The organism is Alcanivorax sp., from assembly GCF_017794965.1.
Classification (GTDB): domain Bacteria; phylum Pseudomonadota; class Gammaproteobacteria; order Pseudomonadales; family Alcanivoracaceae; genus Alcanivorax.
Genome location: NZ_CP051240.1, coordinates 113,263 through 170,933 on the forward strand (window position 1 = coordinate 113,263; position 57,671 = coordinate 170,933).

51 protein-coding genes (2 of these 51 only partly in view) are annotated in these 57,671 nt (G+C 57.7%); 37 read left to right on the plus strand and 14 right to left on the minus strand.

Going from position 1 to position 57,671, the window contains the following annotated elements:
- On the plus strand, nt 1-258 hold the end of the coding sequence (locus HF945_RS00540; protein ID WP_290523887.1) for a zinc-binding dehydrogenase. It extends 891 nt beyond the left edge of the window; only the last 258 of its 1,149 coding nucleotides appear in the window; its start codon lies beyond the left edge, outside the window; its stop codon occupies nt 256-258.
- Nucleotides 259-328: 70 nt separating this feature from the next.
- Here the strand turns inward: HF945_RS00540 and HF945_RS00545 are convergent, their stop codons facing one another.
- The gene (locus HF945_RS00545; protein WP_290523888.1) at nt 329-2,146 is read right to left on the minus strand and encodes an ATP-binding protein; all 1,818 of its coding nucleotides are present in this window, start codon (nt 2,144-2,146) and stop codon (nt 329-331) included.
- A gap of 281 nt (nt 2,147-2,427) precedes the next feature.
- Between HF945_RS00545 and HF945_RS00550 the strand changes: the two genes are divergently transcribed.
- Both HF945_RS00550 and HF945_RS00555 read left to right on the plus strand, forming a co-directional pair.
- On the plus strand, nt 2,428-3,012 hold the full coding sequence (locus HF945_RS00550; RefSeq protein ID WP_290523889.1) for a hypothetical protein: 585 nt from the start codon (nt 2,428-2,430) through the stop codon (nt 3,010-3,012).
- A 106-nt stretch (nt 3,013-3,118) separates the two neighbouring features.
- Nucleotides 3,119-5,185 (plus strand): BCCT family transporter, encoded by a 2,067-nt coding sequence (locus HF945_RS00555; RefSeq protein WP_290525364.1) that lies wholly within the window; start codon nt 3,119-3,121, stop codon nt 5,183-5,185.
- Between the two features lie 110 nt (nt 5,186-5,295).
- Here the strand turns inward: HF945_RS00555 and HF945_RS00560 are convergent, their stop codons facing one another.
- Nucleotides 5,296-6,750 (minus strand): vanadium-dependent haloperoxidase, encoded by a 1,455-nt coding sequence (locus HF945_RS00560; RefSeq protein WP_290523890.1) that lies wholly within the window; start codon nt 6,748-6,750, stop codon nt 5,296-5,298.
- Nucleotides 6,751-7,217: 467 nt separating this feature from the next.
- On the opposite strand from HF945_RS00560, the gene HF945_RS00565 reads away from it, so the two are divergent.
- Entirely contained in the window at nt 7,218-7,478 is a 261-nt protein-coding gene (locus tag HF945_RS00565) for a c-type cytochrome (protein WP_290523891.1), read from the plus strand.
- A gap of 339 nt (nt 7,479-7,817) precedes the next feature.
- Here HF945_RS00565 and HF945_RS00570 read toward each other — a convergent pair whose 3' ends face one another.
- Nucleotides 7,818-8,180, minus strand: a complete 363-nt coding sequence (locus HF945_RS00570; RefSeq protein WP_290523892.1) for a DUF6164 family protein — start codon at nt 8,178-8,180, stop codon at nt 7,818-7,820.
- A gap of 269 nt (nt 8,181-8,449) precedes the next feature.
- Here HF945_RS00570 and HF945_RS00575 point away from each other — a divergent pair, with 269 nt between their 5' ends.
- Nucleotides 8,450-9,319: an oxygenase MpaB family protein gene (locus tag HF945_RS00575; RefSeq protein ID WP_290523893.1), complete on the plus strand. Its 870-nt coding sequence runs from the start codon at nt 8,450-8,452 to the stop codon at nt 9,317-9,319.
- Between the two features lie 126 nt (nt 9,320-9,445).
- Here the strand turns inward: HF945_RS00575 and HF945_RS00580 are convergent, their stop codons facing one another.
- Nucleotides 9,446-9,646, minus strand: coding sequence for a hypothetical protein (locus HF945_RS00580; protein WP_290523894.1), 201 nt, complete (start codon nt 9,644-9,646; stop codon nt 9,446-9,448).
- Nucleotides 9,647-9,818: 172 nt separating this feature from the next.
- On the opposite strand from HF945_RS00580, the gene HF945_RS00585 reads away from it, so the two are divergent.
- Nucleotides 9,819-10,751 carry an IS110 family transposase gene (locus tag HF945_RS00585; RefSeq protein ID WP_290525365.1) on the plus strand — a complete coding sequence of 311 codons (933 nt, stop codon included), beginning with the start codon at nt 9,819-9,821 and terminating at the stop codon, nt 10,749-10,751.
- Nucleotides 10,752-10,881: 130 nt separating this feature from the next.
- Here the strand turns inward: HF945_RS00585 and HF945_RS00590 are convergent, their stop codons facing one another.
- Complete coding sequence (locus tag HF945_RS00590; RefSeq protein ID WP_290523895.1) at nt 10,882-14,970, minus strand: tandem-95 repeat protein; 4,089 nt, start codon at nt 14,968-14,970, stop codon at nt 10,882-10,884.
- 171 nt (nt 14,971-15,141) lie between these two features.
- Between HF945_RS00590 and HF945_RS00595 the strand changes: the two genes are divergently transcribed.
- From HF945_RS00595 to HF945_RS00615, 5 genes are all read left to right on the plus strand, one after another.
- Entirely contained in the window at nt 15,142-16,107 is a 966-nt protein-coding gene (locus tag HF945_RS00595; protein WP_290523896.1) for a helix-turn-helix domain-containing protein, read from the plus strand.
- A 238-nt stretch (nt 16,108-16,345) separates the two neighbouring features.
- Entirely contained in the window at nt 16,346-18,481 is a 2,136-nt protein-coding gene (locus tag HF945_RS00600; protein ID WP_290523897.1) for a response regulator, read from the plus strand.
- 31 nt (nt 18,482-18,512) lie between these two features.
- Nucleotides 18,513-18,953 carry a DUF3817 domain-containing protein gene (locus HF945_RS00605; protein ID WP_290523898.1) on the plus strand — a complete coding sequence of 147 codons (441 nt, stop codon included), beginning with the start codon at nt 18,513-18,515 and terminating at the stop codon, nt 18,951-18,953.
- A gap of 80 nt (nt 18,954-19,033) precedes the next feature.
- The gene (locus HF945_RS00610; RefSeq protein WP_290523899.1) at nt 19,034-20,053 is read left to right on the plus strand and encodes a hypothetical protein; all 1,020 of its coding nucleotides are present in this window, start codon (nt 19,034-19,036) and stop codon (nt 20,051-20,053) included.
- Between the two features lie 35 nt (nt 20,054-20,088).
- Entirely contained in the window at nt 20,089-20,451 is a 363-nt protein-coding gene (locus HF945_RS00615; RefSeq protein WP_290523900.1) for an STAS/SEC14 domain-containing protein, read from the plus strand.
- 164 nt (nt 20,452-20,615) lie between these two features.
- Here the strand turns inward: HF945_RS00615 and katG are convergent, their stop codons facing one another.
- Together katG and HF945_RS00625 are read right to left on the minus strand one after the other, a co-directional pair.
- The gene (gene katG / locus HF945_RS00620) at nt 20,616-22,778 is read right to left on the minus strand and encodes a catalase/peroxidase HPI (protein WP_290523901.1); all 2,163 of its coding nucleotides are present in this window, start codon (nt 22,776-22,778) and stop codon (nt 20,616-20,618) included.
- A 222-nt stretch (nt 22,779-23,000) separates the two neighbouring features.
- Nucleotides 23,001-24,002: an SDR family NAD(P)-dependent oxidoreductase gene (locus tag HF945_RS00625; RefSeq protein ID WP_290523902.1), complete on the minus strand. Its 1,002-nt coding sequence runs from the start codon at nt 24,000-24,002 to the stop codon at nt 23,001-23,003.
- A 137-nt stretch (nt 24,003-24,139) separates the two neighbouring features.
- Here HF945_RS00625 and HF945_RS00630 point away from each other — a divergent pair, with 137 nt between their 5' ends.
- The 5 genes from HF945_RS00630 (at nt 24,140) to HF945_RS00650 (ending at nt 28,726) form a co-directional block, all read left to right on the plus strand.
- A complete protein-coding gene (locus tag HF945_RS00630; RefSeq protein ID WP_290523903.1) occupies nt 24,140-24,739 on the plus strand; it encodes a TetR/AcrR family transcriptional regulator in 600 nt (199 codons plus the stop codon).
- 179 nt (nt 24,740-24,918) lie between these two features.
- Nucleotides 24,919-27,162 (plus strand): PQQ-binding-like beta-propeller repeat protein, encoded by a 2,244-nt coding sequence (locus HF945_RS00635; protein WP_290523904.1) that lies wholly within the window; start codon nt 24,919-24,921, stop codon nt 27,160-27,162.
- Between the two features lie 104 nt (nt 27,163-27,266).
- Entirely contained in the window at nt 27,267-27,923 is a 657-nt protein-coding gene (locus HF945_RS00640) for a hypothetical protein (protein ID WP_290523905.1), read from the plus strand.
- 242 nt (nt 27,924-28,165) lie between these two features.
- On the plus strand, nt 28,166-28,438 hold the full coding sequence (locus HF945_RS00645; RefSeq protein ID WP_290523906.1) for a hypothetical protein: 273 nt from the start codon (nt 28,166-28,168) through the stop codon (nt 28,436-28,438).
- A gap of 27 nt (nt 28,439-28,465) precedes the next feature.
- Entirely contained in the window at nt 28,466-28,726 is a 261-nt protein-coding gene (locus tag HF945_RS00650; RefSeq protein ID WP_290523907.1) for a hypothetical protein, read from the plus strand.
- Nucleotides 28,727-28,737: 11 nt separating this feature from the next.
- On the opposite strand, the gene HF945_RS00655 is transcribed toward HF945_RS00650, so the two are convergent.
- Complete coding sequence (locus HF945_RS00655; RefSeq protein WP_290523908.1) at nt 28,738-29,502, minus strand: SDR family NAD(P)-dependent oxidoreductase; 765 nt, start codon at nt 29,500-29,502, stop codon at nt 28,738-28,740.
- A 50-nt stretch (nt 29,503-29,552) separates the two neighbouring features.
- On the minus strand, nt 29,553-30,383 hold the full coding sequence (locus tag HF945_RS00660; protein WP_290523909.1) for a GIY-YIG nuclease family protein: 831 nt from the start codon (nt 30,381-30,383) through the stop codon (nt 29,553-29,555).
- 280 nt (nt 30,384-30,663) lie between these two features.
- On the opposite strand from HF945_RS00660, the gene HF945_RS00665 reads away from it, so the two are divergent.
- A complete protein-coding gene (locus HF945_RS00665; RefSeq protein ID WP_290523910.1) occupies nt 30,664-32,658 on the plus strand; it encodes a TonB-dependent copper receptor in 1,995 nt (664 codons plus the stop codon).
- Between the two features lie 58 nt (nt 32,659-32,716).
- Here HF945_RS00665 and HF945_RS00670 read toward each other — a convergent pair whose 3' ends face one another.
- Both HF945_RS00670 and HF945_RS00675 read right to left on the minus strand, forming a co-directional pair.
- Nucleotides 32,717-33,295: a PDC sensor domain-containing protein gene (locus tag HF945_RS00670; RefSeq protein ID WP_290523911.1), complete on the minus strand. Its 579-nt coding sequence runs from the start codon at nt 33,293-33,295 to the stop codon at nt 32,717-32,719.
- 255 nt (nt 33,296-33,550) lie between these two features.
- Nucleotides 33,551-34,444 carry a metal-dependent hydrolase gene (locus HF945_RS00675; protein ID WP_290523912.1) on the minus strand — a complete coding sequence of 298 codons (894 nt, stop codon included), beginning with the start codon at nt 34,442-34,444 and terminating at the stop codon, nt 33,551-33,553.
- 119 nt (nt 34,445-34,563) lie between these two features.
- On the opposite strand from HF945_RS00675, the gene HF945_RS00680 reads away from it, so the two are divergent.
- On the plus strand, nt 34,564-35,670 hold the full coding sequence (locus tag HF945_RS00680; protein WP_290523913.1) for an AraC family transcriptional regulator: 1,107 nt from the start codon (nt 34,564-34,566) through the stop codon (nt 35,668-35,670).
- Between the two features lie 9 nt (nt 35,671-35,679).
- Nucleotides 35,680-35,898, plus strand: coding sequence for a VF530 family protein (locus HF945_RS00685; RefSeq protein ID WP_290525366.1), 219 nt, complete (start codon nt 35,680-35,682; stop codon nt 35,896-35,898).
- A gap of 256 nt (nt 35,899-36,154) precedes the next feature.
- On the opposite strand, the gene HF945_RS00690 is transcribed toward HF945_RS00685, so the two are convergent.
- Nucleotides 36,155-36,775 (minus strand): TetR/AcrR family transcriptional regulator, encoded by a 621-nt coding sequence (locus HF945_RS00690; protein WP_290523914.1) that lies wholly within the window; start codon nt 36,773-36,775, stop codon nt 36,155-36,157.
- A 70-nt stretch (nt 36,776-36,845) separates the two neighbouring features.
- Here HF945_RS00690 and HF945_RS00695 point away from each other — a divergent pair, with 70 nt between their 5' ends.
- From HF945_RS00695 to yghU, 7 genes are all read left to right on the plus strand, one after another.
- Nucleotides 36,846-37,964 carry an oxygenase MpaB family protein gene (locus tag HF945_RS00695; RefSeq protein ID WP_290523915.1) on the plus strand — a complete coding sequence of 373 codons (1,119 nt, stop codon included), beginning with the start codon at nt 36,846-36,848 and terminating at the stop codon, nt 37,962-37,964.
- A gap of 174 nt (nt 37,965-38,138) precedes the next feature.
- Nucleotides 38,139-39,056: an oxygenase MpaB family protein gene (locus tag HF945_RS00700; RefSeq protein WP_290523916.1), complete on the plus strand. Its 918-nt coding sequence runs from the start codon at nt 38,139-38,141 to the stop codon at nt 39,054-39,056.
- Nucleotides 39,057-39,233: 177 nt separating this feature from the next.
- On the plus strand, nt 39,234-39,740 hold the full coding sequence (locus HF945_RS00705) for a hypothetical protein (RefSeq protein WP_290523917.1): 507 nt from the start codon (nt 39,234-39,236) through the stop codon (nt 39,738-39,740).
- An 80-nt stretch (nt 39,741-39,820) separates the two neighbouring features.
- Nucleotides 39,821-40,777 (plus strand): MBL fold metallo-hydrolase, encoded by a 957-nt coding sequence (locus HF945_RS00710; RefSeq protein WP_290523918.1) that lies wholly within the window; start codon nt 39,821-39,823, stop codon nt 40,775-40,777.
- 263 nt (nt 40,778-41,040) lie between these two features.
- Nucleotides 41,041-41,871 carry a metal-dependent hydrolase gene (locus HF945_RS00715; protein WP_290523919.1) on the plus strand — a complete coding sequence of 277 codons (831 nt, stop codon included), beginning with the start codon at nt 41,041-41,043 and terminating at the stop codon, nt 41,869-41,871.
- Nucleotides 41,872-42,007: 136 nt separating this feature from the next.
- The gene (locus HF945_RS00720; protein ID WP_290523920.1) at nt 42,008-43,810 is read left to right on the plus strand and encodes an ABC transporter ATP-binding protein/permease; all 1,803 of its coding nucleotides are present in this window, start codon (nt 42,008-42,010) and stop codon (nt 43,808-43,810) included.
- Nucleotides 43,811-43,905: 95 nt separating this feature from the next.
- A complete protein-coding gene (gene yghU, locus HF945_RS00725; RefSeq protein ID WP_035232936.1) occupies nt 43,906-44,778 on the plus strand; it encodes a glutathione-dependent disulfide-bond oxidoreductase in 873 nt (290 codons plus the stop codon).
- 19 nt (nt 44,779-44,797) lie between these two features.
- Here yghU and HF945_RS00730 read toward each other — a convergent pair whose 3' ends face one another.
- Nucleotides 44,798-45,229 (minus strand): helix-turn-helix domain-containing protein, encoded by a 432-nt coding sequence (locus tag HF945_RS00730; protein ID WP_290523921.1) that lies wholly within the window; start codon nt 45,227-45,229, stop codon nt 44,798-44,800.
- 345 nt (nt 45,230-45,574) lie between these two features.
- Between HF945_RS00730 and HF945_RS00735 the strand changes: the two genes are divergently transcribed.
- From HF945_RS00735 to HF945_RS00780, 10 genes are all read left to right on the plus strand, one after another.
- Nucleotides 45,575-45,919 carry a DUF3703 domain-containing protein gene (locus HF945_RS00735; protein ID WP_290523922.1) on the plus strand — a complete coding sequence of 115 codons (345 nt, stop codon included), beginning with the start codon at nt 45,575-45,577 and terminating at the stop codon, nt 45,917-45,919.
- Nucleotides 45,919-46,818, plus strand: a complete 900-nt coding sequence (locus tag HF945_RS00740) for a cation diffusion facilitator family transporter (RefSeq protein ID WP_035234531.1) — start codon at nt 45,919-45,921, stop codon at nt 46,816-46,818. Before HF945_RS00735 ends, HF945_RS00740 begins: the two co-directional genes overlap by 1 nt.
- Before the next feature lie 209 nt (nt 46,819-47,027).
- On the plus strand, nt 47,028-47,246 hold the full coding sequence (locus HF945_RS00745) for a DUF3820 family protein (RefSeq protein WP_035234549.1): 219 nt from the start codon (nt 47,028-47,030) through the stop codon (nt 47,244-47,246).
- A gap of 15 nt (nt 47,247-47,261) precedes the next feature.
- On the plus strand, nt 47,262-47,942 hold the full coding sequence (locus tag HF945_RS00750; RefSeq protein WP_290523923.1) for a DUF4336 domain-containing protein: 681 nt from the start codon (nt 47,262-47,264) through the stop codon (nt 47,940-47,942).
- Between the two features lie 387 nt (nt 47,943-48,329).
- Nucleotides 48,330-49,493 carry an efflux RND transporter periplasmic adaptor subunit gene (locus HF945_RS00755; RefSeq protein ID WP_290523924.1) on the plus strand — a complete coding sequence of 388 codons (1,164 nt, stop codon included), beginning with the start codon at nt 48,330-48,332 and terminating at the stop codon, nt 49,491-49,493.
- Complete coding sequence (locus HF945_RS00760; protein ID WP_290523925.1) at nt 49,493-51,427, plus strand: MacB family efflux pump subunit; 1,935 nt, start codon at nt 49,493-49,495, stop codon at nt 51,425-51,427. The genes HF945_RS00755 and HF945_RS00760 overlap by 1 nt, the downstream gene beginning before the upstream one ends.
- Nucleotides 51,420-52,796: an efflux transporter outer membrane subunit gene (locus HF945_RS00765; protein ID WP_290523926.1), complete on the plus strand. Its 1,377-nt coding sequence runs from the start codon at nt 51,420-51,422 to the stop codon at nt 52,794-52,796. Before HF945_RS00760 ends, HF945_RS00765 begins: the two co-directional genes overlap by 8 nt.
- Nucleotides 52,797-53,151: 355 nt before the next feature.
- Complete coding sequence (locus HF945_RS00770) at nt 53,152-54,060, plus strand: histone deacetylase (RefSeq protein WP_290523927.1); 909 nt, start codon at nt 53,152-53,154, stop codon at nt 54,058-54,060.
- 257 nt (nt 54,061-54,317) lie between these two features.
- Nucleotides 54,318-54,701, plus strand: a complete 384-nt coding sequence (locus HF945_RS00775; RefSeq protein WP_290523928.1) for a CbiX/SirB N-terminal domain-containing protein — start codon at nt 54,318-54,320, stop codon at nt 54,699-54,701.
- A gap of 183 nt (nt 54,702-54,884) precedes the next feature.
- Entirely contained in the window at nt 54,885-55,709 is an 825-nt protein-coding gene (locus tag HF945_RS00780; protein ID WP_290523929.1) for a hypothetical protein, read from the plus strand.
- A 56-nt stretch (nt 55,710-55,765) separates the two neighbouring features.
- Here HF945_RS00780 and speE read toward each other — a convergent pair whose 3' ends face one another.
- Nucleotides 55,766-56,626, minus strand: coding sequence for a polyamine aminopropyltransferase (gene speE / locus HF945_RS00785; RefSeq protein ID WP_290523930.1), 861 nt, complete (start codon nt 56,624-56,626; stop codon nt 55,766-55,768).
- A 198-nt stretch (nt 56,627-56,824) separates the two neighbouring features.
- Between speE and speA the strand changes: the two genes are divergently transcribed.
- Nucleotides 56,825-57,671, plus strand: partial view of a biosynthetic arginine decarboxylase gene (gene speA / locus HF945_RS00790; RefSeq protein WP_290523931.1) — the beginning only. It continues 1,037 nt past the right edge of the window; the window shows 847 of its 1,884 coding nt (coding positions 1-847); it begins with the start codon at nt 56,825-56,827; the stop codon falls past the right edge of the window.

Below are 57,671 nucleotides of genomic sequence, written 5' to 3' on the forward strand. Positions count from 1 at the left end.
GTGGTGGCGGGTGTGTGCATGAAGCAGGATCAGTTCTTCCCGGTGAATGCCATCAACAAGGAAATCGATTTGCGCTTTGCACTGGGCTACATGCCCATCGAGTTCCGCGATGCGTTGCACATGATTGCCGAAGGCAAGGTGAACGTGGATCCGTTGATTACCGGCACGGTGGGATTGTCCGGGGTGGATGAGGCCTTTGCCGCGTTGGGTAATCCTGAGCAACACGCCAAGATTCTGATTGATCCGGGCAAAGCCTGAACCGTGCGCCGGGGAGGTGATTCCTCCCTGGCGCTTCCCCACACATTGTGAAGATTGATCGACCCGTCGCTCAGTACGCCAGCGCCATGGCGTTCAGTGGTATCTCCAGCCGGCAAAGACAGCCGCGCCCCTGGCAGTTTTGCCATTCCACAGTGGCGCCAATCTCGTCTGCCCGATGACGGATGTTGGCCAGGCCCATGCCGCGCTGTTCCACGTCTTCCGGGAGCCCGGGGCCTTCGTCACTGATGACCAGGCTGAGCGTGTTGTTCGCAATTTCGCAGCGCAGTCGTGCCTGCCCTGTACCGGCATGCTTGATGATGTTGGAGGTCAGCTCGCGAAGAATGCGGCTGAGGTGATAGGCCTTGGCGGGATCTGCGGGTGTATCGGGGATGTCGTCACAAGTGTCGTACTGGAAAGCGATTCCGGCATGGCTCAGCCGGTTCTCGGTTTCGGTGATGGCGTTGGCGATCAGCTCATTAAGTGGAAGGATGTCCCGTTTGCTCTGGCTAACGGTTTCCCGCAGCGAAGAGAGTGCCTCTCTGGCGAGTAGTGACTTCTCATCGTCCACTCTGGAATGAAGGATGGAGAGCAGCTTGGCTCCCACATCATCGTGCAGGTCTCGATAGACTTTCTGGCGCTCCTGTTGAGCATGGTTGTACAGGGCGAGGGCATGGTTCTCCGCATAGCTTTGTTCCAGCGATGCGGAAATTTCGGCGACACGCGTTTCCAGCTGGCTGTTGAGGGTTTCGCTGTGATTCAGGGCGCGTACAAAGGTGCGAACCAGATGGGCGAAGATCAGTATCAACAACACGGCGAACCCGTATTGCATATAGGTGCCTTCCGGTAATCGGCCGGGTTGCTGTGCTGCCGCCTGAAAGGCGTAGATGTCGTGCAGCACCAGCAGAGAGATCACCAGAAACCCGGGAATCAGCAGGAGTAATTCCTTGCTGCGTTTGTGAATGGCGAGGCGGGTTCCGATGGCCAGAAGGTAAATCACCAAAGCCAGGTGCATGCCATGAACAAAGGTGATCACCAGTGTGTGCAGGCGCATGGGCATGATGAACAGGAGAATGCCTGAAAGCATGACGGCGGCTATGGCGGTGGTCTTCAATCTTGGCCTGTCCAGTTGCATTAGCCGGTAAAGAAACATGAAGAGGAAGAAGCCGGACAAGTCCACACAGTAGAAAACGAACCGTAACCAGGTGCCGTGATCAATTGGGGCAAAAGGGATCGCCATGTAGAACATCACCACTGACCAGCTGAAGCAGAGCAGAGAGAAATACAGATAAAGGCGATCGCTACGGCGAAGCAGCCAGATGAACAGGGTCAGGCTACCCATCACAAGGCAGGTGATCATGCTCCATTCGGCGATGCGAATCTTCTGGAAGACCGTTTGTTGATAGTGGCCCTGAAGAACAGCTTGATCACCGATAATCAGCGGTGAGAGAACGGCATTGGGTTCGCCGCTTCGAATTCGGATAACGAGCTCATTGCCGGTGTCCTGCCAATAGGCGGTTGGCAGTCGGGTATGGAACGGGTGGTTCCAGCCGGTGGATTCCCTGCCGTCCAGGCGCAGGCTATCGTCGACAGCATGTCCATTGAGAAAAATGCTGATATCAAAGACATGGTTGCTCACATACAGGCTGTCGCGTTGTGCTTCAGGCAGGGCGTCGAGGTTGAAACGAAACCAGAATGTGCCGTGGATCTGGCTATAGGCCCCTGAAAAGGGCAGTGAGGTGTCTTTCCAGTTGCCGTCCGGGAGCTGAACCGTGGGCTGTTCCGTATAGAGATACTGACCCTGGGTGATGCGTGTGAAGGCATTATCAGCAGCAACCAGGCGGGAACACAGCAATGAAGAGAGGAAAATCCACAGCCAGATTGTACGCATTGGGGCATTCACTATCGTCCAGGAAATCTGAAATTTAGCATGCTTGTGTGTCATCAAGGGAAAATAATTGTGAGCCAGTATCGGGACCACCTTTGCAGGGGGGAAGTGGAGTGTGAAAGGTGGAGGGGAAGAGAGGAAGAGAGGAAGAGAGGAAGAGCGTGGCGAGGGTGACGCTATTAAGCTGGCAGCGTAAAGTGACCGGGAGCAAGGCGCAGCGTCTGATCGCTGCGCTATGCATGAGGGGTTTGATGACAATGCCATTACCAGGGACGGGTAGCTCAATGATGCGCTTTATCAAGACAACGATTGTGGGCGGGATTGTCTTTCTGGTGCCGCTGATTGTCATTCTGATGGTGTTAGGTAAAGCCTTTAGCCTGATGAGAAAGGTGTCCGAGCCGCTGAGCCGGTTTATCCCGGTGGAATCCATTGCCGGTGTTGCAGTGGTTGATGTCCTGGCGGTCGTGGTGTTGCTGGTGTTGTGTTTTGTTGCCGGAATGGTTGCCAAAAGTCCGCCCGCACGCCGGTTATATGGCCGGTTGGACAATGCCCTGATGGTGGTGCCGGGATATGCCTTTATTCGATCATTCTCCGATCATTTTCGACAGGAGTCGCCTGGCAATGCGCCTCTCAAACCGGTGATGGTGACGTTTGATGATTACTCGCAGCTTTGCTTTGAAATAGAAAGGCGCGAGAGTCGGGTTGTTATTTATATGCCGGGTGCACCTGACCCCTGGGCCGGGACGCTCGTGTATGTAAGCCAGGAGCGGGTCAGTGATATCGACTTGAGCTCCCTTGCTGCGGTGCGTCACATCCGCCAGCTGGGCCGTGATTCCCTGTGGCTCGATGAGCAATTCAGGGAGAGTTAAAAGCCTCTTGAATGAAATTAATGTGACTCCCGTTGTGTGACAGTCGCTAGCCAGCCCTGTAGGCTTTTCTGATCGAAGCAAGCATCAAGAACACAGGGACGGTTTGATTATGGAGAAAGCGGCGGTTCGTAAATCCACAATTCTGTTTCCGGTATTTGTCCCGGCGGTTGTGGTGTCTATTCTTCTTATTATCGGCACTATCAGTAATCCCGACATGGCCGGGCAGTTGTTCAGCGAAGTGCAGCACTGGATCACTGAGACCTTCGGCTGGTTTTACATGTTGGTGGTGGCGCTCTTCCTGATTTTTATCATCGGCATCAGCCTCACCCGGTGGGGCAATATCAAGCTGGGTCCGGATCACTGTGAGCCGGAATATTCCTTTGTGGAATGGTTTGCCATGCTGTTCTCGGCGGGTTACGGCATCGCCTTGCTATTCTTCGGGGTCGCAGAGCCGGTGCTGCATTATGCAGAGCCACCGGTGGGTGCGCCGGAGACGGTGGATGCGGCCAAGCAGGCGATGCAAATCGCCTTTTTTCACTGGGGCTTTCATATCTGGGCTATCTATGGACTGGTGGGGCTGGTGATGGCGTATTTCGCGTTTCGCCACGGTTTGCCGCTGTCCATGCGCTCGGCGTTTTATCCGCTGATCGGTGAAAAGATTTACGGTCCCATCGGCCATGCCATCGATGTGTTTGCCATTCTCGGCACCATGTTTGGTATTGCTACGACGCTGGGGCTGTCTGCAACACAGATTAATGCCGGGCTGAATTATCTGTGGGGGCTGCCCATGGGCACCACGGTGCAGATATCGGCCATTGCCATTGTCACGGTTGCGGCCACCTTTTCCGTGGTGGCGGGTATGGACAAGGGGGTAAAACGTCTGTCCATGCTGAATATGGCGCTGGCTGTTCTCTTGATGACCTTCGTGTTCATCGTCGGGCCCACTATCCATATTCTGGAAAGCTTTGTGCAAAACACAGGTAGCTACCTGAGTGGCATAGTGGAACGCACCTTCAACCTGCAGGCCTATACCCACAATGACTGGATTGGCAACTGGACGCTGTTTATCTTCAGCTGGACGATTGCCTGGGCACCGTTTGTTGGCTTGTTTATCGCCAAGATCAGTCGCGGCAGAACCATTCGCCAGTTCGTCGTCGGGGTCATGCTGGTGCCAAGCCTCTTTACCTTCCTGTGGTTCTCGGTATTCGGTGATACCGCCCTGAATATGATCATGAATGAAGGGGTGACCGTGCTGGTCGAGGAAGTGCAGGCAGACAAGGCGGTGGCGCTTTTCCAGTTGTTTGATCTGATGCCCTGGTCCTCGGTGATATCGTTCCTGGCGGTGCTGTTGATTGTTACGTTCTTCGTCACCTCGTCAGACTCCGGCTCGCTGGTGGTGGATTCCCTCGCCTCCGGCGGTGTACTGGAAACCCCGGCCTGGCAGCGGGTGTTCTGGGCGGTGCTGGAAGGGGCCATTGCCTCCGTGTTGTTGCTTGCCGGCGGCCTCAGTGCCTTGCAGACAATGACGATTGCCAGTGCGCTGCCGTTTGCCGTCGTTATCCTGTTTGCCGCGGTAGGGATGTGGCGGGCGCTGGGTATCGAGAGTCATCGCGAGACCAGCCTGCAAGCCCATATGGCCACCAGTCGTCACATGAGTGGCTCCCAGTGGCGCCATCGTTTGACCGCCATGATTCGCTTCCCTGAGCGTGAAGAAGTGGAGACCTTTATCCGCACCACGGCCATGACCAGCATGGAGAAAGTGGTCGAAGAGCTGCGTGCCGCGGGTTGGGATGCTGCGGTAGCGTTTGATGAGCAGCTGATTCGTGCCGAGCTGGTGGTCAACCGGAAAGGTCATGTCGGCTTTATCTATGACATTCGCCTTGTGACTGTGCCTGTGCCCCGTTATGCCACTGCCGGGCCTTCTGTGGCGGAAGATAATGATTATTGTCGCGCCGAGGTCTTCCTGCGTCGGGGCGGGCGTTCCTACGATGTGTTTGGCTATGACACAGACGACATTATCCGGGACGTGCTGGATCAGTTTGAAAACTATCTCCACTTCCTGGATAACGCGCCGGGGAAACTGCCCTGGGATATGGCCGAGCATGATGATTTGCTGAATGTGCCGGACGAGGAGGATTCAGAAAACGGCGAGCAAGAGAAGCCGGCGACTTGAAGGACCCTGAACAGCAACGCCGCGCCATGATAGCGCGGCGTTGTTGTTTCCGGGCAAGCTTGCTGGCCGCCACTGGGCCAGGGCCGACGCCCATCTGAACAGAAAAAGGATTACGGCGTTCCCTCAATATGGTCCATGACAAAATCATAGGCCAGGGCGCCAATCCGGTGCCCAATGGCCTGACCGGCCGGCACCGCATCGGGGAAATGCACGCCGCCCCACACCCTTGATTCCCCACAGTCTTGCTCAAATTCGGTCCAGGTGTTGAACACGATCTCGGTGTCGGCTGCCGGGGTGATGCCGGGTTCCACCACGGACTGCCCTGCCGGTACAGGTACGTGCCAGAACAGGTTGTCATTGCCAAGAAACTGTCGCGCGGCCAGCGCATGGGCAGCGCAGAAACTGGCAGAGGCAGAGGGGTATTCCGGGTGATCGGCCACCTTCATGTAGCTCTGCCACTGGTTGGCGGGCATGTCATTCACGGTGCCCAGGCCCGGGCCGCCCCAGCTGGTTACCGGGCTGTCGCCCCAGATAAAGCCAATGGCGCTGAACGGGCGCACCGCATCGTGCCGATATTTTTCTTGCCAGATAGCGATGGCGGTATCAAAGGCGGCCACATTCACCAGAAAGTCCAGCTGAACGAATTCCATCAATGTGAGTTGGTTAAGGCCGGCTGCCTGCAGTGCGGAGAAGCCCAGGCTACGGAATTTGTTGTCAAAGAACTCGGCTTTCAGTTTCTGCTGTTCGGTGAGGTTGGCTGAGGCCTCAAGGACCGCCTGTGCCTGGTTCACATAGCCGCTCCAGTTCAGCACGAAACTGTTCCAGGGTTTCGGTGCCCGGAATCGTTTGGGGCTGTTGTAGGAATAGGGCGTCACGTTCTTCAGTTGCGGGGTGACAAACTGTTGAACCTTGAACAGGCCATTCCCGGTAGAGACCTGGGCGGGTTGCCATTTACTCGGGAAGAGCAGTTTGTTGGCGGGGTTCTTGGGTACGTAACCGGTGTAATCCTGATAGGGGACCCGATGGTATTTGGCTGGCGTGCCATCAGCGGCAATGTTGCCCAGCTGGTTCATGCCATCGTTTTCCCGGTTCAGCACCACATTCATGCCAGCCAGGTTACCCAGCCCCACGGGCGTGTTCGGGTCGGTGCTGTCATCCGAGGGGTCCAGGCCGACGCTGTTCATCATGGCGTCCCAGGTGGCCATGCGGTTGGGGTGCAGGCTCTTCATCACCTGGTAGCTGGCATAGAAAATCGCGGTGTTCTTCTCGCTGTCGGTGGGTTCGCTCAGTCGATGGGCATGTCGGGTGTACACGCCGACAGCGGTGGGGTGATAGGGGGCGATGGCATCAAACCAGGCATTGGTCACCAGGGTGGTGTTGCGCAGCACCAGAGTGGCGTCGCTAGCGCCCGGTGAGACGTCTTCCAGAATGACCGGGATGATGGTGGGAATAATGACTTCTGCCGGGGCGTTGCCGGTGTCGAAATCAAAGCTGTGGGCCTGGCCCACGGCAAGGGCTGTCACCAGGGCGAAGGCCGCCTTCCTGGTCCGACGGAGCATGTGCATATTGGTCCCTCAATAGTCAGTGGTGGTGTGTGTTCATGTTTGCGAAGCCCGTCAGGGCAGGGGGAGTGTAGGTGAGGCCCGGGCTAAATTCGGGACGCGGTTTGCACAATGCAAAGCCTGTGCGGTGAGAGAAACGTTGTTCATGCAGAAAGAGAAAGGCGGTTAGGGTCTTGCGGGGAGTGGGTTGATACTTTCGGCTGGGTTTGGCCGATGAGGGTTTGCTTTTCGTCTGAATGTGATCGCGATGCCCGGAACAATGTCGACGTAGGGCGGCATGTCTGTTGTGAGACAATTAATAATATTTGTATCATTGGGGTTTTGGGTTGAGGCCGGAGGCCGTAATGCTGTTTATGTCGTGGTTGTCACAGGGACGCACATTCCGATCGCGGGGCTATTTGGGGGGATTCAGGCCTTGTCTGGCCGGACTCTTGCTGTTGGCCGGCGCCGAGGGGGTGGCGCAATCGGTAATGAGCGATGAGGTCAAGGCAGGAGAGAAGCTGTTCTGGGACCGCTGCCATCAATGCCATGAATCCGGGCTGCGCAATGCTCCCCTGATCGGCAACAAAAAGATGTGGAAGTCGCGTATTGCCAAAGGTGAAGAGGTGCTGTTGCAGCATGCCATTCATGGCATCAACAAGATGCCGCCGCGGGGGAACAACCCGGATCTCAGCGATGAGGATCTGCATAACATCATTCGCTACATGATCTTTGTGGTCGAAGACGCCTAAGCGTTCATACATAAAAACGCGTTCAGGTCACTGCTGTCCCACAGTTTGACTTGGCGAAGTCCGAAACCCGCCAGGCTGGCAAGCCGGCGGGTTTCTCTGTTTAGGGGAGCAGGGTTCCACCGCCGCATTTTGACTCTCGCAGATGCCTGTCTCGTGGGAGCCTGCTTGCAGGCGAATATTGGTGCGGAAAAGGCTACTCGCTTGCAAGCATACCCTGACGAGCACAGAGAGCTCCCACAAGAAAAAGCGCCTCCGCTTCCTCAGGACCTTCATGAAACTGTGGGACGGCAGTGCCGTTCAGGCGGTTTTCTGGTTTGATGCGGACGGCAGGATGCTGTCCTAGCCCAGCGTCAAAAAAGGCACCAGCGTGACCAGCAGCAGCCCCGTCACTGCAACCATAACGGCCAGGGCGCGCAGGGGCTGTTCGAGGATGCGCTGTATCAGGGTGGGGGCCGTGCCCTCTCGTTGCGCTTGTTCATAGCGTTGCCGCTGCTCCCGGCCCCGCGCCTCCTGATAATCTGCCAGCAGTGTTTTGGCTCTGTCCTTGTCATCCGGGTTGCTCAACCAGATGCCGCCAAACGAAATGCCCCACAGGCTGGGTTCGGTTTCGTAGAAGGGAATGTGGTGCTCATCGAGCAGGGCACGAACAGCCTGGGCTTCGTCTTCAGGGACCTGACGCAGATTGAGCAGGAGTGTGGTCATGATGTGTCTTTTCTTCGTCCATGATTCAGCGGTGGTGGCATTATGCCATGTAATGCCGCGGTATGTTTTCATGGGGAGATGTTGTTTTGGCCGATCAGTGCGACGCCATTCACGTTTCCTTTATTTTTTACCTTTTCCCGCATTTTATTTTGCTGTTTGCCGGAGTTACGAGCAGAAACATTAAACCCATTATTGTGGGCGGCTGCGGGCGTGGTGGCTGTGCTAGGCTGCTTGCTGCACCCGGATGAGGTACGGCAAGGGAGACAAGCATGACAAAGCGCATCAATGTAGAAAAAGAGATTGCCCGCCTGGATCCCGAGAAGGATTGCCAGAGAATTGCGTTCCTGACGTCGTATCTGGAATTTCCCTGGGATATGACCCGGGCACTGGAGCTGGCGCTGTTTCGCACTTTTGCGGTACCCAGCATCGCAGAGTTACTGGACAGGACCGGTGAATTTACCGGCGACACACAGCGACGCTATGACGACACTGCGGTCATTGTTAACGAGATACTGGAAAACGGCTACGAATCCGAGCGTGGGCAAACGTTTATCAAGCGTATGAACCGGATCCACGGTAGCTACGACATCAGTAACGACGATTTTCTCTATACGCTTTCTACCTTTATCTATGAGCCGGTGCGCTGGCTGGACAAGTTCGGCTGGCGAAAGCTGTATCCCAATGAGCGGCTGGCTCTGTTCCATTTCTGGCGTGCGGTGGGCGAGCGCATGCGCATCGAGAATATTCCGCAGACCTATGAGGCGTTTGAAGCCTGGAGCCTGGATTACGAAGCGAAGACCTTTGCCAATACCGATGCCACGGTACGGGTAGCCAATGCCACCCGGGATCTGTTGCTGAGTTTCTATCTGCCCAAACCACTGTGGAAAAGCGCCGAGCCACTGGTGTATGCGCTGATGGATGAGCCGCTGTTGAATGCCATGCAATATCCCCTGCCCAGTGAGCGTATGCGCAATACGGTGGAAGGAATCATGCGTTTGCGGGCGCGGCTGATGCGTATTCTGCCGCATCGCAAGACGCCCAAGCTGCTGACGCTGGAAGAGTTTCCGAGCCATCCTGGTGGCTACAGCGTGGAGGATATCGGCCCGCAGCATTTGCGTGACAAGTGGCGGACCCCTTAGGTCTGCATTGCTGGCAAGAATCAACAACATTGTGAACACTGAGACCACGGAGGCCGCCCATTGTTTTCACTCCGTGATCTCTGCGACCTCTGTGGTAAAACCGGCTTTGCTGATAGTGTGGGAAGTTCAGCTTGCTGAACGAATGCAGTCCTGGATCAGGATCAGTTGCTCAGAGCCTTCGTTCAGCAAGCTGAACTCCCACCAGGCATCGATTTCAGCCAGGGCGAAGTAAAGCGCTGGTATCGCGCCGCTAGCGACGCTTGTATGTTTGAATGCCTCTCCTGCAATGATGCAGGACTTGCCGGGGTGGAGGGACCAACGACGCATCTGACCTCAGGGTACAGACGGTAGGAGACTTGGCCCCACCCCGCACCTATTCATACGCCGATAAAGAATCCATCGGCTGAGTTGCACCTCAGACCGACGATACCAGCAAGCCAGCGTTTAGGTGCGCCCCGACAAGCATGTGTAACCTAGCTCAAGGGGCAGTTCAGTGGCAATGCAAGTAGCAAGATCTATCGTCGGCATCGACGTCGCCAAGGCCGAGTTGGTCATTCATTTCCAGGGCCAGACGTTCACCATCGAGAACACCCCCAAAGCCATTAAACACTGGCTCAAGAGCCTGCCATGCTCCTGTGAGATCGCCATTGAGGCCACAGGGACTTACCACATGGCAGTCATCGAGTTGGCCCATGCCAAAGGGCACCACATTTACGTCATTGATGCTTCACGTCTCAGCAGCTACCGCAAGGGAACAGGCGGCCGAGCTAAAACAGACGCCTCTGACGCCCAGCTGCTTGCCCGCCATCTGCAGAGAGAGAAGGAGGATCTGCGCCGTTGGAGCCCGCCGCCCAAGGCGTATCGAACACTGCAGACACTGCTACGCCGCCGCGCGGCGCTGATCAAGGCGCGAACCATGATCCAACAGAGCCTGGGTGGCGAAAAGATTCTCAAGGCGAGCCTGACAAGGCTGATCTCACAGATCAACAGTCTGGATACACTAATCCAGAAGCATCTTCGCAACACCGTAAGAGAGGCAGGGCTCTGCGATCAGGTACAACGCTGCAAATCTCTGGAAGGTGTGGGCGATCTGACGGCTTACGCCTTGGTCATGGCCTTCCTGCGAGGAGACTTCCGCAACAGCGACGCCTTCGTCGCCTTCCTGGGGATGGATGTCCATGTAAAGGACTCCGGCACCAGAACGGGAAAACGCAAGCTGACCAAAAAAGGCGACTCAGAGACCCGCAGACTGCTTTACTGTGCGGCCATGGCCGCTCGTAAAAGCGCCCGCTGGGCGGGTGTCTACCAAGGTTATCTCGACCGTGGCCTGGCGAAAACGCAGGCCCTGGTCATCCTCGCACGTAAGCTGGTCCGTATCGCCTTCGCGCTGATGAAGAGCCGTACTGACTACGTATCTATGCCTGCCTCATAAAAGGGGTGGACAACATAGAATCTCCTACGGGAAGGCCTTGGTAGCAGCCCCCTCCGCTAATCCGCGATGAACCATAAAAAAGCCCCCGAGGGCAGAACCTTCGGGGGCTTTTTGTTGTTGCCACTGAGGATCAGGCCGCCGGGCGTCTGCGCATCAGGCCAAGGGCGGTCAACAGCAGCAGGATATAGCTGCCGGGGCTGCCGCCGTTGCCGGAGCCTGAGGCGAAGGGGTCATAGTCTTCAAGGCTGTCTGCGGCGGCCGCGGACACCACTGCACCGCGCAGGCTGATGCGGCCGTTCACGGTGCCGTCCGCATCATGGTTACCGCCGTCGGTGACGGAGAGGCTGACACAGTAGTCCCCCTTGCCGAGGCCATCTTCAAAGCGACTGTCCTGCGGGGAGGGGCAGTAACCTTCTGCGCCGGGTGCGGACTGCGCGGTCGTCACCCGGGTCCAGGTCTGATTGGCCAGGGCAATGAAGCGGGCATCGGCCGGCAGCGGGCTGGATTGCGGAACAATCACCACGGTGCTGGCCCCGGGGTTCAGGCCATCGATGATGATGTCGTGCGCTTCTGTGGCGTCATTAACACGCATGCCGGCAGGCAGCGACACGTTGAAGGTGTCGATCAGGGTCTGGATATCCAGGGTGGCCGCGCCGTCCCCCAGTGCCAGGCTGGTGGCACCCAGTTGCAGGCTCAGGCCCGGCTCGGTTTCCAGCAGGAACTGATCGCTGATGCCCGGGCGTGCCTGAATAATGCGGGCCATGTTCATGGCGAAGGTATTGGCATCCAGGTAGTCGGGTACGCCGTCGTTGTTCACGTCACCAAAGCCTTCCACATCATCCGCCCAGCCGTGGGCATCGCTGTTCTCGCTACCCAGCACAGGGGCTTCCGCCAGCACGTTCAGTGCCAGGCTGGTGTGGTCCGTGAGGGTGCCGTCGGAGACGGCCAGGGCCACGGTGTAGGTGCCGGCGGCGAGCAGGGCGGGGTCGAAGGTGAAGGTGTTGTCACTGGCGTCGGAATCCACCAGCTCGGCATCGGTGCCGGTCCAGTCGGTACTGAGGCTGTCCGCCGGGTTGACGTCATCGACGATGGCGGTGACGGTGACCGGGCCCTGGTCGGCAATCACGATGCGCGTCGGGCGGCCGTTCTGGCTGGCGACCAGGCGGGCAGTCGGCGCCACATTGTCTTCGTGGATCACGATGTCCAGCTGGGTATAGAGACCGGGTATTGCCAGGCCGTTCTTGTCGCTTCCCAGGGTCAGCTGCAGGGTTTCGTTGCCCTCGGCAATGCCATCATCAGTAAAGGACACGTCGATGCTGCCGGTGGTGTCGATGATGGAAATGGTGCCGGCAACCAGGTTGTGATCTGCACTGTCGGCCGTGCCGCCAAGCGTGAAGGGGATCTCGACGGGATATGCCCAAGGGCGGCCACTGAGATAAACCGTTATGGTCAGGGTATCCCCTTCGGCGCTGTGGAGCGTCTGGGGAAAGCTGGCCTGCGGGTTGAGCAAGACGAGCTGATTGGCGTTGGCTTCGTTGCCGGCCTGGTCGGTGGCGGTTCGTGAGATCGATGACTGTCCTGACATGAGATAGGCGCTGTCCGGGGTGGCCGGAATCGGGCCATCCCGACCGTCCTGGCCGAGTAGTTCACCGAGATCAACCAATGTGAACAGACCCGTGGCGTCAGCGTGGGTCTCTGGCGGCATCGGCAGGGTGGGCGGATAATCATCCACAGCCGGGTCGGAGTTGTTGTTGAACTCGTCCAGGTTGCTAATGCCGTCGCCATCCAGATCACCGCTGGCGTCGCTGTTGTCATAGGGATCCAGTCCCGCGGCTTCCTCGAAGTCGTTGTCCATGCCGTCATTATCAATGTCGCTGTCATTCACATCGGGGATGGTGTCGCCATCGAAATCCGCCAGTACGGTCACCGAGAAACTGAGGGGGGTGGTGCTGGTGCCGTCACTCACCGTCAGGGTCAGGTTGGCGGTGCTGCCCACATCGGCGTTGCTTGGGGTGCCAGTGAGGGCGCCGTTGTTACTGTCGAAGCTGACCCAGTCAGGTTTGCCGGTGAGGGTCAGGGTGAGAGAGTCACCGTCGGCATCTGTCGGGTTGGAAATGAAACTCCATGGCACGTTCTCCACCGCGCTTTGCTGCGGAGTGCCGTTGATCACCGGCGCATCGTTGGAAGCGCTGATGGTCAGGTTGACGGTGAAGTCAGCGTGGCCGCCATGGCTGTCGGTGACCCGTGCCACAAAGCTGTCGGTGCCGTTGTAGTCGGCATTCGGGGTGTAATCAATGGCCGGGGAGGGGCCGGCGCCCGACACACTGGCGGTGCCATGGGTCGCCGCGCTCTGCAGGCTCCATACCAGGGTGTTGGCGGTGCCGTCTTCCACATCGGATGCGTTCAGTTGCAGCGCGAAAGCGGTGGGCGTGTTGTCTTCATCAATGGTCAGGTTGACCGCGTTGCCTTGCTCGATGGCCGGGTCGTCATTTACGGAAGCGACCGTGACGCTGAAGGCATGCTGTGCAGTGCCGCCGGCGCCATCCAGAACCTGGACCGTATAACTGTCGGTGCCATAGTAGTCCTGGTCCGGTGTGTAGATGACGGTGGCGTTGTTGATCTCCAGGCTGCCATGCAGAGGCTGGAGGAGGGCGGCGGTGGTCAGCTCGGTGTTGTCCACATCGCTGATGTTGAGCGTCACCGACAGGCTGTTGTCTTCATCGGTGGCATAATCGCCGCTGTCACCTTCGGCAATCACCGGGTCGTCGTTCACGGCTGCAAAGGTCAGCTGCGCGGAGACCATGGGACTGGACAGGGAGCCATCAGTGGCCTGCCAGCCAAAGCTGGTGGTGCCGGACCAGTTACTGGCAGGTTCGAAGGTCAGGTGGTCCAGGGTGGCAAGGGGCAGTGTTTCGCCCAGCGAGACCAGGCTGCCATTGGCCTTTTTCAGGGTGCCGGCGTTGGCGCCCACCGGCAGACTGGCGATCACCACGGACACGGCCTGCTCATCCAGTTCGGTAATGGCTGTGCTGAACGCGGATGCCGGGATGGTCAGCGGGGTGTCTTCATGGCCGCTCAACGAAAAAGCGGTGGCATTGGGCGGGCGATTCACGGTGAGGGTGAATGCCTGGCTGGCATTGCTGCCAATCCCGTTGCTGGCGGTAAGGGTGAGTGGGTAGCTACCGGTGCTGCTGGTGGGGGTGCCGCTGAGAACCCCTGAACTACTGAAAGTGACGCCGGGGGGGAGGGTGCCGGTATGACTGAAAGTGGGCGCCGGGTAGCCATTGGCAGTGACGGTGAAGCTGCCGCTGACCCCTTGCTGGAAGGTGGTGGCGGCACTGCTGGTAATGGCGGGCGGTGCCTCCACAGTCAGATTGAAGTTCTTGATGACCGAGCCCACGCTGCTGCTGGCTTTGATCTGGAGCGGATAGACGCCGCCGGTACCCGCAGCGGGGGTGCCGCTGAGGTGATGGTTGGTGTTGTCCCAGGTGACCCCGGCAGGCAGGCTGCCGGAGAGGGTGATGTCGGGTTCCGGGATGCCGGAAGCGGCAAATTGCACAGGTCCGCCCGCCAGCCCTTCGCGGAAGGTGCTGCTGGCCGGGGCGCTGGTAAAGGCGGGCGGGAAGCTGCCGCCACCAGGGGTGACATACATCGAGTCCATTACCACCGCAGTGGTGTCATTGTTTTCAGCATAATTTTTCGGGAAGGCCAGCCAGAGCCGGATCTGGGTGATGCTGGAAAAGTCCGGGGCCTGCCCTTGCGAAAAACAGACCGGGTTAACGTCGCAATAAAAATTCAGTGCCAGTGACTGGCCGGTGGGCACTTCGCCGATACCGGTGCTGTAGGTGCCGGTCTTGCCGCCGCCGGTCACATTGATGCTGACATGAAGCGCGATGCTTTCACCTTCCGGGGCGTTTGCGCGGGTAATGCTGTCCATGACCAGGAAAAACTGGTCATTGGTGGCTCCGTCGGTAAGATCAATGGGGCTGGCGAAGTTGTATACCAGTTCCACGGCCCCTGCCGTATTACCGTTGCCGCCCAGGGTCAGTTGGGCCTTGCCGCCGGACTCGGAGAAACTGGAGCCATTGGTGGTGGTGGACGAACTGGGCAATGGAAATTGTGTGACGTCACGGGTGGCGCTGCCGACGACGGGTGTAAAACCATCGATTTGAATAAGGTCTGCCAGAGCGGCCATGGGCAGTAATAAACTTGCAAGCACAAGCCGTGCAAGTATGCGTCGCCAGAATTGCATTGTTTCCCCCGCGGGGCAGTGGGTGCCCCATTGATATTGTGGTTAGCGCGGGAAACGTAGCACACTTGGCTGGGGTTAATGCGCAAATATTTATATCATTTCCCTGATAATTATCATTTTGGGGTAGAGGAATTTGCAGTGAACGACGACAGGCGGGATTCCGGCCGATTGACAATATTCGACGCCCCCAGTGATGAGCTGCACATGGTGGAGGGGGAGCTGTTCGAGATTCCCGGTGTGCGCGGGCGCATCGAAAGAGTCGATTTTGGCACCGGCCTGACACTGCGTATTGCCGAGCTCAATGTGCAGGAAGAGGCGTATTTCGCAGTGCAGAATTCCATTGCACCGGGATGGATTGGGGGAAGCTGGAACATTCTGGGGGATATCCATATCCAGCCACCAGGACAGTCATTGTTATCCTGCTCCGAAGATGAGGCATTGCTGATGCGCGTGGATACACCGGGAACGCGTTATCTGCTGCCGGCCGGACAGTGGATTCGCCATGTGGGTGTGACCTGTACTCTGGCATCGCTGGCCCAGCGTTTCGGGGAGGCCATCCCGGAGCGACTTGCGCCGTTCCTGGGTGACGGAGAGGAAGAGGTGGCCATTCGCAAGGTGGAGGTGTCCGCACAGTTGCGCAATGTGGCGTCCAGCATGTTTTCCCGCCAACTTCAGGGGCCAGGCCGACGTTTTCAACTTGAGGCGCTGTCCATTCTTTTTTTGCATGAATTGATTGAGGGGTACTGCGGCGACCCGGTGGAGCGGGATGAGGCGTTAGCAGAATGGGAACTGGCTGCCCACAGTGAATTGGTGGCGCGAATTCAGGCAGAACCCGGTGCCCCGTTGGTGGCCAGTCAGTTGGCCGAGGAAATGGGGCTGACCGAGAACCGGCTGAATACCCTATTCAAGCTGCAGACCGGCAAGCGGTTTGCCGAGTTTCTGCGCAGCGAGAGGATGCTCTGCGCGCGACGGTTGCTTGAGGAAGAGGGGGTGGCGCTCAAGCAGGTGGCGCAGACCGTGGGATTTAATCATGTAAGTAATTTCTCCCGCGCCTATAAACGCTGGTTTGGTGAAAATCCGGGCCGCACCCTGCGGCGTCCATGACGCTCCTCCGTCCGCGGCGTGCTTCTTATACGAAAGATGCATAACAGGAAAGAGCTTGATGCATTTTGGAATGCCCTGAAGGAAAAGCCTTTTATATCAATGGCCTGGATTTTCAGGGGCAGTGGCATTACGGGCGAATTGGCCTTTAGTCTGCCTTGGATTGAGGCGGGTTCAGGCGCACATTAAACGGACACATTGAAACGGGCGAAGCCCGCCTGTCCCCACGGAAGGGGTGGTTATGAATACGCTATCACTGGATGCTGTTACGCACTCTCTGGGCGTCAGTTATGAACGCATGGTAGAGATGGCAGATGAAGGGATCTGGGTACTGGATCATGTGGCCCGGATCCAGTTTGTGAACCCCCGTTTGGCAGCCATGCTGGGCTATTCGCAGCAGGCATTGTGTGGCCATTCTGCCCTTGAGTTTCTTGACCCGCGCGAATCCCGCGCGCTGGCCCATATCACCCTGACCAACCGTCAGCGACAGAATGAGGAATTTCAGCAGCTGCGCTTCCTGCACAAGGATGGCCGTTCTCTGTTGGTGAAGGTGGGCAGTACCCCACTGTTCGATGCAGGAGGGAACTACACCGGTTCCATGGGCGTACTGACCGACATGACGCTGCGTGCCCAGATGGAGGCCAGGGAGGCTGCCCGTGCCCGTGCGCTCTATCTGATTGCCACCGGTGCAGACCTTCCAGCCATTCTGGATGCCATTGTGCTGGGAGTGGAAGCCCAGCATCCGGGCGCGTTGTGCAGCATCCTGTTGCTGGATGCCAGCGGTGATCATGTCACTCTTGGCTCCGCGCCCCATCTGCCGTCGTTCTACAACGACGCGATTCATGGCGCGCCAATCGGTCCCCGGGCGGGATCTTGCGGCACGGCGGCCTACACCGGTAAGCGTGTGATCGTCGAAAACATCAATACCGACCCGCTATGGGATGATTACCGCGCACTTGCCCTGCAGGCGGGGCTGGAGTCGTGCTGGTCTGAACCGATTCGGGACTCTGCCGGCAAGGTGCTGGGCACTTTCGCCATTTATCACCGTGAACCTCATCGCCCCGATGATGACGATATCGAGACGATTGCCGCTTCTGCCAGCCTGGCGGCGATTGCCATTGAGCGATGCCGTGACCAGCGCCGTGTACTTGAGATGAATGAGGAGCTGGAGCAGAAGGTTCGTATCAGAACGCTTGAGCTGAATCGCGAGAAAGACCGGGCCGAAGCAGCCAGCAGGGCCAAGAGCGAGTTTGTATCGAATATCAGTCATGAAATTCGTACTCCCATGCACAGCATTCAGGGCTTGCTGGAACTGCTGGGCAAAACCGGACTTGATGAAACGCAGAGCGCATATCTCGGCAAGATTGATCTCGCAGTTCAGCATCTGCTTGGCATCATCAACAGCGTGCTGGATTTCTCCAGGATTGAGACCGGGAAATTCCAGCTGGACCGGCAGCATTACTCGCTGCGCGCAGTGCTCAATAATGTGGAAAGCCAGCTAGCGAACAGTGCAGCCAGTAAAGGCCTTAACCTTGTGTTTCACGTGGCTGAGGGGGTGCCTGACCATCTCTATGGTGATCCGCTCCGGCTGGGGCAGGTGCTGATCAACTATATCGGCAACGCCATCAAGTTCAGTGATCATGGTGATATTCGTATTTCCGCCAAACTCATCAATCAGGATGGCCGCACCTGCAAGCTGCGATTCCTGGTGCGCGATCAGGGGATTGGCATTCCTCAGGAGGTGCAGAAATCCTTGTTCCGTCCCTTCGAGCAGGGCGACAGTTCCACCACCCGGGAGTATGGCGGGACGGGTTTGGGGCTGGCAATTTGCCGCAACATTGTGGAGGCCACTGGCGGCCAGGTCGGGGTGGAAAGTGAGCCGGGCAAGGGCAGTGAATTCTGGTTTACCACTCGCATGGGAATTACCGACGGCAAGGTGCCACAGCATAAAGACCGCCTGGAGCCTGAAGAACTCCAGCGACTTCAGGGCTGCCAGATATTGCTGGTCGAAGACAACGAAGTGAACCAGATGGTAGCGCGGGAATTGTTGATGCAGGCGGGGGTAGATGTGGCGGTTGCGAGTAATGGCCAGCAGGCCCTGGAGGCGCTGGGCAGGCAGCGTTATGACGCGGTCTTGATGGATGTGCAGATGCCGGTCATGGATGGCTATGAGGCCACGCGGCGGATACGGCAGACGCCGGCGTTGCGAGACAATGTGATCATTGCGATGACCGCCAATGCGGGCCGGGAGGACAAACAGGCTGCTTTTGCTGCGGGGGTCGATGATTTTGTCAGCAAACCGATTCGGGCGGTGCGTCTTTATCAGGCCTTGCTGAAGAACATGGCCCTTGCCTCGTTCCGGGAGGGGGAGGAATGAACAGTGGCAATGGACAGGCGTGGCGATTGCTGTGACTGCCGTCCTTGTCATGGCCGTGTTTGCAGACAACACTGTCGTCTCACAGAACAAGGCCCGTGCAGACGCAACGGGCAGAATCTGGCGCCGCACCGGGCAGGATGCCGGTATGCAGGTGGCCTTTACCTGGGGAAAACAAGTGTTGAATCTGTTTCGCGCTGCGAGTCTGGCCGAAGGGCTATCCTTCCTGGTGATCCTGAGTGTGTCACTGGGGCTGATCAGTCGCGATTATGTCTTCATGATCGGCATGACCCATGGAGTGCTGTTTCTGGTCTACATGGTGTTGTCATTGTGGGTGAGTAACAGCCGGAACTGGTCTGTGATGGTGTGGTTACTGATCTTTCTGGCGGCGGTGGTTCCCTTCGCTTTTATCGGCGTGGAGCTGTTTCTGCGTCGCGAAGAGCAGAAGGGACTGCAACAAGCTGACCCGGCCTGAGCGTCACTGGCCAGGGGCCCAAAACAAGGACATTCCTGCGGGAATAACAAGAATGACTATGGTGGACACCGTTACACAGCATGAACTCTGTCGACATCATTTATCGTATCAAGTTGGATCAGGACAGACTGGAAACATTCAACTTCCGGCTCGACGACGAGACCTTTGACCTGATCGGGGAGGAGGTGGCGGACCCGCCTGCCTGGACGCGTCTGGATTACCGCCAGTGTTCCCATTGTCCCCTGTCTACGGACACCCATACCCACTGTCCGCTGGCATTGCAGTTACACACCATTGTGGACCGCTTCCATGACACCCGTTCCATTGATGAGGCTGTTGTGGAAGTGATCACTGAAGAGCGGCGGGTGCGCCAGAAAACCCCGTTGCAGCGGGTGATCGCCTCCATGCTGGACCTCATATACCCGATTTGTGGCTGTCCCAAGACCGCCTTCATGAAGCCGCTGGCCCGCTTCCATCTGCCTCTATGCTCGGAGGAAGAAACCGTATTCCGGGTGTCGGGCATGTATCTGCTGGCGCAATATTTTCTGAGCCGTACACGCAGTGGGCAGGGGCGTATAGAGTTCGATGGCCTCACGGATATCTATAATGATCTGCATACCCTGAATGCGGCGGTAGCCAGCCGGCTGCAGTCCGCGACCACCTCCGATTCCTCCAAGAACGCCATTACCCTGATGGATATGTATTCCACCCTGGTGCCCTTGTTGCTGGAAGATGAATTGGTGGAGATGCGCGGTTTCTTCCAGGCGTATTTGCCGGACGACAAGGAAAAGCCGCAGGTCTTGAGCAACTATCTGGAGAAAGCCAAGGCCTTCTCCACGGATCTGGAACATCTTGAACTCACCCCGAAAGATGAGGAGCAGGCAGCGGATGATGACGTGCCGGAGTGGCTGAGGGCCGCTCGGGGCGAGTTGGAGGAGGCGCAACCCGAACCCGCACAGGAAGACGCAGAAGGGAAGGAAGAGGTCGCCGAGGAAGATACCCCCTTCTTCACCTCCGATGGTCTGAAGCTGGAACTCACCCCCATGGACGAGCCTTCCGGGGAAGACGATGATGAGACGCGTCCGGATCCTCCGGGCTGACATTTTTACGGAGACTGAACAAGGGAGTGACAGTCATGAAAGTACTCTACGACGAGGCCACTAATGTGGCCAGTGTCTGGCCCGAGGCACCGCTGAGCGAGGCAGATTTCGTCGACGTGGCTACCCGGATTGACCCTGCCATAGAGCGTCACGGCGAGCTGAAAGGGCTGGTTATCGCCACGGACTCCTTCCCCGGTTGGGAGTCGTTTTCCGCACTGGTGCACCATCTGCGTTTCGTCCGTGACCATCACCGGGCCGTTCGCCGTGTGGCGCTGGTGACAGATTCCTCGCTTGGCATATTGGCGGAAAAGATCGCCGACCATTTTGTGTCCGCCGAGATCCGACATTTTCCTTTTGCAGAGATTGCCCGTGCCCAGCAGTGGGTGGCTGGCGAATAAGGAGCTTGAACGCGAAATGGTTTTGGGAAAGGCAGGGAAAAACTTCGTTTGCGAGCAAACTCCCACAGGTCGATCCTTCCTGCTTTGCGTGCCGCGCGATGTAGCCGCAGAGCGGCCAAAAAAATGCCCCCGCATGAAAATACGGGGGCGTTTGGGGCTGAGGTTTAAACGTCGAAGCGGTCCGCGTTCATAACCTTGGTCCAGGCGGCCACGAAATCGTTGGCGAATTTTTCCTGGTTATCATCCTGGGCGTACACCTCGGCATAAGCACGCAGTATGGAGTTGGAACCGAACACCAGATCGACACGGGAGGCGGTCCACTTCACCTTGCCACTACTGCGATCCACGATTTCATACTGGTTGCTCCCAACCGGTTTCCAGCTGTTGTTCATGTCGGTCAGGTTGACGAAGAAATCGTTGCTCAGCTGGCCTTCGCGGTCGGTAAAGACCCCGTCCTTGCTGTCACCATGATTGGTGCCGAGCACACGCATGCCGCCGATCAATGCGGTCATTTCCGGTGCGCTCAGGCCCATCAACTGGGCTCTGTCCACCATCAGCTTTTCTGCCGGTACCGAGTACTCTTTCTTCAGCCAATTGCGGAACGCATCATGGATGGGCTCCAGCGGTTCGAAGGATTCCGCATCGGTCTGCTCTTCAGTAGCGTCACCACGACCCGGAGTGAACGGTACGCTGATGTTCAAGCCGGCAGCCTTGGCCGCCTGCTCTACCCCTACGTTACCGGCCAACACGATCATGTCGGCCACACTGGCGTCCACATCGTTGGCAATCCCTTCGAGTACACCCAGCACTTTGCCGAGGCGGGCCGGCTCATTGCCTTCCCAGTCCTTCTGTGGCGCCAGGCGGATGCGTGCCCCGTTGGCGCCGCCACGCATATCAGAGCCGCGGAAGGTGCGGGCACTGTCCCAGGCGGTGCTGACCATTTCGCGGATGCTCAGGCCGCTGGCAGCAATTTTTGCCTTGGCCGCGTCCACATCGTAGCTACTGTTGCCGGCGGGAATCGGGTCCTGCCAGATCAGATCTTCACTGGGGACTTCCGGCCCGACATAACGGTCCTTCGGGCCCATGTCCCGGTGGGTCAGTTTGAACCAGGCGCGGGCGAAAACATCTTCGAAGTAGGCCGGGTCGTTGTGGAATTTTTCAGAAATCTTGCGGTATTCCGGATCGACTTTCATGGCCATATCGGCATCGGTCATGATCGGGTTGTGACGCACTGACGGATCTTCCGCATCTACCGGTTTGTCTTCTTCCTTCATGTCCACCGGTTCCCACTGCCATGCGCCTGCAGGGCTCTTCTTCAGTTCCCACTCATGGTTGAGCAGCAGATCGAAATAGCTGTGATCCCATTGGGTAGGGTTGGTGGTCCAGGCACCTTCAAGGCCACTGGTCACGGCCTGGTTGCCCACGCCACGAGTGGCGGTGATGTTCCAGCCCAGGCCTTGCTCGTGCACATCGGCCGCTTCCGGTTCCGGGCCCACGGTGTCGGCATCGCCATTGCCATGGCATTTACCCACGGTGTGACCGCCGGCGGTGAGTGCGACAGTTTCTTCGTCGTTCATGGCCATGCGCTTGAAGGTTTCACGGACGTCGTGAGCCGTCTTGAGGGGATCAGGATTGCCGTCCACCCCTTCCGGGTTCACATAGATCAGTCCCATCATTACCGCGGCCAGCGGGTTTTCCAGATCGCGTTCACCGGAATAGCGGCTCTTTTCGTTGTCGCTGGTGGCGAGCCATTCATCTTCCGCGCCCCAGTAGATATCTTCTTCCGGCGCCCAGATATCTTCCCGGCCAAACGCAAAGCCAAAGGTCTTGAAGCCCATGGATTCATAGGCCACGTTGCCGGCCAGGATGATCAGGTCAGCCCAGCTGATCTTGTTGCCGTATTTTTTCTTGATTGGCCACAGCAGTCGCCGAGCCTTGTCCAGGTTGCCGTTATCCGGCCAGGAGTTGAGCGGTGCAAAACGCTGGTTACCGGTGCCGGCACCGCCCCGGCCGTCGGCCATGCGGTAGGAGCCAGCGGCATGCCAGGCCATACGAATCATCAGACCGCCATAATGGCCCCAGTCCGCCGGCCACCAGTCCTGGCTGTCAGTCATCAGGTTTGTGAGATCACGTTTCAGGGCGGCGGTGTCGAGTTTTTTCAGTTCTTCACGATAGCTGAAGCCCGCAGACATGGGGTCCGATTTCGTATCGTGTTGGTGGAGAATGTTGAGATTCAGCGCTTGCGGCCACCACTTGGTCGCCTCGCTTCCTGCTGATGTATTGGCGCCGTGCATGACCGGACACTTCCCTGCGGTTGCGTTGCTCATTGGATACTCTCCCTTGGATCAAATGGTGAATGTTATGTATCCAATCTAAAGCTAACTGTTGGTCCCGGCTAGGTGTGAAATCGATAAAACGGGGTTTTCTTTTCTATAGAATAAATAGGTAATTTTAATGACAGGTGCGAGGCCGGATATGAAGGTGGGAATACCGGGGAAGGGGCGCGCATCGGCCCTCTGTTAGAGGGCAGTGCGCACATGTGACTCATGTCAGCTTTCCGGTTGCCGTCGTGTGCTCACGTGATCTTCATTCTTGTCCTCTTTATCTTCATTGGCACAGGCGCGGGCGCGCACTTTTGCAGATATGTAATTCTCCGGCGGTTGCTCATAGACCGTCTGATAGCTGAAATTGACGATGGACTCCGAGGTCTTTGGCAACAGGTAGTACATGCCCAGCGCGCCTTTGCCAAAGACACCGAGCTTGCGTTTGTTCTGGGTAATGATCACATCCAGCATCCATTTTACTGCCCGGTCCACGGACATCACCGGCATGTATTTATAGATCCTGGTGGGGGCGATCATGGGGGTGCGTACCAGCGGATAGTTCAGCGATGAAAAACGGATGTTGGTATGGGCAAACTCATTGGCGGCGACCCAGGTCCAGCCTTCCAGTGCCCACTTGGAGCCCAGATACGCAGAGAAACGTGCCGGGTTGGCCTGCACCCCGACCGTGGACACATTGATGATGTGCCCTTCATCACGGGCTTCCATGCCCGGCAGCACATTCATGGCCATGCGAATAGCGGCAAGGTAATTGAGCTGCATGGTGCGCTCATAGTCGTGAAAGCGGTCATAGGTGAACTTGATGGAGCGGCGGATGGAGCGGCCGGCATTGTTGATCAGGATATCCACCCGGCCATGCTCTCTGTCGATTGCCTTGCAAAGACGATCACATTCCTCGAAATCGGTCAGGTCTCCGGGATAGACATGGGCCTTGCCTCCCCGCCCGTGGATCTCGCTGGCAAGGGCGTCCAGCTTTTCCCGGTTGCGGGCGATCAGTGCCAGAGTGGCGCCGGCCTGCGCCAGTTCCATGGCGACCTGGGCGCCGATTCCTGAACTGGCCCCTGTCAGGATCACCACCTTGCCGTTGACCCGATCATGCAGGGCCTGTTTCGGTGAGATCAGACTCTTCACATTCCAGCGCCAATGCTGGCCAGCACGGCTGAAGTAGGGGAGCACTTTGGGGAGGCGGAATTTCAGTTCATTGGACACGGTTTCTCAAACCTTTGCGGTAACACACGAATGCATCCAGTCTAATCTGAGTATATGCTCGGAAAAACTCGGATTAGCATGTGCCGAAGGGAGGCCGAAAAATGTCCAGAGAGACGCTTCAACCTGCTGATTTTTCAATGAAAAAGGAGCCCAGGCAGGTTCGCTCCCGAGCGACAGTGCAGGCCATGGTGGAAGCCTGTGCTCGGATTCTGGAGGAGCGCGGTTATGCCGGGCTCACCACTAATGCAGTGGCGGAGGTAGCGGGGGTGAGTATCGGCTCGGTGTATGAGTTCTTCCCTGGTAAGGAGGCGATTGTGGCCCGACTTGCCGACACCTTGCTGGCGGATGTCTCGGCCACCCTCAATGCCCGTTTTGAACGTACCGACAGCCGCGAGGATTTGCACCGTGCCATGCGTCATCTGATCGGCGCCCTGCATGATTTAATTTCTCAGCACCGAAAATTGCTTCAGGTGCTGATCTTTCAGGTGCCCTTTGTGCAGCAGCTGCCATCTGCGCAGAAATTACAGCAGGAATTGCTGCGGGTGGTGGTGAATGGCCTGTCGAAATCCCGTGAGCATTATCGGCTGACGGTGCCGCCCAGTAGCCTTTACCTGATGGCCACATCCACAGCGGGCAGTCTGCTGCATCTGGTGTTGATGAAGCCGGCAGGGCTGGATGCCGGCACGGTGCTGGATGACCTGGCTAACAAGATGGCGGATTGGCTGGCCTCAGGATGATGGGGTGTGCCGCTGCGGCGTGGCCGCGTTATGGGTCTGCACGGGAGAGCGGGTTACAGTTGGAAACGTAAGTTAACCCAATCGGGTTGACCCGGTTGGGTTAACTTCGTACTGTGCCTCCTGAATCATGTCCCTGCCTGTCAGGGAAAGGGAATAACAACAATTCAGGAGAGAGTGCGATGTCCTATCGTCGGAATTTGCCGTGGGCCACCCTATTGGTGGCAGTAATGGCCCTGGCCGGTTGTGGAGGCTCGGGGTCGTCCGCTGGTGCTGCGCCGGTTTCACAAGTCCGGGCGGTGCCGGATGCGGATGTACCCGCTGATCCGCCTCCAGCGTCACCTGCCGACGGGTTCTGCCAGGAAATGGATGTGGACTTTTCCGCCTCCCCTGAAGCCAGTGTCAGTGAGTTACCTGGGGTGATGAAGAGGTTCGTGAAACACCAGGACCAGACGCCCTTGTCGCATTTCTCACAGCTGTCACTGGCATCGCGCTCACCGGCGATACAGTCCAGTGAGGTGATTCCGAAAGGGCAGGGCTTTGCCACCATTCATGGCAATGTGATCAACAATGATCAGGTTGACCTGACGATCCCGGGGAGTCTGGCACTGGAATGGACCGTGGAAAGTCAGCTTTACCAGCCCGAAGGTGTGACATCGGGCATGCATGGCTACTACGGCACACATGTCTTTCCGGTATCGCAAACCGATATTGATTTCTCCATGTTTGCGCTTGATCAGGATACCGGAGCCAGAAACTGGGTGGTGCGACCCGGGCAGATTGGCCAGGGCGGTACCCCCATGATTCTTGATGATCCAGAGAGCGGTGAAAAAATCGTTTACTCGGGCGGGTTGCGCGGGGTATTTGCCATCGATGAAGCCGGCGAGGTGAAGTGGTGTACCAATACCGGCCTGGCCGTTGATGCTGCGGCCACGGAAGATTTTGATACCCATATCAAGCGGCGATTGTGGGGGATGAACTATCACCAGCCCAGCGACAGCGTGGTGGCGGTCTATGGGGATGGTTTGGTGATGGCGTTCTCCCGGGAAACCGGGGCGTTACGCGCCTCCTATCAGATTGAAGGCGATCCTTCGGTGGACAACACCGGCCTGAACTTGCCGGCCCCGCTTCTGGAAGGGGCGGAGGTGGCCATGCGTAGACAGTTTGTGCCTGAGGGAGCGCAGCTGTCTGAGGATGCCCGGATCTTCGACACTATTGTGGCGGTGGCGCTGGGTGGAGACATGGTAGTCAGTAACTACTATGCCACCGATCCGGATTCGGATCGTCTCTGGATCGCGGCCACGATGCCGGATGCGGCGGATGGCAAGGAAGACGGTGTGGCCCGCTTTGGTGCCCTGCATGCCATTAATCTGGTCCCGGACGGCGATGGATATGAGTTCCAGTCTGACTGCACGGTGCCTTTCGAGGGCGGATCGGCCTCCACGCCAGCGGTGCTTCCCGGTGGGGAGCGTATCTACACCTCGGATAATGATGGCAATGCGTTGGCGTTCAACCAGGATTGTGAACTGGTTTGGTCTGTGAATGTGGGCGACCAGATTCTCGGGTCTCTGGCGGTGTCACCTTATGACCACTATATCTATGCTGCGACCGGGTCCGGGGTGTTCCAGATTATCGATCATGGCAACAGTGCTGAGTTGGGCTGGTCCGCTGAACTGGACGGGATCTTTTCCGGTGGTCTGCTGTTGTTGCCGATACTGCAGTTGCTTACGGATGCACTGGATGCTGTGGGGCTGCCCCTGCCGGCGGAGCTGCAAGCTTCAAATATCCAGATCGCGAGCATTTCTGAAAATGCGCTTGTAATGATCGCCGGGCTGGGCCTGCAGATGGATCCTGAGCGCAGTGAGGTGTTTGCGCCGTTGGTGATGACCCTCACCATCATCGACCGTATGACCGGTGACCTGATCAACGCCACACCTGCACGGGAAGAGTCCATTGCCGTGACCGGCGTAGACATGGACGGCAGCGTGGTCATTGGAAACTCGCCACTGAGACGAGGGGCTCTGGTCGGGGTGACGGAAGTGCTGGGCGGCGGCTTGCTGGGTGCCGCATTGCGTGACGTGATTCCCCCTTTGACGGGTGGGGTAAGCAAGTACTCGCCTGTAGACCGCTTTGACCAGGCGGCACGGGATGCCATCTGCTATAGCGCGAGAAAGGTGCTGGCCTGGGACGTGAATAGAGACAGGGTGGATTACAGTTGGGCTGATGCGCCGGAATCCACTGCCTTCGAGGCATTGTGGCGGCAGAGCCGGGAAATGCTGAAAAAAGGGTTGGCTGCCGGTGAAGTGGGCAATGGGGATTATGCCGAGATACAGTTCGCCCTGCAGGAGGCAAAAGAACGGATTGAATCGGGAGACTATCGCGCTGCCCACAGTGTGCTGGATGAGAGCTGCCTGCGGTTACACTGAAATGGAATGCTGTTGCCCCGCGTTATGCGGGGCTTTTTTTTGCCTGTCCGGCGATGGGAGGGTTCCTCTATACTGAGGGCTGAATTCTGGACGGTTAGGGCAACATGAAGCAGGCTCCACAAGCCAAAAAAAGCGAGGAAGTGGCATCTCGCCTGATAAGAACAGGCATTCGACTGTTTGGTGAAAAGGGCACGGCCGTGTCCCTGCGTGAAGTGCAACGCAAGGCCCGTGTGCTGAATGAAGCCGCCATACGCTATTATTTTGGCCGGCGAGACAATTTTATCGAAGCCTGTGTGCGTGACGTGGCGGAACGTTTTGAGCATTTTACCAGTGAGGCGTGGCAGGATTTTGCTGACAAGAAGGCCCGTCGTCCAGTGGAGGTGCGTGACATCTCTACGGTGTTGGTGAAATCACTCTATTTCTTTCTGCTCGACGACCGTGAAAGTGTCTGGTTCATGGCTCGGCTGATCAGAGAGGAGGGCGAGCTTGGTCAGGATCTGTTGATTCGTTACTTCGGATCCTTGATCTGGGGGCTGGAAGAAGAGATCCGGGAAGTGATCCCGGACAAGCCCGCAGCGATGGTGCGTCTGCATCTTTTCTTGGCTATCAACAGTTCGCTCAACGGCATGGTGGATCAGGGACTGTTGTGGCGGTTGCCGGATCTCAATGGCAAGGCGAACAGTTTTCAGCTTGATTTTGATGCGTTTTCCAAAGGCTTTATCGCGTATATCTCGGCGGGCATCGAGGCTGACTGGTCGTAAACCCTGCTACGGTTGTCCGACTCTTCTGTGGGGCTCCCCACGTTACACCACGTTCAGCGAGCGCTGGCGATGCCTTCCACTGTGTCTTCACTCTTTTCCCTTCGTGCAGGGCTTTGGCGTTACTGTCGTGACGCAGAAAGTGACGCACTGCCGCGCAATTTTTTGCGCTGCTTTTATCATGTGATCATTGATAGAGCCGCGAATAAGGGAGAAGAACAATGTGGCGAAGATCAGGATTACTGTTGATCCCGTTTATGCTTTTGACCGCCGGTCAGGCGTCCGCGCTGTGTAATTGTTACTTGCCGGAAAAGCCCGAGATTCCCGATGGTCACACGGCCACCAATGAGCAGGTACAATTTGCCCGTAACAAGCTGGTGACCTACCAGGGCAAGATGCAGAGTTACAAGCAGTGCCTGGAGCAGTGTATCGTCGATGCGGCGGATATGGAGAACGGGGTGGTTGAGCAATGGAACCAGACCGTGGAAGTGTTTAACCGGCGGGACGTCAGGCCCTGAACCCGGGGCGATAAAAGGACAGACATCATGAAAGAACTCGAGCAGGCGGAAGACGGTTTCGCTTTTGCCCGGCTAGTGGAAGCGATTGAAAACCAGATAGCGGATGGTCATCCCCGTGAAGCCGGACTGGTAATGATGGCGTTGACCGCGCAAGGCGAAGAACACGACACGGTGTTGGAGAAAATGGCAGATGTGTTGGCTGAACATGTGGCGTTGAGTGCAGAGAACGATCAACCCTTCGATGTGAATGCCTATGCCGCAGGCTTGCTGAAACTCACCCAGACCTGACCGGCCTTGGCTCACCATGGAATGGTGCTGCCATCCCAGGCAATAAAGCCGCCATGCTGTTCTTCATTGGCGTGATCCATGATGTGAGCAAGTTGCCGGGCGGCGCGTTTAGGCGAAAAGAGCTTCCCTTCCGGGACGTTGCGTTGAAACGGTGTGGACAGCGGCGTGTCGGTGGTACCGGGATGCAGCGCCATGACACACAGTTGTGGGTAGCGCCTGCGGGTCTCGATGGCCAGAGTGCGCAGTAGCTGGTTCTGGGCAGCCTTGCTGGCCCGGTAGCTGTACCAGCCACCCAGATGGTTATCTTCGATGCTGCCCACCCGCGCACTGATGCTGGCGAACAGGGCTGGCTGTCGGCGTGGCAGCAATGGCAGCAGATGGCGCGCCAGCAGAATGGGGGCAAAGGTGTTCAGGGCAAAGCTGTTGTGCAGCCCTTCAAGCGTTATGTCTTCAAGCCGTTTTTCCGGTACCAGTCCACGATCCCTGTCATGCAGCACTCCGGCACAGTTGATGATTTGTGTTGGCAGGGTGTTGCTCTGTCGGCAGGTATGCGCAAGCGTTTCCAATGCCGTTTCCCCGGTAATATCCACATCCATACAGGTCAGTGGCAGTCCCTGTTGTTGCAAGGATTGCAGGGCCGGGTTGCGGGTCGCATGGCGGGACACCGCAATCACCGGCGCCGTTTCAGACAACCAGTGCTGCACCAGTGCCAGGCCGATACCGGAGCTGGCACCCGTGATCAGCCTGACAGTGTCGGGGGACGATGGTTTATTCATGCCTTCAGTATGGCGGGCTCACGGCAATGGGTTGTGAAGGCTGCAACGGTTCATTCCATGACAAAACAGTGGGCGCCGCGATTGATGAAGTGCAGTAGCATCCGGTAGCTGTCCAGATCGAAGACCGCATCCTCAAAGTGGTCCAGATCTTCCCGTGTGGGCGGGTGTGGCAGTGTGGTCAGGTGGCACCACTGATGAATCAGGTGGAAGTCTTCGCCACTCTCGCCCTGTTCGTGAATAACCAGAATGCCATCGTAGGGCCAGGCCTGAATCTGCTGCGTCTCAAGTGCGGCCAGTAATCGTCGATTGTGGCTGGCGACGGACTCCTTGCCACAACAGGCACCCTGACAGCGTTGCAGTTGAAAGGAAAAGCAGGGGCCTGGGCCCTGTTCCAGTCCGCAGATATTGGGGCAAAGCCGGGCTTCCCGAACCCAATGCTCCAGCGCCTGTTGCGCCTGGCGGGGGCTGCGGAACAGCCCGTAGCAGTCTTGCTGCCAGAGCGGATGCTGCGGGTCTGGCTGGTAACGATGAGGTACCAGAAAGCCCTTCTCGTTATGGCTGAGCAGCCAGGTCTGCAGTTGCCGGTAACGACGTTGGCGGCGGTTGAAGACCGGTTGCCGTTGCTTGATTTCGCGATTTTCCAGTAGCAGGGCGCCCAGTTCTCCGGCGGTCTCGGTGTACTCGATACGACAAGTTTGTTGGCACATACGCCGGGCTCGCGGCGCCGTGTTCTGGAAATGGGTGCGCACTCGCTGACGGATATTGATGCTCTTGCCGATATACAGCAGCGTCTCACCTTCACCCCAGAAACGATAGATGCCGGGGGTGGCAGGAAGCGCTGTGATATCCGTGTCGAGGCGGGTCGGCGTGGTTGTGGTCATGCGCTGATGGTTGACGATCCCGGGTCCACGTCAAGTGAAGAGTGCTGATGAGAGATGCCGGAGAAAAGGCAGAGGAACGTGGCTTGGCCTGGTGAGCCCCGGTGCGACAATATGCCGCACGAGCCGACGTCGCGGCGGTGATAATCTTTGCGCCGCCTGGCAGGGCTGTCCGCCAGGTCATCTATTTCACTGTCTGGGGGGTGTCATGTCGTTGCCGTTATTCTTGGGTGTTTCTGCTTCGGGCAGTAGGGTTCTGACAGGGGTTGTGCTTGGTTGCCTGGTGTCTGCCGTGCAGGCCAGCGAAACTGACGTGCTGCCCCATGAGCTGGCGCCGGTGATCGTGACCACGGTCGCGCCCTCGGCTGGACCCGTGACCGAGGCTAATCCCAAGGATCCCCGTCAGCCGGTGCCCGCCAGTGACGCGGCGGATTACCTCAAGACCATCCCCGGCTTTTCAGCCATCCGCAATGGAGGCAGTAACGGAGATCCGGTGCTGCGTGGCCAGTTCGGTTCACGGATCAAGCTGCTGGTGGATGGCGGTGAAATGATTGGCGCCTGTCCGGTGCGCATGGATGCCCCCAGCGCCTATATCGCGCCTGAAAACTTTGATCGGCTGACCGTCATCAAGGGACCGCAGACAGTTGCCTGGGGGCCCGGAAACTCGGCGGGCACCGTGCTGTTTGAGCGTGATCCCCAATACTTTTACGAGCCAGACGCCATGGTGGATGCACAGTTGCTGTTTGGCGCTTTCGGTCGTCGTGATCAGCGCCTTGATGCCTCCCTGGGTAATTCACTTGGTTACCTGCGATTGGCAGGCAGTCATTCCGAGTCGGATGACTATCAAGACGGTAACGGTGAATACGTGCCGTCCGCGTGGAATAAATGGAACGGTGATCTCGCCCTTGGTTGGACCCCCGATGCGGACACAGTGCTTGAACTAACAGCAGGTACGGGGGATGGCGAAGCCCGCTATGCCGGACGCAGTATGGATGGTGCGCAGTTTCTGCGTGAAAGTCTGGGGCTGCGCGCGGTGTTCCAAAACCTTGGCGATGTGCTGGAGAGTGTGGAAGGGAAGCTGTATTACAACTATGCCGATCATGTGATGGATAACTACACCCTGCGAAGCCCTTCCGGTACCGGGATGATGGCTGGTCCGGTGGCCAGCAATGTGGATCGTCGTACTTTGGGGGGCAGGCTCAAGGGTAGCTGGTTGTTTGGTGACTGGACATTTCTGGCGGGTACGGACATGCAGCGCAGCGTGCATCGCAATCGCTTTGCCATGGGCGTGGATGCCTACGAAGACCAGCCCAGGGTGAAAGATGCGGAGTTTGCCCAGTACGGTGTGTTTGCTGAACTGACGCGTGATCTGGGTGAGGATGCCCGTTTGATCGCTGGTCTGCGGGTGGATCGCCATGAGGTAGACGACCTGCGTGAGCGTGTTGGCCGCGGGATGATGGCTACACCCAACCCCACCGCCAACGAAAGCCGTGAGGGTACCCTGCCGGCGGGTTTTGTCCGTTTCGAAAAAGCGGTGAGTTCGTCCACTCGATGGTTTGCGGGTGTAGGGCATACCGAGCGCTTCCCGGATTACTGGGAGTTGTTTTCCCCGGACCAGGGGCCGGCGGGTGAGCTGAATGCCTTCGACAGCATTGAACCGGAGAAGACTACCCAGCTGGATCTGGGTGTCCAATCTCAAGGGGAAGCGCTGCAATGGTGGGCGTCAGTCTATGCGGGTCAGATCGAAGACTTCATCCTGTTTAACTACGAAGCGGCAATGATGCGTGACATCACCCGGGTAACCAATGTGGATGCCAGCATTGCCGGTGCGGAATTGGGCACGGGATACCAGTTCAGCCGTCGCTGGAGTGGCGATATGACGCTGGCCTACGCCTGGGGAGAAAAGCGGGATAGTGGCACGCCGTTACCTCAGATGCCGCCCCTGGAGGCGCGTTTTACCGGTACCTATGAGCATGGCAACTGGAGTGCCTCTGCCCTGTGGCGGCTGGTGGCGTCTCAGGATCGTATTGCCCTGAATGAGGGGAATGTGGTGGGCCGTGATCTGGAAAGCAGTGCGGGTTTCGGTGTGTTGTCACTGAACGGCGCCTGGCGAACCACTGACAGCATAACGCTCAGCGCTGGCGTGGATAACCTGTTTGATCGTGCCTACAACGAGCACCTCAACCTGGCGGGCAATGCCGGTTTCGGATTTCCTGCGGATACCCTGATTAACGAGCCGGGACGGCTATGGTGGGCGAAGCTGGATTGGCGTTATTGAGGTGAGGGCGGAGGTTGGTCACTGGCAGCGCTCCCCGCTCCGTTATTGAAGAGCCTTATTAAAATTGCAGGGGGGCGACGCCCACAGTGACGGCGCCGATGGGGTGCCCCTGGCTGTTGGTGATGGTGCGGCTAATCTGGATCTGGATGCTGCCGGTGGAATCATCGCGGCCCATGTCACTGATGTGTTCGGCGCCCGGACCGAGCGGGAAGGTCTTCTTCCACTTGGCTTCGTCGCCTTGCCAGATGTCGCTGGTGACGCTGCTTTGCGCCACATTGAGGCCGCGTTTGTCCATGATGATGATTTCGGTGATCAGCTCACTGCTGCGCAGCTGCAGGGAGCGCATCGAATCCGATAGCGGGTTGTTCATCAGCCGGTGAATGAGAGGCGCATGGGCACGCCCGTACTGCTGCTGCCAGCGCAGGTCCATCAATGCAATCTGTTTATCGGATAGCGTTTCGCTGATCCGGTTCTGTTCTTCCACCTGCGCAATGACATCGGCCCGTGCGGCGATATGGGCCGCCTGGGTGCGGCCAAAAGCGATCAGTTCTTCGCTGTTGCTGTCTGCCTCTAATGGTCCGCATAGGCACAGGGAAACCATGCAGTGGGTAACAAGGGCAGTCCTGGTCCGTTTCAAGGTATTGCCTTACTCGACGGCGTTGACGTGTTGTTGTCTGCCCGCTGTTGAGCGCGGGGCAGGAGCCTTACGTCGGTATTCTAGGACAAGCCTTGAGCGGCCGCATGAGCCGTAGGGGTAACTGTGACGGTTATGTGACCTGATGACGGTTTCCGCACGCAGGCGCACACCCTGTTAGGGAGGACGTCTGCGTGCGGTGCCGGAAGACAGCGGGTGCAGGGTACACTGCAGAGGGCCGCTGGAAAGCGCAGGCGTTCAGGCCATATCGCCGAGCCATTTTTGCTTGGCCTTCTCCACCAGGTCCCGGGCATCGTGATCCCAGGGGTGGAAGCTGGGCTTGTAGAACTTGAAATAACCCGGCAGCAGCTTGCGGAAGACACCGGGTTTGCCCCACATGTAGTTCAGCGTCTCACGCCAGGCTTTCCAGTTGCGCAATTGCCCTTCATCGCGCATCAATTGATAGAGGTGCATGGAGGTGAACAGTGGAAACAGCACACTGACCAGCATCATCTCGGTGATGCGGGTGAATTCGCTGCCGCCGATGGCCTTGTAGACATCGAATGCCACCGCCTTGTGTTCCGACTCTTCCACCGCGTGCCACGCCCAGACTGGCGCCATGCGCGGGTCCATTTCCTCCAGGGCGTCGTACTTGAGCAGGAACTCTTCGGCCATCAGGGCAGTAAAGTGTTCCACCGCCACGGTGTGGGCCAGCTGTCGTTCCGGGCTCAGGTTCTTGCGCATCCAGTTCATGAAACCGAGGATTTCCCGCTCCAGCCGAGCCAGATCTACGCCCTGTTCCTGGAGATAACCGTTGAGCATGTCATGTTCGCGGGAGTGGTGCGCTTCCTGGCCAATAAAGCCCTTGATCGCCTTCTTCAGTTCCGGATCGGTGATCTGCCCTTCAAAGTGACGCACGGAATCGATGAAGAAGCGTTCACCAGGAGGGAAGCCGGAGGACATGGCGGCCAGCAACAGCGTCTTGACCGGGTTGTTGTCCCACCAGTAACGGGGCACGTCGCCCTCCGTGAAGGTGAAGTTGGGGCGTCGTACCTTGGGAATCATCCCCTTCGGCGTTTTGCTCAGGGTCTTCAGGGTGCCGCTGAGTTGCTTGCGCAGCTTGCCGGGTTTTACCGGAACGATGGCATTCATTGATCTTCTCCTTATCGGGCTCATCGGGCCAATAGGTATTTGATGGCTCCTAATGTACTGGTGAAAACCGCATAAGCGTGAGACGCTGCGAGGACATAATAATTATCATCGGTGGCCAAATGACCGCAGTGTCTGTTCTCGCACAACTGACAGAAAAGCGCGACGCCCTGCCGGACTGGGTGCATCAGCCTAGTCAGGCTGCCACCTATCCCCGGGCGTTTGTGGATGTGGCGGTGGGCCGCGGGGCCGACCGCAGCGACTTGTTGTCACGGGCGGGGGTGGCCGAGCAGTGTTTCGTGGATCCAGGGGGCAAGTTCTCCCTTTATGAAGTGGCTTGTATTGTGGCGGCAGCCCATGAGCTTACCGGGGATCACTGCCTGGGCTTTTCCACCGGCGACAGCATGCTGCTGACCGCCCATGGCAACCTGGGCTATGCCTTGATGTGTGCGCCCACGGTGCGTGAGGCAATCGGTATCCTGGAGCGTTACTGGCATCTGCGTGGCCGGGGGGTCCGGCTGCAGGTGCATAGCGAAGCGGATTCCGTGTTTCTTGAACTCACTGCGGAAATTACCCTGAGCCCCATGTTGTCCTGGCTGATGCTCAGTTCCATCCTGACCAGCATGTTGAGGGGCGTGCAGTTCCTGATCCCGGTATTACCGGATGTGCTGGAATTGTGGTTGCCGGGGGAGCGCCCTGCGGACTTTGACCCTTGGCAGGCGCGCTTGCCGCCGGTGCGGTTTGCCCGGCCCCGGCTCGGGCTATACCTGTCCGGGGATATGAGTTTGCTGGACCAGACCTTGCCGACGGCCAACCCGGAGGCGCTGCGTACTGCTCTTGAGCAATGTGAACGGGAAAGCCTGCTCATCGAGCGCGACGATGACATCGTGCATCAGGTACGTTCATTGCTGGTGCCCGGCCCGGAAGGGTACCCGTCTCCAGAGCAGGTGGCCGACCAGCTTCACCAGACACCGCGCACCTTGCGTCGCCGTCTTCAGGAGCGCGGATGCAATTATCAGCAATTGCTGGAAGAGGCGCGGGTGCGGGACAGTCGCCGGTTGTTACAGCAGGCAGATCTGGAAGTAAGACGGATAGGTGAAATGCTGGGTTATCTGAACCCGGCGAACTTTACCCGGGCCTTCAAGGGATGGACCGGGATGACGCCACGGGAGTGGCGCCGGCAGTATGAGCCAGAGTCTCCCCCCTTTGATCTGTTTCCCAATGAATGAGGAGCCATGATGTCCCCCAGTCAGCCCAATAACCCGTTGCACGGTATCACGCTGGAGAAGATGGTGACTGATCTGGCCGAGCACTATGGCTGGGCCGCATTGGGTGAAGAGATTCGCATCAATTGCTTCCGCAAGGATCCGTCGGTGAAATCCAGCCTCAAGTTCCTGCGCAAGACCCCCTGGGCCCGGGAGAAGGTGGAGGCGCTATACGTGGAAACCTTTAGCTGACGATTTTGCATCAGGTGCTAAGGCGTTATTTATCACAGAGGCCACAGAGTTCACTGAGAAAAGGGTGGGCTTTCTGGAATCGCGCCGGATTATCTGTCGTACGCTCTTGCCTCCCTGCCACCTCCCCCCAGGAAGCCGTGATGTTTTAGCGCAGTGAACTCTGTGTCCTCTGCGGTAAATCCGCTTTTCAGGTTTTGATTCTGCGTTTGCGTGGTGCATGAAGCGTGTTGCGTGCAGCGTCTTTCTAACCTTCTCTTCAACAGAAATAACGCGTCATCAGTGTGACGACTTCATCGACAATTTCTTCATCCCGGTAATAGGGCACCGGTTCCAGCAGATGCCGTGACAGTATGGCGGTGCAGGCATGCAGGGCCACATAGATGGCCCGATCCAGATTCTCAACCCGCAGGCGGTCGCGCTGCCGTGACAGGAAGCGGTGCATGGCCTCCAGCAGGCGACGCTCGAATTCCTTGCCTTCCGGCAGGGCAGTGAGAGCGTGCTGGCTTTGAATCAACATGCTCAGCAGGTTGTCATTCTGACGGAAATACTGAATGCCCAGGGTGGCCCACAGCCGGGTGGATTCTGCCACCGAGACGTCACCCAGTCCCTCTAGCAGGGTATTGAGCGTGCGGGTCAGATCATGCATGTGGGTCTGCACCAGCGCACTGAGCAAGGCCTGTTTGTGAGGAAAGTACTGGTACAGGGTGGCGATATTCACGTTGGCCTGCTCGGCCACCCGGTTGGTGGTGAGGGCCTCCATTCCCTGGTTGAGGATCAGCTCGCCGGTTGCGTCGATGATGCGCTCCACGGTGCGCCGGGCACGGGGCTGGGCGGGCTGTTTCTTGAGCGAGCTCAGGTGCAGGGGTAGGTCAGCCATAAAATCAAGTATTAACCAAGTAATTACTTGGATTATGGTCGGTTGAGTGCCAACTGCAAGAGATAACAACATGAATGCACCTGCAGCCATTATCGCGCCTTCCGCCAACCCCGCCTGGCAAGCCAAATACTCCGATAGCGTCATGGATCGCATGCGCTACACCTGTGATCCGCTAGCTGATTCGGTGGCGGCGCAACTCAAGCGGGCCCGGCCGGCACAGATGCTGGACGAGGTCTATGCGAGGGCAAAAAGCGAGGGTGGGGTGTTCTCGGATTATGTGGATCATTGTCACACCATCCCCTCCTGGGTGGACTGGCAGCAGGTAGAACATGCGGCGCGGGTGAATCTGGGGTTTGCCAATGTGCGTTCCATTGCCCTGTTGGTGAGCAGCCTGGTGGAGGGCTATTCCCTGAGCAAGGCGACCCATGTGTTGGTGGCCACCGGTCGCCTGCACCAGGACGTGTTGCGCCGGGTGTATGAAACCTCACAGATGACCCACAACATGAATGTCCCCGGCGGGCTGCGCCCCGGCGCGCAGGGGCACCGTACGGTAATGGAGGTACGGTTGCTGCACGCCATGGTGCGCAAGTACCTGCGAGAGCAGGGGTGGGATACGACGAAGTATGATGAGCCCATCAATCAGGAAGACATGGCCTTCACGATCATCGAGTTCGATTATTTGGCCCAGCGCGGTATGGAGCGGATGGGTGCGTCGCTGAGTGACGATGACAAGGCGGCCAGCCATCACCTGTGGCGTTTCATGGCGAGACAGAACGGCCTCTGTGACGAGATGCTTACTGATTCCCTGGACGAGGAAATCTACCAGTACCAGCGCATCCGTGAGCGCCAGTATGACCCCAACCATGAGGGGCGGATGCTGGCCCAGGCGGTGATCACTGCGCTGGCGCGTCAGCCGCCGTTCAACCTGTCAGAAGAGTTGCTGTTTGAACTGAGCCGTATCTGCCTGGGTGATGATCTGGCCGATGTCTATGAATTGCCACGCAGCGCCTTCTGGTGGCGGGCGGTGATGGCCTACAAAGCCATGAACAAAGTCTCCACCTACTCCCATTATCATATGCCAGGGGTGGCAAGACTCAGTGAAGCCATGAATGTGCGCATGCTTCGCAAGGCCTTGCATAAAAACCTGCCGGCGGACCCTCAGAAGCGGGCATTTCGCCATATTTCGTGAAGGTTGTGTCAAAAAAGGCCTGAACTTCGACGAAGTTCCGGCTTCTTTCGCGAAGCGACAATGATTTTGGCCAGTGCGGCATATTTCCGGTCATGAACAGGCTGCAATCCTTTATTTACTCCAGGGGACAAGGTGAGACGTAGCGGGTAGCGTTGTCTCATTGAGGAAAGGGCGATGGCCCTGACGGATTCTGGAGTAGATGCGATGACACAGGAACAGGCTGTATTGGGACCGGATTCCCTGATGTGGAAATATTTTGGTGATGCGCGGGTGCTGTTTCTGCTGCCCAGCACCACCACCGTACAGGTGGCCCACCCGGGCATCGGCGCCGGTGTGGAAGAACATTCTGCCTACAAGGAAGATCCCTGGGGGCGTGCTGAGCGTTCGCTTGCCCTGCTCTGGCCGGTGCTCTACAACACCGAGGCAGGGGTGAGGGATTTCGGCACCCGTCTGCGCGAGATGCACCGCGATATCAAGGGCACCGACTTCAACGGCAAGAAGTACCATGCCCTCAACCCGGAGCTGTATACCTGGGTTCATATCACCACCTACTACGGCATGATCTATCTGGCTGAGTTCAACGGCGATCATCTGAGCGAAGCTGACAAGCAGCAGCTGTACCAGGAGTGGCTGCAGTTTGGTCGCCAGATGGGCATCCGCGACAAGGACATGCCGGCCACCACCGACGAATACTGGGCGTATCTGGATGACACCATCCGCAACCGCCTGCAGGTGAACCCGGCCACCGAGTATGTGGAACACCGGGGTCACTACACCGGTCAGCCCAAGCACCCCAAGACCACCATGTCGGACCGTCAGTGGCGCATCTACCAGTACTTCATGGGCTCGCTGACCTGGCACCTGAAGAAGGGCTTTTACCCACCGGCTTACCGGGAAGTGTTCGGCATTCGCTGGACCTGGCTGGACCAGCTGGGTTTCAAGCTGATCGGTGGCGTAATGCGCGCCCTGTGGCCCTTGCTGGACGAAAACAAACGCTGGGTGCCAGAAGCCTGGCGCGCCATCAAGGATGCCCGCGAGCATCCGGAAAACTATGGTGGTGAAGTGGGAGAAGGTCTGGCCAAGCCTGGTTGATGCTGCCCGCTTGACGCTGAAGTGACGCAACAAGCCCCGTAATCACGGGGCTTTTTTGTGGTTCAGCGTGGGTGTACGTGACGGGGCAGGAGGTTTCGTTGCCTGGCGGGGCATTTTCGTCCGGGCTGACGGTAGGGTAGTCTTGTTGTGAAAATTGCATACAGGGAAGGGTTCAGGATGAAAACGTTATTCCTGACAGGTCTGCTGGCATTGCTCAGTGTGTCTGCGCATGCGGAGTGGTCGTTGGGGCAATACCATGGTCATCCCTATGCCGGTGAGCACGGCCTCCATGATGGCGCTGCCAAGTTTGCAGTGGGCATGCTGTGCAAGCAGGAAAGTGAACAGCCCGCCTATGTGCTGGCTCACCGGCGCTTTGTCACTGCCGGTGGACCGGGCACCGATCTGGCCAGCCAGTTTGAAGCCGGTGAGGTGGCCCGGGAGTTTTATGTGGATGGCGTGCCCTATGGTGACGTGGGACCTCGCTACGGGGAGCATGATGCGAGCAACCATCTGTTGATCTTTGCCAGTGCGGTTTCGCTGAACTCGCCGATCATCAAGGCGCTGCGCAAGGGGGCGACCCTGGAGGTGGTGTACCTGGATCAGGAAGGGAGTGCCCTGTATGTATCGGATTTCTCCCTCAAGGGGTCCGCGGCCGCCATTGATCAGGTAGCGTGCCCGGACTGAACCCCTCGCCACTTTGGTCGGCTGTGGTGACCGGCAGGGCAAAGGTATAGTGTGGCTTCGCTGTTGTCCGGAGCCACGTCATGACCTTTCAGCAATATCACCCACTACCGTTTGGTATTACCCGCATTGATACCGCCATGGTCCATGAGGAGCTGGCAGCCTGCTACCTGATGGAGGCGGATGGCGCGTGCGCCATCATCGAGACCGGCACCCATCACACCGTGCCGTTGATCCTGGCCTTGCTGGATGAGAAGGGGATTGATCGCCGTACCGTCCAGTACGTGATTGCTACCCATGTGCATCTGGATCATGCCGGTGGTGTGGGCGGACTGATGGCCGCGTTGCCTGAGGCTACCCTGCTGATTCACCCACGCGGCGCACGCCATATGATCGATCCTTCAAAGCTCAAGGCCGGCGCCACGGCGGTATATGGCGAGGCCGCATTTGCCGAGCTCTACGGTGATATCATCCCGGTGGATGAACACCGGGTGCGCATCATGGACGATGGCGACGCGGTGATGCTGGCCGATCGCGAGCTGGTGTTCTATGACACCCCGGGCCATGCCCGCCATCATTTCTGTGTCCATGATCCTCTCTCGAAAGGCCTGTTCACCGGGGATACCTTCGGCCTGTCCTATCCTTCTCTGGTGACGGATAACGGCCCCTTTATCCTGCCCACCACTACGCCCGTGCAGTTTGATCCGCCTGCCTTGAAGGCTTCCATCCGCAAATTGCTGTCCTTGAACCCGGAGCGCATGTTCCTGACGCATTACGGGATGCTGGAAGATCCTGAGGAGCCGGGCCAACGACTGTTGGCCATGGTGGATGACTATGTGGCGCTGGCAGAGCAGGCAGCCAGCGGTGACAGCGAAGGGCTGATGGCCCGGCTGGAGTTGTCATTGCGGGACTACCTGTTCGGCAAGGCCCGCCAACATGGCGTGGCACTGTCCGATGAGGCGCTTGAGGGCGTGCTGGGGTTTGATATCAATCTGAACAGCCAGGGGCTGAAAGTGTGGATTGAACAGCGCCAGTCCTGAGGCCTCGGGTGAGGATTGTCTGCTCTGTTACCAGAGGCTCGAATCGCACTCTTTCCATTCAAACCCCGGCCATGAGTCTGTGCCATGCCTTGCTTTGGAGCGGGGCGGCTCGGGGTTTGGGTGCCCCATGTTCAACCCGTCACGCCCGGCCCAAAATGATCGGCGAATGACGCGACATGACCTCGAGCGCACACTGCATGCAAGGCATATTTCCTGAGGTAGGTGTTTTGCGACGGTCCGGATAGCAACAGCGTGGAGGCAACATGACCGCACAAGCCCGTCTGAACAAGGCCATTGATATCACGGTGCGAAAGCTTTCTCTGCGGCCCGGGAAGGATATCGACCGCCATTTTCACAGTGGTGACTCATTTCTGAGTGCCTTCTTTGCCGCCATGAGCAGTGTGTTCCCGGATGGCGAGCGTTTCTTTATTGATTCGGTGCGGCATTACCAAGATCAGCTGGACGATCCTGAATTGGTACTGCATGTCCGCCGTTTCATTGGCCAGGAAGCGCACCACGGACAAGAGCATGAGGCATTCAATCAATGGCTGACAGACAAGGGATACCCGGTGGGCGAGACGCTGCGGCGTTTGTCTGAGGGGCTGTCGGCGGCGCGCCAGCGCCTGTCCGCGCGTCAGCAGCTGGCCATGACGCTGGCGCTGGAGCACTTCACCGCCATTATGGCCCACCAGTTCCTGACCATGCCGGAGCTTTCGGAGAAGATGCATCCGGAAATTCGTGAACTGTTCATCTGGCATGCGGTGGAGGAAACCGAGCACAAGGCTGTGGCATTCGATGTCTACCAGAGTGTCGATGGAGGCTACTGGAACCGGGTGCTGATTATGCTGCAGGTGACCCTGATGTTCTGGATTGCGATCAGCCGAATAACCTGGCGCAATCTGAAAAGCGAAGGTAACGCTTCACTGGGCCGGATGATGCGAGGCTACTGGTGGCTGCTGGCCAAGCCGGGGCCGCTGCGCAAGCTGCTGCCAGAGTACCTGGATTATTTTCGCCCTGGATTTCACCCCTGGGATCAGGATAACCGCGAATTGATTCGGCCATTGCAGGCCCGCATGGCCAAATATGAGATATAAAGCATTCACAGGTGACCGGTGTGCGCTACCAGTCATTAATGATGAAGGCCCGCTCCCGCGGGCTTTTTTTGTGTGTCTCGGCAGAGGGTTTGGGTTGCTATACTGTGGCTTTGATTTTTCCTGAACGGATTTTTGTATGCGTGGCCTGAGCCAGGATATAAACCCCAAGCCCATCGACTGGTCCGTACTCAAAACCCTGTTTCCCTACCTGCTGGAATTTCGTACCCGGATTGCCCTGGCGGTGGGGTGTCTGGTGCTGGCCAAGCTGGCCAGTGTGGGCTTGCCGTTTATCCTCAAGCACATCGTTGATGACCTGGATGCGGACGGCACCAGCCAGCTGATTACCCTGCCGTTGGGCTTGCTGTTGGCCTATGGGGTGGTGCGGTTTTCCAATGTGCTGTTTGGCGAATTGCGTGACACCTTGTTTGGCCGTGTTACCGAGCGGGCCATGCGCCGGGTGGGGCTGAAAGTGTTCCGTCACCTGCATGCCCTGGATCTGGATTTTCATCTCAACCGTCGCACCGGTGGTCTGTCCCGGGATATCGAGCGGGGTACCAACGGCATCAGCTTCCTTCTCCGTTTCATGGTATTCAACATCCTGCCCACCTTGCTGGAAATCGGCATGGTGATCGGGCTGCTGCTGTGGAATTACGATGTCTGGTTTGCGTTGATTGTGGTGATGTCTGTTGTCGCCTATGTGGGCTTTTCGGTTTATGCCACTGAGTGGCGGCTGGCCTTTATTCGCGAAGCCAACCAGGCCGAATCGTCCAGTAGTACCCGTGCTATCGACAGCCTGCTCAATTATGAAACGGTGAAGTATTTCACCAATGAACATTTCGAGGCAGACAACTACGACGAGAATCTGGCGCGCTGGGAGGAGGCGCGGCGCAAGAATCGCCTGTCACTCTTTGCGCTTAACGGTGGCCAGTCACTGATCATTGCGGCAGCCATGACCACGGCCATGGTGCTGGCGGCGGTGGAGGTCACAAATGAGTCGATGACGCTGGGTGACTTTGTGCTCATCAATGCCTTCATGATGCAGGTGTTCATGCCGCTGAACTTTCTCGGTTTTGTCTACCGGGAAATGAAAGGGGCCATGACCAACATCGAGAACATGTTTGCGATTCTGGCGGTGGCACCGAAGGTGGTCGACGAGGATGATGCCGGTGAGCTTAAGGTGACCCGGGGTGAAATCCGTTTTGAGGATGTGCATTTCGGTTATGGCGACAGTCGGGAAATTATTGCTGGTGTCAGTTTTACCGTGCCGTCAAGGCAGAAGGTGGCTATTGTGGGCAGCAGCGGTGCCGGCAAGTCTACCCTGTTCAAGTTACTGTTCCGGTTTTATGACCCGGCCAGTGGGGATATCAGTATTGATGGCCAGTCGATTCGTAACGTAAGCCAGGCATCCTTGCGCGGAAGCATTGGTGTGGTGCCCCAGGACACGGTGCTGTTCAATACCAGTATCTTCGAGAATGTGCGCTACGGACGTATCGATGCCACGGATGAGGAAGTCCGTGAGGCCATCCGCCTTGCCTACCTGTCCGACTTTATCGCTTCGCTGCCGAAAGGGGAGGCCACCATGGTGGGGGAAAGGGGGCTGAAACTGTCAGGTGGAGAGAAGCAGCGGGTGTCCATCGCTCGTGCCTTGCTCAAGCACCCGCCGATCATGGTATTCGACGAAGCGACGTCATCACTGGACAGCCATTCCGAGAAGATTATTCTCAAGGCGATCCGTGAAATTTCCCATCAGCAGACCACACTGGTCATTGCCCATCGCCTCTCTACCATCATGGATGCGGATCGCATTATTGTGCTGGACAAGGGTCGGGTGGCCGAGCAGGGAGGCCATGCCGAGCTGCTGGCCAAGGGCGGGCTCTATGCCCATCTCTGGGAAGTCCAGCAGCATGAGCAGGCTGCTCCAGCCGGAAAAATGGATTGAATCAGTTGAAGGGTTTGTGCTGATTTTTCAGCTTGTTTCGCCGCAATACGGTATCCATAGTGGGTATCCATATTGATAAGGGCCCGGAGCGCTTCATGACTGATGATACCTATACCCCGCCGAAAGTCTGGACATGGGATAAGGAAAGCGGTGGCAAATTCGCCAACATCAACCGCCCCATTGCCGGCCCCACCCATGACAAGGCGTTGCAGGTGGGGAAACACCCACTACAGCTTTACTCTCTGGCCACCCCCAATGGGGTGAAAGTCACGGTGATGTTGGAAGAGCTGCTGGAGAAAGGCCATCAGGGTGCCGAGTACGACGCCTGGCTGATCAACATCCAGAATGGCGACCAGTTTGGTAGTGGCTTTGTGGACGTGAACCCCAACTCCAAGATCCCGGCGCTGATGGATCACAGCGTGGAGCCGCCGAGAAGAGTCTTCGAGTCCGGCAGTATTCTGTTGTATCTGGCAGAGAAGTTCGGCGAGTTTCTGCCCGCAGAACCCGGAGCGCGTACCGAAGTCATGAACTGGCTGTTCTGGCAGATGGGCAGCGCGCCCATGCTGGGTGGCGGCTTTGGCCACTTCTACGCCTATGCGCCGGAGAAATACGAGTACCCGATCAACCGCTACACCATGGAAATCAAGCGGCAGCTGGATGTGCTGGATCGCCAGCTGGCGGACAACGAGTACATTGCCGGTAGCGAATACTCTATTGCCGATATGGCCATCTGGCCCTGGTATGGAGCGTTGGTGACCAACAAGGTGTACGAGGCGGCGGAGTTTATCGAGGCGCACACCTACACCAATGTGTTGCGCTGGACTCACCAGATTGCCGAACGCCCGGCAGTCAAGCGAGGTCGTATGGTCAATCGCGCCTGGGGTGAGCCTTCCAGTCAGTTGTGGGAGCGTCACGAGGCCAGTGATTTCGAACTCAAAACACTGGATAAACTGCAATCTGCTGAGTAAATCTCTATAGAGCAGGCGGTCAGCTCTGGCCGCCTGTTACGTTGTGGTCGTGTTGACACTGACCATGATCATTGAGCACTTCAATGACCCGGCATTCCCCTTCATGTCCGTGAGCACATTCCTTGATCATTCGATCCAGCTTATCGCGCAGGGCGGTGAGTGAGCGAATCCGTGCCTGCACCGCATCCCGGTGCCGTCGGGCGATGTTGTCGGCATGCTGGTGCGATGCGCTTAGCGCCAGCAGTTCACGAATATCATCCAGGGTAAAACCCAATTCCCGCCCATGGCGGATAAATTGCAGCCGGTCCCTGTGCTTCTGGTGGTAGCGGCGTTGCCCGCCCTCGCTGCGTGCCGGCTCTGGCATCAGCCCGATTTTTTCATAGTAGCGAATGGTTTCTATCTTGCAGCCGGTGTCCCGGCTCAGAACGCCGATGGAAAAAAGTGTGCTCATGTTGCCCTCCAGAGTTTGGGAGTCTCTGAATAACTCCTTGCGTACTCAGCGTGGCCTGAAGCGTGCAGCTGTTGTGTCTTGCCTCGATGGTCAGGGTGGTTCCCTTTCCGAGAGGCAAGGCGCAGCAGATGGGCGCTTCAGGCCGCGCCCTCCGGGTCTTCCAGGCTGGCCCGCACTCGTTGTTGCGCTTTTTTGATGGATGGACATACACCTTCAAAAGCGCGCCTAGATTGCGAACCAGCCTGAAAAGACTGAGTACGCAAGGAGTTATTCAGAGACTCCCTTGAACCTGTAGTCACTATAGCTTTTTTAATGGAGGCATGGGATAGCAGGAAGAGGTAGCCGATGATGAACGAACAGCAGCAACAGGCCTTTGAGCAGGCGATGAACAGAGCCCGGCAGCTTTGCCAACAGGGGCGTTGGGGAGAGGCGTTCCCGTGGTTGGAGCGAGCGCATATCCTTGGCCAGCGCAGCACCATGGCACATGTGACCACTCACTGTTGGATGTTCAGGGTTGGCTGGCATCGGCGAGACTGGTCTGAAGTACGGGGCCAGTTGTTACGCATTCCGGCGGCCCTGCTGATGTCCCGTTTGTGGGTACCGGTGGGAAATACTGGCGGTGCCAACGTGAATCCACTGAAACCCTTGCCCCTGCCGGAGAACCTGAAAATGATCATGGAGAAACGCTGATGCATGGACATCATCACGGCCATCATCATGGTGATGATGAGGGTAAGGCGATTGGTTTGGCCTTCTGGCTGAACTTCACGTTTACCATCATCGAGTTTGTGGGCGGCCTGATGGTCAACTCGGTGGCGATCCTGTCCGACGCCGTGCATGACTTGGGTGATACCCTGGCCATTGGCATGGGCTGGGTGCTGGGCAAGACCAGTAAACGCAAGGCGGACGCCCGTTTCAGTTACGGTTATCAGCGGTTGTCAGTGCTGGCGGCGGTGATCAACGCCGTGGTGCTGATCGTGGGCTCGGTGTTCATCATCAGTGAGGCCGTGCCGCGGCTTTGGGCTCCGGAAATGCCTGATGCCACCGGGATGTTTGGGTTGGCGGTGCTGGGTGTGGTGGTGAATGGGCTGGGCGCCTGGCGGCTGTTACGGCAATCCTCCATGAACGCCAGCATGATCCGCTGGCACTTGCTGGAAGATGTGCTGGGCTGGGTGGCAGTACTGATCGTGTCACTGGTGCTGATGGTCTGGGAAGTGCCGATTCTGGACCCGATCCTGTCCATCGGCTTTACCCTGTTTATCCTTTTCAATGTGGCACGCAACTTGTGGGCGTCACTGAAGGTGTTCCTGCAGGCTGTGCCTGCGGATGTGGATGTGCAGCAGCTGGTGTCCCAGCTGTGTGAGCCGGAGCAGGTAAACGGGGTGCATCATGTTCATGTCTGGAGTCTGGATGGTGAGCAGCATGTATTCAGTGCCCATGTGGAGTTGAAGGGCTCTCTGGATGTGGAGCAGGTACAGACATTGAAACAGCAGTTTCGGGCGCTGGTGCTGGATTTCGGCTTTGCCCACTCCACTATCGAGGTGGAGTGGCCGGGGGAGTCCTGCCGGCATGAGGATGTCGACGGCTGAGCGTGCGCGGGGTAGGCTGTGGGGCGAGTTTAAAGTTCAAAGTTGAAACGCGGAGTAAGTCATCGGTTTTGCAATGCCGTGCCCGCGCTTGCCGGTAAAGTCGAGGGCACAGAGTCTCAAACGCAAACCCCTCGCCCGCGCTTTTCAACTTTAAACTGACCCCCGGTTTTCGCCAGCAGGCTGGCACCTACAAAAGATATCAGGCAGTAATGGATTTCAAACAGGAAGACCTTAAAGCACTGGTGGAACGCACCATGCCTTTCGGTAAATATCAGGGGCGCGTGTTGATCGATGTGCCCGAAGAATATTTGTTGTGGTTTGCTGACAAGGGCTTTCCGAAAGGGGAGCTGGGCAGGCTGATGGCTCTGGCCCTGATGCTGAAAATGGATGGCACGGAAAAGCTGCTTGATCCACTCAGGGCCAAGTAAACCAAGGAGAAACTGATGTCACGCCTTCAACCCCTTGCTGATGCCGTCTGGCATGTATCTGTGCCGCATACCTTTGTGGGTTTGCATTTGGGAACTCGCATGACGGTGGTGAAATTGTCTTCCGGTGGACTGCTGCTGCATTCACCAATACCGGTGGATGATGCACTGGCGGCAGAGTTCGCCGGGCTCGGGGAGGTAAAACATATTGTTTGTCCGAACCTGTTCCATCATGTGTTCGCTGCTGAAGTGAAGGCCCGTTATCCTCAGGCCCTTTTGCATGGTCCAGCCAAGCTGGCGAAAAAGCGCAAGGACCTGAGCTTCGATGCGATGCTTTCGCAAACGCCGCACCCGGATTGGGGAAGTGACTTTGAGTTGGTGTTCATTGAAGGCTCCATGCTCAATGAAACCGTTTTCTTCCACTGTGCCAGTCGCACCCTTATCGCCGCGGACCTGATCGAGAATTTCCACCAGTGTGATCATGGCTTTACCCGCTGGTACCTGAAAATGGGCGGGTTGTGGCAGAAGCCGGGTTGGCACCCGATCCTGCGACTGGTCTACCTGAATCGCCGCAAGGCTCGCGCGAGCGTGACTCGTATTCTTGACTGGCCTGTCGAGAATCTCAGTCTGGCCCACGGCGATGTGATTACCGGTAATGCCCGTAATCAGCTCTACCTTGGGTTGAAGTGGTTGTTGTAGCTACGAGCTACGAGCTACGAGCTACGAGCTACGAGCTACGAGCTACGAGCTACGAGCTACGAGCTACGAGCTACGAGCTACGAGCTACGAGCTACGAGCTACGAGCTACGAGCTACGCTCGATTGGATTAGGAAAGGCCAAAAAGTTCCCGGGGGTAGGCGCTTTCTTTAGCCGCTCGATTCGCCCAGGCAAGCTGGGCTTCTACAAAAAGGGTTTCTGAAGCGCCGTTGTAGGAGCCCAGCTTGCCTCAGCGAGGTAAGGGTTCCAGGACGTTTCCGGAGCCGCAGTCATTCAACTTGCCCAGAGCCTCTCTTCCCCCCCTCCACATTTCTTGCACCTTTCTTCGCTATCTTCACTGCCATTATTCATGGTGTGTGTGGACAGTTCATGGCTACCTGGATTCGCCGTTACCCGAAAACGGCTGGTGTTTTACTGATTATGCTGCTCCTGATGCTGGTAACTGGCTGGCGCTGGGGGATGGCGTCTTCCCCGCAGATCCAGTGGCAAACCGTCACGGTGGAACGGGGGGATGTGGAAGAGCTGGTGACCGCGCTGGGGACGTTGGAGCCCAGCGACTATGTGGATGTAGGGGCTCAGGTGTCCGGGCAGTTAACCCGTTTGCATGTGGCGGTGGGTGACCGGGTTGAGGAAGGCCAGCTATTGGCAGAGATTGATGCCTCGGTCCAGCAAAGCAAGGTGGATGCGGGTTTGGCGGAACTGGAATCCTTGCGTGCCCAACGGGATCAGCGCAAGGCCGAACTGGAACTGGCCCGGCTCCAGTTCCAGCGCCAGCAGCGCCTCCACGATGCCAGGGCGACCAGCGAAGATGCGTTCCAGAGTGCGCGCTCTGCACTGGCGGTGACGCAGGCTCAGATCAAGGTACTGGACGCACAGGTGCGTCAGAAGCAGGCCGCCATTGCCGGTGACCAGACCAGTCTGGGTTACGCCAGGATCTATGCGCCACGCACGGGGACGGTGGTCAGCATTGAGGCCCGGGAAGGACAGACCCTGAATGCCAACCAAACCACGCCGACTTTGATGCGCATTGCTGACCTTTCGGTGATGACGGTCTCAACCCAGGTCTCGGAAGCGGATGTGGATCGGCTGCAAAAGGGGATGTCGGTGTATTTCAACACACTGGGCAACAGCAAGTTGCGCTATGACAGCGCTCTGCGGCAGGTGCTGCCCACTCCGGAAGTGGTCAACAATGTGGTGCTGTATACCGCCGAGTTTGATATCGCCAATACCGAACAGCGGTTGATGTCGGGGATGACAGCCCAGGTGTTTTTCGTGGTGCAGTCCGCCCGCGATGTACTCAATCTGCCGGTGGCGGCGGTGAAACAGGCTGGTCGGGAACAGTGGCAGGTCCAGATTCTGGACAGCCGAGGCAAGGTGCAGCAGCAGAGCGTCAAGGCGGGCATCAGCAACCGGGTACGGATCGCCATTCTGGAGGGCTTGGCCGAAGGCGATAGTGTCATTGTCGGCCAGTCTTCCGCAGCTTCTGCCACGGATGGTGAGCAACGTCGTTCGCGTGGCCCGAGACTGTTCTGATGGCCTTGATCGAGCTGCGCAACATTCGCAAACGCTACCTTACCGGCGAGCAGCAGGTGGAAGTGCTGCATGGTATTGATCTGGATATCGAGGCCGGTGAGTTTCTTGCCATCATGGGCAGTTCCGGCTCCGGCAAATCTACATTGATGCACATTCTGGGTTGTCTGGATCAGCCCAGTGACGGCAGTTACCGCTTTGCCGGCAAGTCGGTGACCGGCATGGATCACGAACAGCTGGCCTGGCTACGCCGCGAAATGTTCGGCTTTGTTTTCCAGAGCTATCACCTGATTGGAACCGCCAGTGCCTGGGAGAACGTGGCGCTGCCGGCTATCTATGCGGGTATGCCTCGTGAAGAACGTAAGCATCGTGCAGAGACATTATTGGCTGGGTTGGGGCTGCAGGAGCGCCTTGAGAATCGTCCCAATCAGTTGTCCGGCGGGCAGCAGCAGCGGGTGTCCATTGCCCGGGCATTGATGAATGGCGGCAAGGTCATTCTGGCTGATGAGCCCACCGGCGCGCTGGACAGCGCCAGCGGTGAGGCGGTGATGGCGCAGTTGCAGCAACTGGCAGAGCAGGGTCATACGGTCATTGTGATTACCCACGATGCCAAAGTCGCCGCCCATGCGGACAGGGTGGTGGAAATTCATGATGGCAATCTGATTGGCGATGTTCGTCACCGCAACCACCTTGCCGAACGTGCCCATGCCAATGTTGAGCCGCCGGTAGAGCGAGCTCTGCCGGATCTGGGCGAGGTGCGTGAGTCGGTGGTGATGGCCTTGCGTTCCCTGCGTGCTAACTGGATGCGCACCGTACTGACATTGCTGGGTATTGTGATCGGCGTGGGGGCAGTAGTGGTGATGCTCGCCATCGGTGAGGGGGCCAAGCAGGAGGTGGTCGACAGGATCAATGAACGGGGCTCTAACTTGTTGGTGATTCGCCCGGACCGGGGGCAGCAGCGCGTGGCAGATGGGGTGATCGCCACCCTGGTGCCGGAGGATGCAGAAGCGCTGAAAAAACTCCCCAATATCCTTCTGGCGGTGCCGGAGATTTCCGGTAGCGTGACCGCGCGGGCCAACGGCAAGGATATTTCCACCAGCGTTCAGGCGGTGAGCGCGGATTTTCCCCAGTTGCGGGACTGGGGGTTGGAGGCGGGCATATTCTTCGATGATCAGGATCTGACCCGCTATGCTCCGGTCGCGGTGATTGGCCAGACCGTGAAGCGATCACTGTTCCGGAATAGCGACCCACTGGGGCAATTTGTGTTGCTAAACAGCATCCCCTTTCAGGTTATCGGTGTAATGAGCGAACAGGGTGCATCGGGCCGCGGAGATGATCAGGACGATGTGGTGATTCTGCCGCTGACCACCGGAACCTTGCGATTATTCGGGCAGAACTATCTTCGCTCCATCACCCTGGCGGTGGATGACGTAACGCAAATTGACGCGACAGAAAAGGCGGCAGTGCAGCTGCTCAGCCAGCGGCATGGCAAGGAAGATGTAAGGGTGTTCAATATGGCATCACTGCTCGACATGGTATCGGAAACCCAGAACACCCTGACCATGCTGCTCGGTTCCATTGCTGGAATTTCGCTGCTGGTCGGCGGCATTGGGGTGATGAATATCATGCTCGTCAGCGTGACTGAACGGGTTCATGAGATCGGCATTCGCATGGCAACGGGGGCGCGCCGTCGGAATATTCTCCAGCAGTTTCTTACCGAGTCTGTGGTGGTGTCTGCATTGGGTGGCGTAGTGGGTGTTCTGGCCGGCGTGTTGATTGGGCTACTGCTGGCGCAGCTGGGAATGGCCATCATATTTTCTGTGCCGGTCATGGTGGCGTCATTTGTGTGTGCGGCGGGAATTGGCCTGTTGTTCGGTTTTGCACCTGCGCTAAAAGCCGCGCGCCTGAACCCGGTGGAGGCACTCAGCAATGATTAAAAGAGCCTCAGCATTGCTGCTGACCATTGCCCTGCTTTCCGGTTGCGCTATTCAGTCTGGCCTGGAGGTACCTGAACAGACGATGCCTGAACAGTGGCTTAACCAGCAAAGTGCCAGTGAGGCCATGGTGGAGCATCCTCTATGGTGGCAGCAGTTCGAAAGTCAGGAGCTCAATCAATTGGTAGAGAAAGCCCTGGCGGCCAATACGGATCTGCAGGCGGCGGCAGCTCGGGTGGAGCAAGCTGATGCCCAGCTGGCCCTGGCAGGTTCCGCCTTGTTCCCGACATTGGGAATGAATGCCGGAGGTAGCCGTAGTGGTACGGTAGGTGAAAACGGTAGCAGTGATACTTTCAGTGCTTCTCTCAATGCGAGCTATGAACTGGATCTGTGGGGGCAAATTCGCAACAGCCGTGATGCGGCACGCGCTTCCTTGCTGGCCAGCCGCTTCAACCGCGATACCGTGCAGCTCACGGTGATTGCCAGCGTGGTGAATACTTATCTGCAGGTGCGTTACCTGCAAGACAATCTGGCGCTGGCGGAAGAAAATCTGCAGCTGGCACAGCAGGTGCTGGCGGTGGTGCAGGCCAAGGTGGAAAACGGCGCAGTCTCACCGCAGGATCTGGCTCAGCAGAAAACCGTCGTGGCCAATGCCCAGGCGCAGTTGCCGTCGCTCCAGCATCAGCTGCGTCAGAGTCGTTATGCGCTGGCCGTGCTGGTAGGCGAAATGCCCCAGGCATTTACGGTCAGTGGTGGCCAGCTGGATACCCTTGCGCTGCCGGTGATCCAGGCAGACCTGCCTGACCAGGTACTGGCCCGGCGTCCGGATGTGGCCCAAGCCCAGGCCGCTCTGATGGCGGCGGATTACGCCGTGGCTGCCGCCCGGGCAGATTACTGGCCTTCCATTTCTCTCACTGGCAGTGGCGGTTATGCCAGCACCGAGCTGTCTTCCCTGTTCAATGGCGATGCCCTCTACAGCCTGGGCGTGTCGCTGGCCCAGACCCTGTTTGATGGCGGTGCCCGCAGTGCCCGCATCGACCAGAGCAGGGCGGCCTGGGAAGAACAGGTGGCGGGCTATACCGGCACGCTGTTGGTGGCCTTGCAGGAAGTGGAGCAATCCTTGAGTAACGTGCAATCGCTAGCCGACCAGCAACAGTATCGCGAGGAAGCCTATCGTCAGGCGGAAGAAGCCTACCGGGTAGCGCAGGTACGCTATCAGGAAGGGGAGACGGAGCTCACCGATGTGCTTAGTGCACAAAGCAGCTTCAACAACGCCCGGCAGAACAGCCTGGATCTGATCTACAACCAGTACCTGTCCCGCGTCACCCTGTACCGGGTGCTGGGGCAGGGCGGGGGAGAGGCGGAGTCTTGAGCTGCGTGCTACAAGCTACGCTTGATTGGAAAGGAAAACCCCAAAAGGTTCCCTGGTTTCTGCATTTCTACGAAGCCGCTGTAGGAACCGGAGTGCAACGGAGGTAACAGCCGAAGGCTGGCCCGAAGGGTGAGCGCAGCGAATAACTTGCCTGCAAGCGATCCGAGCCTGAGCGAGGTGAGGGTTCCAGAAACGCATTTAAAACCTGGAGGAAATCCCTCCCTCGCAGGAACGTGGCGCGGCGAATAACGGACGTTCGGCCGCGAACCGTGCGCAGGATGAGCAATGCCAGCACCCATTGCCCGAACATCGTTGCGCCTCCACAATGTTTGAACATTCAGAACCCGGCAGCTCCATGCTTCCCCTCGTCTATCACCCCGACTACAGCTTCCCCTTTCCGGGTGAACACCGCTTCCCCATGGAGAAGTTTTCGCTGCTGCATCGGCACCTGCGCTCGCTGGGTATTGCCCACCGTGATAATGAGTTTCGGCCGGGCAGGGCAAGGGCGTCACTGTTGGGACAGGCGCACTGCCCGGATTATGTGGCGGCCATGATTGGTGGCACGCTGGATCAGAAGGCCTTGCGCAGGATGGGTTTACCCTGGAGTGAAGGGTTGATGCGGCGCACCTGCATCGCGCCCATGGGCACCTTGCTCACCGCGCAGCTGGCACTCAAGCATGGTCTGGCCTGTCACCTGGCGGGCGGTACCCATCATGCCCATTATGACTTCGGATCCGGATTCTGCATTTTCAATGATCTCGCCTTTGCCGCGAAGCACCTGCTGGTTAGCGGGGCGGTGCAGAACATTCTGATCTTTGATTGCGATGTCCACCAGGGTGACGGTACGGCTGCCATGCTGACGGACGAGCCTCGCGTCTTTACCTGCTCGATTCACTGCGAAAAGAATTTCCCGGTACGCAAGATGGATAGCGACCTGGATGTGGGACTTCCGTTGGGGATGACCGACCGGGGTTATCTGGATACGGTCTTCGATACGTTGGAGGGGCTGCTGGAAAGCGTTCAGCCAGACCTGGTGCTCTATGATGCCGGCGTGGATATCTATGAGCAGGATCCACTGGGGCGTCTGGCTGTTTCCCTGCAAGGGGTCGCCGACCGGGATCGTGGTGTGATCCAGCGCTGTCGCGATAAAGGCATCCCGGTGGCCACGGTCATCGGTGGCGGCTACGATGACGACAGGCAGGCACTGGCGCGTCGTCACGCGCTGGTGATCGAAGAAGCGGCTAGAATAGCGATTTCAATGTAGCATCATTTCTGGCGGCTTTGTGAGGTGGGGCGGACAGAGAAGCAGTTGAAAGTTCAAAGTTGAAAGTTAAAAAGGCGCGGGGAAGGAGGGTTCCGTTCGTGTAGTCCCTGCCCGCGCCGTTACCCGTTAGCGCGGGCACGGCGGTTAAAAACCTGCAGGCCTGATCCGCGTTTCAACTTTAAACTTTGAACTTTCAACTCTACCCATGCCGCTGTCAGACTATTCACCTGTCAGGTAAGCGTAATAAAGGAGTTCCCATGTCCAAAGCCCTGTTAATCATGGCCCACGGCAGCCGCAGTGAAACGGCGAATGATGAATTTCGCGCTCTGGTAGAGAGAGTGGCGGAAGCGGCCCATGCCAGTGGGCAGGAGTATGTCGCAGTGATTCCCTGCTTTCTGGAGCTGGCGAAACCCTCTTTGATTGAAGCCATTCAACAGCTGGAGCATCAGCCGGTGGAGGCCGTTCAGCTGTACCCATTGTTCTTCAACAAGGGAAAGCATGTGGGGCGGGACATTCCTGCACAGATTGAGGAGGCGCGGGAGCGGTTTCCTGATCTGGATATCGAGCTACTGGATTACTTTGGAAATTCAGAGGGGTTGGCGGAGCTGGTGTTGTCGCATATTGGAAGGCAGGGCGGGTAGAGTTAACAGTTAACAGTGAATAGTTAATAGCGAAACCCTTGCGCCTCTTCGGGGGCTGGCGTCTTGCATGATGCGTGTTGCAGCCGTCGAGCTGATTTCTGGTTTGGTGCCGGGATATGTCGCATTTAGTAAAACGGTTATTTAAGAATAGCAGGTTGTTTTTTTGAGTTGGTGAGGGGTGAAGTGAAGTTATTAATGGGGTTGATTTTCTTGTTTGTGTTGGTGGGTTGTGGTGATGGGGTGGAGGTCGAGAGAGATGCTTACTCTGATCCTGACAAGGTTTTCGATGAAGCCTTGCAGGCCCATGAAGACGGTAATTACGAGGAAGCGCTTAGAAAGCATATCTGGTTTTATCAATATGCGCTTGATTACCAGCCCTCTTTATCTGGAGTTAGATTGTCATATGCCTTGAGCGACTGGGGATGTTTGGCAACTAAATACCCTGATGCGTTAGTCGCTTTGGAATATTTTGTTGATAAGGAAGAGGATGAAGTCAAAGATGGTGGTGATGTTTACTCTAGCTTTCATGACTTTGAATCTATTAATGGGGTGCTCGGCAATGAGGAGCGAATAATCGCTCTCTTTGAGTGGCTAGACAGAAATGATGAGAGGTTGGCAGAGAAGGTTTCCAATTTGGCTCGTCCGGCATTAATAGAAGCTGAAAAGTACGCCTTGGTCGGGAAATATCTTGATTCGGAGAGAGAGTTGGATATGCAACTGATGCAGCTGGAAGTTGTAAGTAACTTTGATGTTCCGGGTGCTAAGGATGGTGAAATGGAAGACTATGCGTATGAAACTTTTTCTGAAGAAATTCAAACTATGGTCGCGATCCTGGCGAAGAATGGCCGCCTTGATGAAATTGAAAGGATGTCGAGAAAAGCCGAAGAGAAGTGGGATGACGAGGGTTTCAAAGCGCAATTGGAACTAGCCCGGCGTGGGGTTTTTCCAGAGCGAATAAAGAAAAACAGTACCTGCTGTTCCCAGAGTGAATGTGTTGAAAGTGAATGATCGGTGGTGGCGCCCTTCCCGTAGCCCGGTGAGGGCGCCACTTCTGTGGCTGGTTATTACTTGTTGATGGCGGTTTGCATAAACGGCGGCAACACCAGCGCACCCTTGTGGATGGCGGCGGAGTAGTAGCGGGTGTCGAAGCCTTTGCCGGTGGCGTCGGTTTCGCGGAACGCGCTCACGTCCGTGTTTTTGCCTGCCATGGTGCAGCTCCACCAGCCGCTGGGGTACACCGGCTGCGGGAAGGGCAGGGTCTGGGTGCTGGTGAAACCTGCTTCACGCATGTTGGCGTGCAGATCCTTGATGATGGTATGGCTGTGCAGCAGCGGCGACTCGGACTGTTGCACGATGATGCCGCCTTCGGCCAGCACGCGGTGGCAATCACGGAAGAAGTCCGCCTTGAACAGACCCTCCGCCGGGCCCACCGGGTCGGTGGAATCCACGATGATCACGTCCACGCTGCCGTCTTCGCAGTCGCGCATGTACTGCACGCCGTCTTCGAACAGGAGTTCGGCGCGGGGATCGTCATTGGATTCGCACAGCTCCGGGAAGTATTTCTCGGAGTAGCGGGTCACCATCTCGTCGATGTCGATCTGGGTGGCCTTGACCACACCGGGGTGGCGCAGCACTTCGCGCAGGGTGCCGCAGTCGCCCCCGCCAATGATCACCACCCGCTGGGGGTTGGCATGGCTGAACAGCACCGGGTGCGACATCATCTCGTGGTAGAGAAAGTTGTCACGGGTGGTGAGCATGGTGGCGCCATCGATGGTCATCAGATAGCCGAAGCTGTCGGTTTCCCACATCTCGATGTGCTGATACTCGGTCTGTACCTCTTCCAGCTTCTGCTTCAGACGCAGGCCGAAGGCGGTGCCAGCGGTGTCAAAGTGCTCGTAAAACCAGTTGTCTTGGGTGCTGCTCATGGGCCTTTCCGGTGGGTGGAGGCGCTTCCGCCTCCAAGATGGTTAATAGTCGCGATTGTAAGACCTTGGCCCCCCCTGTCAAAGCCTGAATCAAGGCCCCAAAAAGGGATGCGACGGACGGCGGCGGGCAGGCATAATGGCGGCCAAGAGCGTGCCAGTGTGGTGCGTGTTGCATGTCAGCGTAGAACAGGACAGGTAATGACCGATTCCAGCTCCGTACCGGCCAGCGAGATCTACAATGTGGACCGCTGGGGTGACAGCTATTTCCGCATCGATCAGGGCGGCGAGTTGTGTGTGCGACCCAATGGTGAACAGGGCGGCGAAGCCACTCTGGAGGCCGTGCTGGAGGCCTGCCGGTCGGCCGGCTTGCGGGCGCCGGTGCTGGCACGCTTTTCCGGCATCCTGCGTCAGCGCGTGAAGCAGCTGGCCGGGGCCTTCCGTGAGGCTATCGATGGCCAGAGCTATCAGGGGCAGTACACCCCGGTCTATCCGATCAAGGTGAATCAGCAACGCCGCGTGGTACACGAGATTATTCGTGCCCGAGAGGATGGCGAGCGCATCGGTCTGGAAGCCGGCTCCAAGCCGGAGCTATTGGCGGTGCTGGCGCTGTCCAGGCCCGGCGATACCATCGTCTGCAATGGCTACAAGGATGCCGAATACCTGCGCCTGGCGCTGATGGGCGAGAAACTGGGCTGCCATGTGCATATCGTGGTAGAGAAGATGTCCGAGCTGCCGGCGTTGCTAAGCATTGCCGATGAGCTGGGTGTGTCCCCGCGTATTGGTCTGCGCGTGCGGTTGATGAGCATCAGCAAGGGCAACTGGCAGAACACCGGCGGCGAGAAGTCCAAGTTCGGACTGAGTGCACCGCAGCTGATGAGCGCCATCGAACATTGCCGCCAGGCGGGCCGGCTGGACTGTGTGAAGTTGCTGCATTTCCATCTGGGCTCCCAGGTGGCCAACATTCAGGATATCAAGGCGGGTATGCGTGAAGCGGCCCGTTACTATGCCGAAATGCGCGCCCTTGGCGCGGCGGTGGAAACCGTGG

Coding starts and splice junctions, on each gene's coding strand:
- HF945_RS00545 (WP_290523888.1), bottom strand. CDS start 2,146: ATGCGTACAATCTGGCTGTGGATTTTCCTCTCTTCATTGCTGTGTTCC.
- HF945_RS00550 (WP_290523889.1), top strand. CDS start 2,428: ATGATGCGCTTTATCAAGACAACGATTGTGGGCGGGATTGTCTTTCTG.
- HF945_RS00560 (WP_290523890.1), bottom strand. CDS start 6,750: ATGCACATGCTCCGTCGGACCAGGAAGGCGGCCTTCGCCCTGGTGACA.
- HF945_RS00565 (WP_290523891.1), top strand. CDS start 7,218: ATGAGCGATGAGGTCAAGGCAGGAGAGAAGCTGTTCTGGGACCGCTGC.
- HF945_RS00570 (WP_290523892.1), bottom strand. CDS start 8,180: ATGACCACACTCCTGCTCAATCTGCGTCAGGTCCCTGAAGACGAAGCC.
- HF945_RS00575 (WP_290523893.1), top strand. CDS start 8,450: ATGACAAAGCGCATCAATGTAGAAAAAGAGATTGCCCGCCTGGATCCC.
- HF945_RS00580 (WP_290523894.1), bottom strand. CDS start 9,646: ATGCGTCGTTGGTCCCTCCACCCCGGCAAGTCCTGCATCATTGCAGGA.
- HF945_RS00585 (WP_290525365.1), top strand. CDS start 9,819: ATGCAAGTAGCAAGATCTATCGTCGGCATCGACGTCGCCAAGGCCGAG.
- HF945_RS00600 (WP_290523897.1), top strand. CDS start 16,346: ATGAATACGCTATCACTGGATGCTGTTACGCACTCTCTGGGCGTCAGT.
- HF945_RS00610 (WP_290523899.1), top strand. CDS start 19,034: ATGAACTCTGTCGACATCATTTATCGTATCAAGTTGGATCAGGACAGA.
- HF945_RS00615 (WP_290523900.1), top strand. CDS start 20,089: ATGAAAGTACTCTACGACGAGGCCACTAATGTGGCCAGTGTCTGGCCC.
- katG (WP_290523901.1), bottom strand. CDS start 22,778: ATGAGCAACGCAACCGCAGGGAAGTGTCCGGTCATGCACGGCGCCAAT.
- HF945_RS00630 (WP_290523903.1), top strand. CDS start 24,140: ATGAAAAAGGAGCCCAGGCAGGTTCGCTCCCGAGCGACAGTGCAGGCC.
- HF945_RS00635 (WP_290523904.1), top strand. CDS start 24,919: ATGTCCTATCGTCGGAATTTGCCGTGGGCCACCCTATTGGTGGCAGTA.
- HF945_RS00640 (WP_290523905.1), top strand. CDS start 27,267: ATGAAGCAGGCTCCACAAGCCAAAAAAAGCGAGGAAGTGGCATCTCGC.
- HF945_RS00650 (WP_290523907.1), top strand. CDS start 28,466: ATGAAAGAACTCGAGCAGGCGGAAGACGGTTTCGCTTTTGCCCGGCTA.
- HF945_RS00655 (WP_290523908.1), bottom strand. CDS start 29,502: ATGAATAAACCATCGTCCCCCGACACTGTCAGGCTGATCACGGGTGCC.
- HF945_RS00660 (WP_290523909.1), bottom strand. CDS start 30,383: ATGACCACAACCACGCCGACCCGCCTCGACACGGATATCACAGCGCTT.
- HF945_RS00675 (WP_290523912.1), bottom strand. CDS start 34,444: ATGAATGCCATCGTTCCGGTAAAACCCGGCAAGCTGCGCAAGCAACTC.
- HF945_RS00680 (WP_290523913.1), top strand. CDS start 34,564: ATGACCGCAGTGTCTGTTCTCGCACAACTGACAGAAAAGCGCGACGCC.
- HF945_RS00685 (WP_290525366.1), top strand. CDS start 35,680: ATGTCCCCCAGTCAGCCCAATAACCCGTTGCACGGTATCACGCTGGAG.
- HF945_RS00690 (WP_290523914.1), bottom strand. CDS start 36,775: ATGGCTGACCTACCCCTGCACCTGAGCTCGCTCAAGAAACAGCCCGCC.
- HF945_RS00695 (WP_290523915.1), top strand. CDS start 36,846: ATGAATGCACCTGCAGCCATTATCGCGCCTTCCGCCAACCCCGCCTGG.
- HF945_RS00700 (WP_290523916.1), top strand. CDS start 38,139: ATGGCCCTGACGGATTCTGGAGTAGATGCGATGACACAGGAACAGGCT.
- HF945_RS00705 (WP_290523917.1), top strand. CDS start 39,234: ATGAAAACGTTATTCCTGACAGGTCTGCTGGCATTGCTCAGTGTGTCT.
- HF945_RS00710 (WP_290523918.1), top strand. CDS start 39,821: ATGACCTTTCAGCAATATCACCCACTACCGTTTGGTATTACCCGCATT.
- HF945_RS00715 (WP_290523919.1), top strand. CDS start 41,041: ATGACCGCACAAGCCCGTCTGAACAAGGCCATTGATATCACGGTGCGA.
- HF945_RS00720 (WP_290523920.1), top strand. CDS start 42,008: ATGCGTGGCCTGAGCCAGGATATAAACCCCAAGCCCATCGACTGGTCC.
- yghU (WP_035232936.1), top strand. CDS start 43,906: ATGACTGATGATACCTATACCCCGCCGAAAGTCTGGACATGGGATAAG.
- HF945_RS00730 (WP_290523921.1), bottom strand. CDS start 45,229: ATGAGCACACTTTTTTCCATCGGCGTTCTGAGCCGGGACACCGGCTGC.
- HF945_RS00735 (WP_290523922.1), top strand. CDS start 45,575: ATGATGAACGAACAGCAGCAACAGGCCTTTGAGCAGGCGATGAACAGA.
- HF945_RS00740 (WP_035234531.1), top strand. CDS start 45,919: ATGCATGGACATCATCACGGCCATCATCATGGTGATGATGAGGGTAAG.
- HF945_RS00745 (WP_035234549.1), top strand. CDS start 47,028: ATGGATTTCAAACAGGAAGACCTTAAAGCACTGGTGGAACGCACCATG.
- HF945_RS00750 (WP_290523923.1), top strand. CDS start 47,262: ATGTCACGCCTTCAACCCCTTGCTGATGCCGTCTGGCATGTATCTGTG.
- HF945_RS00755 (WP_290523924.1), top strand. CDS start 48,330: ATGGCTACCTGGATTCGCCGTTACCCGAAAACGGCTGGTGTTTTACTG.
- HF945_RS00760 (WP_290523925.1), top strand. CDS start 49,493: ATGGCCTTGATCGAGCTGCGCAACATTCGCAAACGCTACCTTACCGGC.
- HF945_RS00765 (WP_290523926.1), top strand. CDS start 51,420: ATGATTAAAAGAGCCTCAGCATTGCTGCTGACCATTGCCCTGCTTTCC.
- HF945_RS00770 (WP_290523927.1), top strand. CDS start 53,152: ATGCTTCCCCTCGTCTATCACCCCGACTACAGCTTCCCCTTTCCGGGT.
- HF945_RS00775 (WP_290523928.1), top strand. CDS start 54,318: ATGTCCAAAGCCCTGTTAATCATGGCCCACGGCAGCCGCAGTGAAACG.
- speE (WP_290523930.1), bottom strand. CDS start 56,626: ATGAGCAGCACCCAAGACAACTGGTTTTACGAGCACTTTGACACCGCT.